This is a genomic window from Shewanella abyssi (genome assembly GCF_023284025.1).
In the GTDB taxonomy this organism is placed as follows: Bacteria; Pseudomonadota; Gammaproteobacteria; order Enterobacterales; family Shewanellaceae; genus Shewanella; species Shewanella abyssi.
On the sequence record NZ_JAKIKR010000005.1, the window covers coordinates 57,672 to 115,342 of the forward strand.

The following is a 57,671-nucleotide window of genomic DNA, read 5'->3' on the forward strand; positions in this document are numbered from 1 at the left end:
TATCTTGCTGGCTTTCTGGTTCCCATCACTAAAGCGACGATATATTTTTCAATACTCTCAGACATAAACACCTCATGCACTAAGCCACGCGCCTGCATAATCAAGGCTTCGGCGTTATCTATCTTGATGGCTGGACTATCATTTCGAACTTCTTGCCCTCGGGTTAAGCGAATGATCGCAAGCTCTGTGGCATCTTCAGGGTAATCGATCACTATTTTAAATAAAAACCGGTCCATTTGAGCTTCAGGTAATGGATAAGTTCCCTCTTGTTCGATCGGGTTCTGAGTCGCCAAAACCAAAAATACAGCTTCCATTGGATGACTAGTATTACCGATGGTGACCTGCCGCTCTTCCATTGCTTCAAGCAGAGCAGACTGCACTTTAGGGGGGGCTCTGTTGATCTCATCCGCCAGTAAAATATGGTTAAAGATGGGACCTGGATTAAAATCAATTTGGCTATTACCGGAGGAAGATAACGCTTCATAGCCAATAACGTCCGAAGGCAGCAGATCGGGGGTGAATTGCACTCGGCCTTGAGATAGGTGGAGCAGATTAGCAAGTGTTTTAACTGAGCGAGTTTTTGCAGTACCAGGCAATCCCTCGAGTAGCACGTGTCCATCAGCCAACAGTGCTAATACCAAGCCTCTTACGACATGCTCTTGACCTAGCACCTGCTGCTGTAAGGCAATTTGTAAATCACTCAGCTGTGAATATATCGCTTGGCTTTCCATACAGTGGCTTTCCTTTTTACCCGTTTCCATTTTTAAAGGGTACTTAGCATTAATGAGTACCCTTTAAAAATAGAAAAAGGGCGCAAGCGCCCTTAATAATACAAACGGCTATTTACTTGCAGGCTGCTGCAATTTCTCCATCACTTGGTCTAAGCTGAAGCTTGCCGCTTTTTGACTTGGTGGATATTCCTTAAATGTCTTAAGGAATTTACCGACATAAGCTTGGGCCGGAACCAACATAAACGCTCTGTCTAACATCCAATCCCAGTAAGTATTCGAGGTGATGTCGGCATTTTCGTATGGATCCATTCTCAAATTATAAATTTTTGGCAGTCTTAGCACGACAAAGGGCTCAGCCCACAGTGCTAACGTACCGCCCATTCTCTGCTCCATAAAGACCAGCTTCCAGTTTTGGAAGCGCAGCGCAGCTAGGTCGCCATCATCAGTAAAGTAGAATATCTCTTCACGGGGCGCTTTTTTATCTTTACCGGTCAAATAGGGTAAAAAGTTATAACCATCGAGGTGATTTTTGAACGTCTTACCGCCTGCTTTATGGCCCTTTAATAGCTTATCTTTCACATTGCTATCACCCGCTGCTGCGGCAAAAGTCGGTAACCAGTCCATATGGTGCATAATGTCATTTGAAACGGAACTAGCTGCTATTTGTCCAGGCCAACGTATCATGGCTGGTACACGGTAAGCGCCTTCCCAGTTGGTGTTCTTTTCTCCTCGAAATGGCGTCGTCCCCGCATCAGGCCAGGTATTCATATGGGGGCCGTTGTCGGTTGAATAAAAGACAATGGTATTGTCTTTTATGCCCAACTTATCAACGGTGTCGAGCAATTGCCCTACATGGTTATCATGCTCAATCATACCATCGGTATAATTACTCAAGCCACTTGAACCTTGTAGTTCAGATTTAACATGGGTACGGAAATGCATACGGGTGCCACTCCACCAAACAAAGAATGGCTTCTTGGCTTTTACCTTTCGTTCCATGAAGTCTATCGCTGCAGCAACCGTCTCATCGTCAACGGTTTCCATACGTTTCTTCGTCAATGGGCCTGTGTCTTCAATCTTACCGTCAGCAGAAGATTTGATGACGCCACGTGGACCAAACTTTTTACGAAACTCAGGATTCTTGGGGTAATCAATATTTTCAGGCTCCTCCTCAGCATTGAGATGATACAAATTACCGAAGAACTCATCAAAGCCATGATTTGTTGGCAAGAATTCGTCTTTATCGCCTAAGTGATTTTTACCGAATTGGCCAGTTGCATAGCCCATAGGTTTGAGGATTTCTGCGATGGTTGCATCAGAGGCCTGTAAACCGACATCGGCTCCAGGCATTCCCACCTTAGATAAACCGGTACGGAATACACTTTGGCCAGTAATAAAGGTAGAACGACCCGCAGTACAAGATTGCTCACCGTAATAATCGGTGAACATCATTCCCTCTTTGGCGATACTATCAATATTGGGGGTTTGGTAGCCCATCAAGCCAAAGGTATAGGCACTGATATTAGATTGACCAATATCATCCCCCCAGATAACGAGAATATTGGGTTTGTCAGCCGCAGCTGCGCCGAAGGAGATTAACCCTGCGGTAACAGATAGCAGAGCTAACTTTTGGGTAAACTTATTGCGAAGTAGCGTCATGAAAGATCTCCGTTCTTTAATACAAACTTGTTTTTATACAAACCTGAATTCACCCTGCGCAAAAAGCGACTTCCAGAATGACTACGACAAATATAGTTGCTAACATTGAAATCACACGTTAACAGGGTGTAACCAACCAAACTTACAACTGTTAACCTCTAACTATAGATTAATTACCTACAAACAAAGCAGTCTTCTGTGATTTTCATGCTATTTATAAAATCGGTCTTTCATTCTTAGCTGTAGAATAAATCAAGAACAAAGTTTTTTGTTAAAGTATTTCCAAGGTTTACTCAACCGATCATGCATACAAAAGCGAGTCAGATTGACTTAGTGGAACCGAGAGAAAGGGAGGGGAAGTAATTAAATTAGCAATATCGGTACAGGGCGTTTATAAATACGGAGCTAAATTTCAGGCACAAAAAAACCGCTTTAGTAAGCGGTTTTTTTGTATTTAAAGAATGGCGGAGAAGGAGGGATTCGAACCCTCGATGGGATTTAAAGCCCATACTCCCTTAGCAGGGGAGCGCCTTCGGCCACTCGGCCACCTCTCCGCAAAACATGGTGCGCGTGAAAGAAATCAACGTTCCTTCCACCTTATTAGTTATCAGATACTTTATCTAACGGCACTAAAAGCGCGAAATCTGTAAGCCTTATATGGTGCGGATGGGAGGAGTCGAACCTCCGACCGCCTGGTTCGTAGCCAGGTACTCTATCCAGCTGAGCTACATCCGCATATATAAAGATAAAACATTTAAAACAACTTAATGGTGCGGATGGGAGGAGTCGAACCTCCGACCGCCTGGTTCGTAGCCAGGTACTCTATCCAGCTGAGCTACATCCGCATATATTAAGGTAAAACATTTAAAATACTTAATGGTGCGGATGGGAGGAGTCGAACCTCCGACCGCCTGGTTCGTAGCCAGGTACTCTATCCAGCTGAGCTACATCCGCATATATTAAGTATTAAGGTAAAGCTTCTAAATGATTCAATGGTGCGGATGGGAGGAGTCGAACCTCCGACCGCCTGGTTCGTAGCCAGGTACTCTATCCAGCTGAGCTACATCCGCTCATCAAAACATTTAAACACAAAAGTAAATTATGGTGCGGATGGGAGGAGTCGAACCTCCGACCGCCTGGTTCGTAGCCAGGTACTCTATCCAGCTGAGCTACATCCGCATCGTCGTTTACTTTAAGAAATGGCGGAGAGGGAGGGATTCGAACCCTCGATGGGATTTAACGCCCATACTCCCTTAGCAGGGGAGCGCCTTCGGCCACTCGGCCACCTCTCCGTTTCTTGGCGCACATATTACTGTTTGCCGAAAATAAGTCAAACCATTTTTAAGAATCTATTTCCGTTTGAACTGTTTTTAAGCATGTTGCCTGTATATACGCCTAAGAACGGCCATAATGAGACTTTTCATATCCGAGAAAATAAAAAAGCCAGTTAAAAAACTAGCTTCTAAAATTCTCAGTAATCATCAGACTACAATCAGAAATTTCCGCCTTCTGGAGCGGTACCTGATTTTTCTGCTTGAATGCGTTGATAAATCTCTTCACGATGGACAGAGACCTCTTTAGGTGCATTTACACCAATTCTTACTTGGTTACCTTTAACGCCTAATACAGTGACCGTAACTTCATCACCAATCATCAGTGTTTCACCAACACGACGAGTCAATATCAGCATTATTTTGCTCCTTTAGTTCCTAAATCTGCTTTATACGGCATTATTCCGCTATATACTTATTATAGAGTTAGCTTAGTACAAATTAACAGTATTCAATTTGAAATACGCTAATTAATTGCACCTTTACTGCCTTCATCTACAGTTTTAACATCAAAACCCTACAAGCCATATTAAAAAATTCTGCACTAAAAAGACTATGATCAAATATAGGGATTGAACAGACATAAAAAAGTTTTTAAAACTATTTCAGCAACCGCCCTACACTCAACTAGCCACACAACTTTTTATTGTCGCAACCAACCATACCAAAGTTAACTGGTATATCTACTAGTTTTCGCGTAAATAGTGATATTCATGCAATTAGTTTGCTAAACATACGCACTATCATTAGTACTTATGCTAGCTTTTACCCCTCAGACAACAAAAAACGCCCATAAAGAGCGTTTTCCAAACTTTCATTAAACAATCGAGCGATTAAGCTAACTTGTCAGCAATCCAAGGGATGACACTATCAAGTGCAGTTTGGAGGTTTTCAGGCTGACTACCGCCCGCTTGCGCCATATCTGGACGCCCACCCCCTTTACCACCGACTTGAACAGCAATAGAAGCTACAAGCTCGCCCGCTTTGACCTTCCCAGTGAGATCTTTAGTCACACCCACGATTAGATTCACCTTAGCGTCGCCTGCGATACCTAATACCACAATACCAGACTTAAGCTTCTGCTTGAGCTCATCTTGCAAGCCACGAAGTGAGCCAGCATCAACACCTTCAAGCTTCTTAACTAAAACGTTAATGCCATTGACGTCAATTGCTTCACCCGCTAGATCGGCACTGGTTGCAGCCGCAAGCTTATCTTTTAACTGTGAAAGCTCTTTCTCAAGAGATTTAGCCTTGTCCAGTTGCGCCTTAAGCTTTACAACAACAGAAGCACTATCGCCCTTCAATAATGACGCTGCTTCTTCAAGTTGAGCTTGTTGCTTAGTAATGTAAGCCAGTGCCGCAGCACCCGTTACCGCTTCGATTCGACGCACACCTGCTGCAATACCACCTTCAGAGGTGATCTTAAACAAACCGATATCGCCCGTACGTCCGACGTGGGTTCCGCCACAGAGTTCAATTGAGAAATCGCCCATCGCCACAACACGAACTTCGTCGTCATACTTCTCGCCAAATAACGCCATCGCGCCTTTCTCTTTGGCTTGCTCTATGTCCATCACTTCAGCGGTTAAGGCGTGGTTACGGCGGATTTGAGTATTGACCAACGCTTCAACCTCTTTAACTTCTGAGGCTTTAACAGCTTCAAAATGAGAGAAGTCAAAACGTAAACGCTCAGGGTCGACTAATGAGCCTTTCTGAGAGACATGCGTGCCTAGCACTTGACGCAGCGCTGCGTGAAGTAAATGGGTAACAGAGTGGTTTAACTCTGTACTTTGGCGACTCTCTTTATCCACATGAGTAGAGACTGGCTGACCTACCGGAATTGAGCCAACCGCTAGTTTTCCGATATGACCAATTGCTTGGCCGTATTTTTGAGTATCGGTAACGTTAAACTCAATACCATCAGCAATCAGTAGACCTTTATCGCCACACTGACCACCAGACTCACCATAAAACGCTGTGCTGTCGAGTACGATTACCGCTTCATCACCTGCCGTAAGCTCGCTGACTGATGCACCCGTTTTGTAGATAGCGGTGACTATGGCTTGATTACTAAGCGCCTCATAACCAACAAAAGCACTCTGGGCATCAATCTTTAGGCCATCATTATAATCTGTTTCAAATTGACCTGCGGCTTGAGCGCGACTTCGCTGCTGTGCCATTGCGCTTTTAAAACCCGCTTCATCGACAGTAATATTCCGCTCACGACAAACATCAGCGGTTAAATCGACAGGGAATCCATAGGTATCATATAATTTGAAGGCTGTTTCACCGTCTAATACATCACCTTTCAGATTCGATAATGCATTATCAAGAATGCCTAGACCGCGCTCGAGTGTACGAGCAAACTGCTCTTCTTCAGCTTTAAGCGACTTTTCAACAATCGCTTGAGTTGCTACTAACCCTTTAGCAGCATCGCCCATGACATCAATCAACGTCGGTAGCAACTTATAGAAGAAGCTGCTAGTCGCGCCTAGTTTATTGCCGTGACGAACAGCACGGCGAATAATACGACGCAATACATAACCGCGGCCTTCATTTGACGGCATCACACCATCAGCAATTAAAAATGCACATGAGCGGATATGATCAGAGATCACCCGCAGTGATTTATTCGCTAAATCAGTAACACCTAGGATTTCAGCCGTCTTTTTAATTAACGCTTGGAAAATATCGATCTCATAGTTTGAATGCACGCCCTGCATAATCGCAGCAATACGTTCAATTCCCATTCCAGTATCGACAGAAGGCTTAGGTAGCGGGTTCATGTCACCATTTGATTGACGGTTGTACTGCATGAACACGATGTTCCAGATCTCAATAAATCTGTCACCGTCCTCTTCTGTTGTACCAGGACGGCCGCCCCAGATATGATCGCCGTGATCATAGAAGATTTCAGAGCAAGGACCACAAGGTCCGGTATCACCCATCTGCCAGAAGTTATCTGAAGCATAAGCTGCACCTTTGTTATCGCCTATGCGAATAATATTTTCAGGTGAGACACCGACTTTATTAGTCCAGATGTCATAAGCTTCATCATCAGTTTCATAAATCGTGACGCATAAACGCTCTTTAGGCAGCTTTAACTCTTTAGTTAAAAAGTTCCAAGCAAAGTTTATCGCGTCTTCTTTGAAGTAATCGCCAAAACTAAAGTTACCGAGCATTTCAAAAAATGTATGGTGGCGCGCTGTATAGCCAACATTATCTAAATCATTATGCTTTCCGCCAGCTCTTACGCATCGTTGCGATGAGGTGGCACGGCTATAATTGCGCTTGTCTTCTCCAAGGAATACGTCTTTAAACTGGTTCATACCCGCATTAGTAAATAATAATGTTGGGTCGTTAACTGGCACTAAAGAACTACTATCAACGACCTGGTGACCATTGGTGCGGAAATATTCCAAAAAAGCACTACGCAGTGCTGCAGTGGTTTGATACATGAAACCGTCCTGAATTAGGTTGTGCAACTAGCCCGAAAAAGAGCCTAATGATAAATTTTTATGAAGAGCATTATAAGCAGTGTCATGACTAACAGCCAGCCCTGTAGGTACAAAACTGCTTAGACGACTAAAAATAAAATGGTTGTACCAATTGCATTAAGTATTTAATCAATTCAGAAACGCTCAAGCTTTTCAATTCAAGGCGCATTGACGACAGAATGATTATTCCCTTGTGAGCCAATGCAAAGCAGAAGTGGAATGCATGAGCGCTTCCCGTAGGGTGGGTTTCAAAGCGCTGCATGCTACGCCAGAAACTCTCGATATACGACTAAATGGATTTAGGAGGTAGAGTAATGCACGGAGCAATTACCGAGAATAACTATTAGCTTCAAGTTCCCTACTTGCCTTCAGCGCTTTGAATTCCCACTGAATGAACAGATTCTTAACGCAATTGGTATTGTAGCGGATCACTTAAAGATATGAGTACTGAAAGAGCGGTAAAGAAAAAGGCTAGCTTAAAAAGTAATTTTTAAGCTAGCCTAGATAATTAATTTAAAACCTTCGCTGATAAACGAGCCTGAAAAACGAGCTTAAAACACTTCGCCTGTTTCTAAATCAACATTATCACCCGCGGTGTCAGCAGTATCAGCAGTATCAGGTGCTACCTTTTCGCCTTTGCCTAATAACATTGAACGTAGTTTGGCTTCAATCTCATCTGAAACTTCTGGATTTTCAATCAAGTACTTACCTGCATTAGCACGACCTTGACCAATCTTGCTGCCTTTATATGCATACCAAGCACCTGATTTTTCGATTAACTTATGAATAACACCTAAGTCAACTAGCTCGCCAGTGCTGTTAATGCCTTTGCCATAAAGGATTTGGAATTCAGCTTGCTTAAACGGTGCAGCGATTTTGTTCTTAACCACTTTAACTCGCGTTTCGTTACCAATAACTTCATCGCGGTCCTTAATGGCACCGATACGACGAATATCTAGACGGACTGATGCGTAAAACTTAAGTGCGTTACCACCCGTTGTGGTTTCAGGGTTACCAAACATCACACCAATTTTCATACGAATTTGGTTAATGAAGATAAGCAAAGTGTTTGATTGCTTAAGGTTACCCGCAAGCTTACGCATTGCTTGGCTCATCATACGCGCCGCTAGGCCCATGTGTGAGTCACCAATTTCGCCTTCAATTTCAGCTTTTGGCGTTAAGGCCGCAACCGAATCGACAACAATCACGTCAACGGCACCAGAGCGAGACAAGGCATCACAGATCTCTAGCGCTTGCTCACCTGTATCGGGTTGTGAACAAAGCAAGTTATCAATATCAACACCTAGGTTTTTTGCATAAATAGGATCCAAGGCATGCTCAGCATCGATAAATGCACAGGTCTTACCCTGCCTTTGCGCTGCTGCAATCACTTCTAAAGTCAGTGTCGTTTTACCTGAAGATTCAGGGCCGTAGATTTCACAAATACGTCCCAGAGGAAGGCCACCGGCGCCTAACGCCACATCCAAAGATAGAGAGCCAGTAGAGATTGTTTCAACGTCCATCGAGCGATTTTCGCCCAATTTCATAATTGAACCTTTACCAAATTGCTTTTCAATTTGACTTAAAACGGCATTTAATGCTTTCTCTTTATTTGGATCAGTCTTCTTCATCTTTATGTCCTTTGAATCACAGTGCTAACACAGTTTCAGCACTGTATTATCATTTAGGTGACGACTCTAATGTCTTCTTTAGGGCCTCAATATGAAACTAGTATACTGTACAATCATACAGTATCAAGCATTGCACGAGATTTTTTTATTAAACCAGTTAAAACAATAGGATAGCTAGCAATACCTCTAAACGTAACTTAATTAGCAGTATTTCCTTGTAATAATCCCCACTAATATGAGTAAAAAATTGCTAAGATTGTCAGCCATAATTGTTTAATGGCCACTATGCGCCGCAGTAAAGTACAGGCAAAGCAAATCGATGACTGCTATTGATCCGCAAAACTTAGAAAAACACACTCCTATGATGCGTCAATATTGGACGCTAAAAGCGCAACATCCAGATATGTTGCTATTTTATCGCATGGGAGACTTCTACGAGCTTTTTTACGAAGATGCCAAACTCGCTTCTGAGTTGCTCGGCATATCATTAACAGCGCGAGGAAAAAGCGGTGGCGACCCGATCCCCATGGCTGGCTTCCCCTACCATGCCGTAGAAGGCTATTTAGCCAAGCTGGTGCAACTTCGGGTGTCTGTCGCGATATGTGAACAAATGGGCGATCCTGCAACTTCAAAAGGGCCGGTCGAGCGCAAAGTTGTTCGTCTCGTCACGCCAGGGACTTTGACAGATGAAGCATTACTGCAGGAGAGGCAAGATAATCTGCTGGCGGCACTGTATCAAGGCAAGACCGGCTATGGTTATGCGACTCTCGATATCGCATCGGGCCGTTTTGTGGTCACAGAACTGGCAAATACCGAGGAACTAGAAGCAGAATTACAGAGAACCAACCCTGCTGAATTACTTTATAGCGAAGACTTTTCACAAATGAGTCTTATTGCAGGCATGAATGGCACTCGCCGTCGACCAGAGTGGGAATTTGATTTTGATACCAGCCACCGTTTACTGCTAAATCAATTTGGCACCAAAGACCTTAAGGGTTTCGGTATTGAAGACGCCAGGCTTTCGCTGCAAGCTGCGGGTTGCCTAATGCAGTATGTCAAAGATACCCAGCGTACGGCACTACCACACATTAATTCTATTGTGCGTTTTAACCAAGCTGACAGCATTATACTTGATGCTGCTACCCGTCGTAATTTAGAGCTGACCATCAACTTACAGGGCGGACAAACTAACACGTTAGCATCAGTATTAGATAATACGGTTACCGCAATGGGTAGCCGCATGCTCCAGCGCTGGTTACATCAACCACTACGTGATCACCAAGTGATTAACGCTAGGCAGACATCTATTGCCGAGTTAATCAGCAGTGAGCATTACCTTACTCTTGCTGAAGACTTAAAAGCGTTAGGTGATGTAGAGCGGATCACAGCTCGTATCGCCCTTCGTAATGCCCGCCCCAGAGATTTTGCCCGCTTGCGTCAAGCATTAGATCTATTACCGCAACTGCAACAAACGCTTAAGTCGACAACGGTTCCTCACCTTCAATATCTATCTCAGGTTATAGGCGAATTCCCAGAAGAGTTGGCATTACTATCAAATGCCATTGTCGATAATCCACCAATGCTTATTCGCGATGGCGGTGTCATACGTGACGGTTATGATGCAGAGCTTGATGAGTGGCGCGTACTCAGCGCGGGGGCTACCGATTATCTGGCCCAGCTAGAAGCACGAGAAAAAGAGCAGACGGGGATATCGACCCTAAAGGTCGGCTACAATCGAGTCCATGGCTACTACATTGAAGTCAGTCGCCGCGAGTCTGATCTGGTGCCACTTAGCTATCAGCGTCGTCAAACCCTAAAAAACACTGAGCGTTATATCATTGCGGAGCTTAAAGAGCATGAAGAAAAAGTGCTTTCAAGCCAAGGTAAAGCACTCGCATTAGAAAAGCAGTTATGGGAACAGTTATTTGACCTACTATTGCCAAAAATACATGAGTTACAAGAGTTCGCCAAAGCGGCGGCAGAATTAGATGTATTGTGTAATTTTGCTGAACGTGCCGAAACGCTTAACTATACCTGCCCACAATTATCAGAATCTACAGGAATACATATAGAAGCGGGTCGTCACCCCGTTGTCGAGCAAGTGAGTCAAAGCCCCTTTATCGCCAATCCAGTCACGCTTGATGACAAGCGCAAAATGCTCATTGTTACCGGTCCAAACATGGGCGGTAAGTCAACCTATATGAGACAGGTAGCACTGATCACTTTAATGGCGCATATTGGTTGTTATGTTCCTGCTGAGCATGCCGTTATTGGTCCGGTTGATAGGATATTTACCCGAATTGGTGCCTCGGATGATCTAGCATCAGGACGTTCGACCTTTATGGTCGAGATGACAGAAACCGCTAATATCCTACATAATGCAACACCGAGCAGTCTGGTATTAATGGATGAGATCGGCCGCGGAACATCTACCTATGATGGCTTATCATTAGCATGGTCGGCGGCAGAATATTTAGCCAACGACCTCAAAGCAATGACCCTATTCGCCACCCATTACTTTGAACTAACGCAGCTTCCTGAGCTGATGGATAACGTCGAAAATGTGCATCTAGATGCTGTTGAACATGGTGATTCAATTGTGTTCATGCATGCAGTGCAAGAGGGGCCAGCGAGTCGAAGTTACGGATTACAGGTTGCAGCGCTTGCTGGCGTGCCAAACAGTGTAATACACGCTGCTAAACAAAAACTTCACCATTTGGAGAGCCGCGACCAAGCACTGGAGCAATCGAACAGTGGTAACTCTGGGGCGCAGCAAGTGATCAGTTTCCCAACGCAAACATCATCACCTGTCATTGAGGCACTTGAAAAACTCGACCCAGATGAACTAACGCCAAGACAAGCGCTCGATTATCTTTATCAACTAAAGAAGATGTCACAGTAATAAGACCTACTGCATATTGCTTTAAGCTACAGACACAAAAAAGGCGCCAATGGCGCCTTTTTTATTTATTTACCTGTTGCTACACTCTAAAAATAGCCTCGACAGATAAACCTTGAGCGCCTAACAAATCTTTTAAACGCTTTAACGCTTCAACTTGGATCTGACGTACACGCTCACGTGTCAAACCTATCTCTTTACCTACATTCTCAAGTGTAGATGGCTCGTAACCTAACAATCCAAATCGGCGCGCTAGCACCTCTCTTTGCTTGGTATTAAGTTCATCTAACCACTTCACTACCGATTTAGACATGTCTTCATCTTGAACTTTGTAATCAGGTCCAACATTGTCATCATCAGCTAACACATCGAGTAATGCCTTATCACTTTCGCCGCCTAGCGGAGTGTCTACTGAAGTGATGCGTTCATTTAACTTGAGCATCCGACTGACGTTGCTGCTTGATAGATCGAGTTTCTCTGCAATTTCTTCTGCGGTGGGCTCATGGTCTAATTTGTGAGCCAACTCTCTTGCTGTACGCAAGTATACGTTAAGCTCTTTTACAACATGGATAGGTAATCGAATCGTACGAGTCTGATTCATAATTGCTCGTTCGATTGTTTGTCTAATCCACCAAGTGGCATAAGTTGAGAATCTGAAACCACGTTCAGGATCGAACTTTTCTACGGCACGAATTAAGCCCAAATTGCCTTCTTCAATAAGATCAAGTAACGCTAAGCCACGGTTGTTATATCGTCGAGCGATTTTTACGACTAATCTGAGGTTACTTTCGATCATGCGGTTACGGGATTTGTCACAGCCTTTAAGTGACTTGCGTGAAAAATACACCTCTTCTTCTGCACTCAGAAGGGGGGAATAGCCTATTTCACCTAGATACAATTGAGTCGCATCGAGGTTTTTTTGTAAGTCATCTTGTACTTGCTGCTCTAATTCTGCTTCTTTAACTTCTTTTTTGCTAAGGTCTAATTTAGATCCTTCTACAGCAACCTTCATAGGTTCTTCTGCTACAACGGCATTACTAATTCTGCCCATAATATATCTCCCAAATTTCATATTTAATTACTGCACTTTACTATCCTCCGATGTGCCAAATTGGCAGCTTAAGCAATTATTGCTTAGGCAAATATTTAACTGGGTTTACTGACTTCCCATGATAACGGATCTCAAAATGTAACATGACCCGATTAGTGCCTGTATTACCCATTTCAGCAACTGTCTGTCCAACATTAACAACTTGCTTCTCTTTTACTAAGATCTTATCAGCATGTGCATATGCACTTAGATAATCGTCACTGTGTTTAATAATAACTAAATTACCATAGCCTCGTAGTGCACTTCCTGCGTAAACCACTCTACCACTAGCAGCAGCCTTAATTGCATCACCACGATTACCCGCGATCTTTATCCCTTTATTTCCCTGCTCTTTGGCTGAGAAAGTTCCAATCACTTTACCTTTCACTGGCCAGAGCCACCGACTTACCTTTTTAGGTAATGTTGACTCTTGCCTGTGGATAACCCGGTTAACATCTTGTTGACCGCTTGTTACAGAATACGCAGGCTTTGCGACATGATCAAGCTGTTTTTTTGACGCTGCTTTACTTGTATTCTTATTGTTTTTTTCATGACTAACACTTTGTTTACTAATGCTTTTAGCGCTATTTATTGGTGCTTTATATGCCGTTTTTGACGGTTTTTTGGCACTATGGGTATTTGTAACAGTTTTTTTAGAGCTAAGACTCAATACCTGTCCAGGGTAGATGGTATAAGGCTTTCGTAGATTATTGACCAGAGCAACATCAGCAAAATCTTTATTTGCCCCCCAGGAGATAGAGTACAAGGTATCACCCTGTTTGACTTTATATCGACTACTGGTAATCGAGCCTCGATCGTGAGTCGGCTTTATGGGGGAGTTCAAGGATTCTACCGGGGCGGGGCGCTCAGATTGGAAGCTGCAGCCAGTTAATGCAAAAGCAAAAAGGATCCAGAAGTGTGCAATAAACTTCATATTACTCGGCTACCCCAAATCGCTAGTCTGCGACCGTTACTTAAAATTTCGGACAAAGACTACTACAAACAGTTAAGCAAGTTCGCCATGAACTAATGGCACAAATCGCACAACCTCTATCACCTCTGACTCATATAGTTCACCTATTCGAGTGACTTTGAGTAATTGCTGAGATGCCTCTCCAACAGGAATAACAAGCACTCCACCGTCCACTAGCTGCTCTATTAAGGCGCTAGGTACACTTGCAGCTGCAGCCGTTACCATAATCGCATCATAGGGCCCTTTGCTCGACCAGCCTTGCCAGCCGTCTCCATATTTAAAAGCAATATTATGCAGGTCAAGTTTTTTTAGACGTTGTCTCGCTTGGATCTGTAGACTCTTAATCCGTTCAACAGTACATAACTGTGGTACTAACTGAGCTAATATCGCCGCTTGATAACCTGAGCCAGTGCCGATCTCTAGCACCTTGTTCGGTTGATTTTGCAATAAAATCTCGGTCATCCTAGCCACTATGTAAGGTTGAGATATGGTCTGCCCTTGACCAATTGGCAACGCCGTATTTTCATAGGCCTTATGCCCCAACGCAGCATCTAGAAACTGCTCCCTAGGGGTATTAGCCACCGCTTTTAAGACTGACTCTTGGCGAATACCAGCTTCATACAGACTTCTTGCAAGATTCAAAGCTGATGTTGAGGCGACCCGGTTCATAAATAGCGGTTCCAATAGTATTAAGTTAACTGTCGTCAACCTTTCCAGTTAATGTTAGAAAGGCATAAATTATGTGTTTACAAGGTTATGGTTTCTAACCAAGTCGTCATTGCAGCTAACTGCTCAAAAGCGGTTAAGTCGACGGTCAAAGGCGTTATTGACACGTAGCCGTTGGCTACTGCATAAAAGTCGGTGCCGTCGCTCGCGTCTTGTTGATCGCCTGGTGGGCCTAACCAAAATATCTCTTTACCCGCAGGATCTTGTGTCTTAATCATCCCTTCCGCTCGATGCCTAGCACCCAATCGGGTGATCTTAATGCCTTTAATATCTGCAATGGGGAGGTCTGGCACATTAATATTTAAAATTTTATCTTGTGCTATAGGCTGTTTCTGTAGGCCTTTAACAATCTTCAACGCAAAATGAGCTGCAGTTTGGTAATGCTTTAACTCTGAGCCTACAAGCGATATGGCTATTGCAGGAAAGCCGAGAAAGCGCCCCTCCATCGCCGCCGCAACGGTGCCTGAATAGAGGGTATCATCCCCCATATTTGCGCCAGCATTGATCCCTGACACGACCATGTCTGGTTCATCGTGGTACAACTCTCTTATCGCTAGGTGTACACAGTCAGTTGGGGTGCCACTGACTGAGATATAACCATTGTCTAACTTATTCAGCCGCAGTGGATTGGTCAAGGTCAGGGAATTGCTTGCCCCAGAGCAGTTACGGTCTGGGCCAACGGTTAAGGTGTCTGCAACCTGCTTTAACGCGTTGGTTAACGCCACGATACCTTCAGCATTTACACCATCATCGTTACTAATTAATATTTTCATTCTTTGACTACACGTTCCTGCTGAGCTGCTAGCATTTGTTTCCTAGCAACATCTTGGACATCCTGATACTCAAACAATTCTCGTAAGACAGAAGTTGCATAAGATCCTGATGGTAAAGCAAATTTAAGCGTAATGGTATCATCTTCAATTTGATACTTTAAATACTGCGGTTCAAGTAGCAGCGCACGACGCTCCTGACTTAGCCCAGCATGTTCTAATCCGTCACGATCAAGGGCTAAATCTTGCAACGCGTTTGATTCCATTTCAGCGGCTTCAGCTTGTGCTAATGGCAAACCACGCCCCCACATTGGAGCCGATAGTTGGATATCTTTTTTAGCTAAACGTGCGGTTAAGGTTTCATCCCATTGCTCGGCAATGAAATAGCTCTTGCTACCCGCCAGCATGACACAATCGCCTACCAGCGTCGTAATGCCGTGTAGAGCTAATCTTGAGGATGTAGCCACATTAAACACGTTCGAGCGAACAGCAGAAAGATACATACTGCGTTTATTGCGATCTTTCACATTACGACCGCCAAACATCTGCCGACCAAATACAAGATTTTTGCCTTCATGGCCAAAACGTTGCTCACCAAAATAATTAGGTACACCTATTTTGGCTATTGCTTCCAAACGAGCGACAACATCTTCAATTTCTGTGACGTTTCTAAGTACTAAGGTGAATCGGTTGCCCGCTAATGCGCCTATTCGCAACTTTTTACCATGACGAGAAGCCGACAAAAGCGTTATTTTGTCGCTATTAAGTTTTTGCCAGTTCGGCGTTTCTTTACCTGGAATACGTACACCAAACCATTGCTCAGTCACGGCATTTTTGTCTTTTTGTCCTGCATATGTCACCTCTTTGGGGTGAACATGAGCAAAACTTGAGAGCATTTTAGCGACTTCGACGGTATTAAGGCCATCTTTGCGAATATGCAGTAGATGATGTTCACCTTCACCTGTTGGGGCAAAGGGCAGTATTTCTTGCACTAAAAAATCGCTATTATGTGTTCTTAGATCTGCCGTAGCGGTTGGCTTACCGTGTAAATAATGAAGTTCGCTCATAATGTGTTGCTTCTCTTTAAATCTTGGCCATAAGTACGACAGCTTCAACTGCAATACCTTCTTTTCTGCCGGTAAAACCGAGTTTCTCGGTGGTAGTCGCTTTGACATTAATATCGTCAATATCGGTTTGTAAATCTGTGGCTAAAACCGCTCTAACACGCTCAATATGTGGCGCCATTTTCGGTGCTTGAGCGATAATAGTGACATCAAGGTTCGACAGTTCAAAACCTTTATCTAACGCCAGCTTATAACAATGTCTCAATAAGACTCGGCTATCAGCGCCTTTAAATTCAGCATCGGTATCCGGAAAATGCTTACCTATATCACCCAGTGCCATGGCACCAAGTATTGCATCTGAAATGGCATGCAATACTACATCACCATCTGAATGTGCAATAAGGCCGCTTTCATAGGGTACAACTACGCCACCTAAGATCAATGGTGGCTCGCCGCCAAATTTGTGCACATCGAAGCCGTGGCCAATTCTAATTTTCATTTCAATTCCTAATTATGATCCCAATAGGCGGGTGGTTACTTGCCCTGGCAGCTTAGATTGTTAAGAAACAACGAAGCCAGTTGCAGATCGTCGGGATGAGTCACCTTTATATTGTCAGCGCGGCCGCTGATAATACCGGGCATAATGCCTGCCCATTCCATCGCTGATGCTTCGTCAGTGATAACAGCACCAGCAGCCAATGCAGCTTCAAGATTATCCTTTAACGCTTTAACAGGAAAATACTGCGGTGTTAATGCATGCCAAAGTTTGTCACGACTAACCGTACTACAGATCTCGTCATTATCCTTACTGCGCTTCATAGTGTCACGCACGGGAGCACCTAATATCGCCCCTTGGGGAAAAACCGTGGTTGCTGCAATGAGTTTATCGATATCAAGATGACTTAAGCACGGCCGCGCCGCATCGTGCACTAACACCCAGCTGTCTTCAGCGGCATATCGTAGAGCCGCTAACACTGAATCGGCTCGCTCATTTCCGCCGATGACGGTTAACAATTTAGGATGTGTAGCCTGAGGCAGTGCTGAAAAATACTTATCTTGTGGATTAAGCGCGATGATAACAGAAGTAATTTTAGGGTGACTCAACAAGCAATCTAACGTGTGTCCGAGAATAGATTGCTCATTAAGCGCTAAATACTGTTTTGGCACCTCTGCGCCCATACGACTACCTATACCCGCAGCTGGCACGATAGCAATGATCTGCTTAGTTGATTGGCTCATTAGAGGATCCCACTTAAAAGTTTGTAACTGGCGTCAATCATGCTGTTTTGAGAGGCGGTTACCACCAACAACTCGATAGAATGTCTCTCCCTCTTTGACCATGCCTAACTCGTTGCGGGCTCGCTCTTCAAGCGCTTCGGTTCCGCTACGCAGATCATTGATCTCTTCTCTTAATACTTGGTTTCTCGCCACCAACTGTGCATTACTCTGTTGCTGCAGTTTAATCTGCTCTTGCAGGTGAATAGAGTCAGCTAGGCTTTTATCTCCTAACCAAAGGCGATATTCCAGCAAGATAAGTAACACTATTAAGGCAAAAAGAAAGCGTTTCATTATAGAAGCTAAGTAGAAAGAGTTTAAGAATAGTAAACAGATAGTACAACAAAAAAGGCCACCTCGTGGTGGCCTTTTTAATATTTATAACAACAAATATTGAAATTGAATAGCGAGTACTACAATTTCAAGCCTTGAACTGTATAACTTCTCAGCATGCTCAATCCAGCATATTGAGATATAAGCAAATTATACTTGGCCTTTAACTTCGCTTAAGCCGTTATAAGGTGCTTTTTCGCCAAGTTGCTCTTCAATACGCAATAATTGGTTGTACTTAGCAACACGATCACTACGGCTTAAAGAACCCGTTTTGATCTGACCTGCAGCGGTACCCACAGCTAAATCAGCAATAGTCGCATCTTCAGTTTCACCTGAGCGGTGAGAGATAACAACAGTGAAGCCTGCATCTTTAGCCATCTTGATAGCTGCTAAAGTTTCAGTCAATGAACCGATTTGGTTGAACTTGATTAGGATTGAGTTAGCAATACCGTTGTCGATACCGCGCTTCAAAATCTTAGTGTTGGTTACAAACAAATCGTCACCAACTAGTTGGATTTTATCGCCCATTAGTTTAGTTTGATGCGCGAAACCGTCCCAATCAGACTCATCGAGACCATCTTCAATCGAAACTATCGGGTATTCTTTGGTTAGGTCCTGTAGGAAGTAGTTGAACTCTTCTGAAGTGAACTTCTTGCCTTCACCTTTAAGATCATAGATGTTGGCTTCTTTGTCATAGAACTCAGACGCTGCACAATCCATCGCTAATGTGATGTCTTTACCTAGCTCGTAACCCGCGTTTGCCACTGCAACTTTAATTGCTGCCAAAGCAGATGCATTTGATGGTAGGTTTGGCGCGAAACCACCTTCATCACCAACTGCTGTAGAGTGACCGTCAGCCTTAAGTACTTTAGCTAAGCTGTGGAATACTTCTGCGCCCATACGTAGACCTTCGCGGAAGTTTGCAGCACCAACAGGTTGAATCATGAACTCTTGGATATCAACAGAGTTATCTGCATGCTCGCCACCATTAATGATGTTCATCATAGGTAACGGCATAGAGTAAACACCTGGAGTACCGTTTAGGTCAGCAATATGTGCGTATAAAGGTACACCTTTAAAGGCTGCAGCCGCTTTAGCAGCCGCAAGAGAAACAGCTAGAATCGCATTAGCGCCAAACTTAGCTTTGTTTTCAGTGCCGTCTAAATCAATCATGATCTGATCAATAGTTGCTTGTGCTGTCGCATCTTGACCGATTAACGCGTCTTTAATAAGACCGTTGATGTTAGCCACTGCAGTTAATACACCTTTACCCATGTAGCGAGACTTGTCGCCATCACGAAGCTCTAGTGCTTCACGGCTACCCGTAGATGCGCCAGATGGTGCTGCAGCCATACCCATGAATCCGCCTTCTAAATGAACTTCAGCTTCAACAGTTGGGTTACCGCGAGAATCCATGATTTCGCGACCGATAATGTTAATAATCTTAGCCATAATGCCCTCGATTTAAGTTTGAAAGATAAATTTAAAGTAAAAAGTAAAACGAATTTGTTAATCTCTAAACTCACATCATCAAAAATGAAAAAACCGCTCCCAAAACATGGAAGCGGTTACTATTTTTGTTTAGCCTAAATCGCGTTTTTGATACGCGGCGGCTGCAGCAATAAACCCGACGAATAATGGCTGACCATCACGTGGGGTTGATGTGAACTCAGGATGGAATTGACCGGCTACAAACCATGGGTGGTTTGGTAGCTCAATCATTTCGACCAGCTGACGGTCTGATGACAGACCACTAAAAATCAAACCTGCTTTTGCTAGACGATCTTTATAATTATTGTTAACTTCAAAACGATGACGATGGCGCTCAACACAGGTATTACCATTATAAGCAGCAGCTGCTTTAGTGCCTTCTTTAAGATGACAAAGCTGTGCACCTAGACGCATTGTGCCACCTAAGTCAGACTGTTCGTGACGCTCTTCAACATCACCGTCTTCGTTAATCCACTCAGTGATTAAACCGACGACAGGATGTGGTGTCTGTTTGTTGAATTCAGTCGAATGCGCATCCTCAAGGCCCGCAACATTTCGAGCAAACTCGATAAGAGCAACTTGCATACCTAGACAGATACCGAAGTAAGGTAGATTATTTTCACGGGCGAACTTAGCCGCCATGATTTTACCTTCTATACCGCGCTCACCAAAGCCGCCAGGAACCAGTATCCCGTCTAAGCCTTGCAGCATTTCTTCGCCTTTAGCTTCAACGTTTTGTGAATCAATATACTTGATGTTCACTGAAACCCGGTTAAATAGACCCGCGTGCTTCAATGCTTCGTTAACTGATTTGTAAGCATCAGGAAGTTCGATATATTTACCGACCATACCGATAGTGATTTCACCGGTAGGGTTTGCTTCTTGATAGATAACATGTTCCCACTCGTGCAAGTCAGCTTCAGGGCAATCGATGCCAAAACGCTTAGTCACAAGTTGATCAAGGTTCTGCGCTTTAAGTAAAGCAGGGATCTTATAGATGCTATCAACATCTTTCAGTGAAATAACCGCGCGCTCTTCTACATTACAAAATAGCGAAATCTTCGCTCTCTCGTTGGCAGGAACGGGACGATCACCACGACATATCAACACATCAGGAGCAATACCGATTGAACGTAGCTCTTTAACTGAATGCTGAGTAGGCTTGGTCTTGACTTCACCTGCTGCGCCAAGGAACGGCACCAGTGTTAGGTGGATAAATAGCGTTCTTTCACGACCTAGCTCTACGCCAAGTTGACGAATTGACTCTAAGAAAGGCAGTGATTCAATATCACCAACCGTGCCGCCAATCTCAACGATAGCAACATCGTGACCTTCGCCACCCGCCAGTACTTTTTCTTTGATGGCGTTAGTAATATGAGGGATAACCTGAATGGTTGCGCCCAAATAGTCACCACGACGCTCTTTACGCAATACTTCTTCGTAAATACGGCCAGTGGTAAAGTTGTTACGACGGTTCATCTTGGTTCGAATGAAACGCTCGTAGTGACCTAAATCTAGATCGGTTTCCGCGCCGTCTTCAGTCACAAACACTTCACCGTGCTGTGTTGGACTCATGGTACCTGGATCGACGTTAATGTATGGATCCAGCTTCATAATGGTTACGTTGAGGCCGCGAGCCTCTAATATTGCAGCTAAAGAAGCTGCTGCAATGCCTTTACCTAGTGATGAAACGACGCCACCAGTAACGAAGATATACCTTGTAGTCATGCTGAACCTGAGAAAAATGAGTTGGAAATATATGCTTGTATGAAAGCACGAGGACGGGGCAATATTATACCAAAGCATCGTCGATTCGACAAACTAGAATTAACCTTAAATTCAGTTTATTTGTTCGATTCACTCACTTTGACCTTGTCCCAGTATCCATCGAGCTCCACTAATGTATGCTCATCAAACGCTCTCCCGTCTTGATTTACATAGCCCTCTACACCACGAAAACGTCGTTCAAACTTTTGATTTGCTTGCCTTAAGGCTTTTTCTGGTTCAACACCTAGATGCCTTGCTAAATTGACAACGGCAAATAATAAATCACCCATTTCGTCAGTGACTTTATTGGGGTCGATTTTTTCTTGCTCGGCTTCAAAAAGTACCTCTTCAATCTCCTCGTGGATTTTTGCAACCACAGGAGGTAACTCTGCCCAATCAAAACCGACGCCGGACACTCTTTTTTGAATTTTTATCGATCGAGAAAGTGCGGGAAGGTTGAGAGGAATATCATCTAGCACAGAATGCTGTTGACGCTCTACGCGCTCAGACGCCTTAATTTTTTCCCAGTTTTGTTTTATCTGCTCGGTGCTACTGTTTTGGAGATCAGCAAAAATATGGGGGTGACGTCGAGTCAGCTTATCGCAAATACGGTTAATAACAGTATCAAAATCAAACCTGCCCTGCTCTTTACCCAGTTGGCAGTAAAACACCACCTGAAACAATAGATCACCTAATTCATCAGGCAGTTCATCGAAGGCGACACGCTCGATGGTATCTGCCACTTCATAGGCTTCTTCCAACGTAAAGGGCACGATAGATTGGAAAGTTTGTGCTTTATCCCAAGCGCAACCCGTTTCTGGGTCTCGCAGCTTTTGCATAATCGTCAGCAAAGGCTGCATGTTTCCCATTGGCTCAGTCATCTGTTTTACCTACTCTTGGTGCGAGCTGCTTTATCTACGAGTTATACTCTGCGGGCTTCGCTGACGCCATCGACCTGTGACAACTTGGCAACGACCCGCGATAAACCATCTAAATTATATAGTTCAAGCTCTAACTCAATGGCTGCCGTTTGTGTTTTCACGTCCGATGTCGAACTCATTGACAGCACATTAGACTTTTCAGCGGCTAATACAGAAGTCAGATCTCTAAGCAGTCCAGAACGATCAATCGCTATCACTCGCAAACGAATTTTGTAACCACCTGAGTAATTCTCTCCCCAGACAACCTCTACCGAACGCTCAGGGTGAGCACGGATCAGCTCCTTGACTTGATCACAATCGGCGCGATGCACCGATATACCGCGGCCTTTAGTAATGAAACCGAAAATCTCATCACCGGGAACGGGTTGACAACATCTAGCGATGTGGCTCATAAGATTGCCTACGCCGTCAACCTCTACCTGTCCAGAGCCTTTTCTGGCGGGTTTGCTATGGCTCTTTTTAAGCAGATCTTCGAGCACCTCTTCATCAGACAGCTCGTTGGTACGCAGCTTACTCTGTACATGGTTGACCACCTGATTCAGGCGAACATCGCCACCGCCGATCCCCGCTAGGAGATCATCCATGCTGACCATGTTAAAGCGTTCAACCGCTGATTGAGCGTCTTTGACCTTTAAATTAGTGCGTGCAAGCTCATTTTCAAGCATCTCTCGGCCGGCAACAATATTTTTATCTCTGTCTTGCTGCTTAAACCAATGTTGGATCTTAGAGCGTGCTCGCGATGTTTTTATGTAGCCTAAGCTAGGATTAAGCCAATCTCTTTTCGGATTGGGGTTTTTAGAGGTGATAATTTCAATCCGCTGCCCAGTGTCAACTTGATAAGTAAACTGCACGATGCGGCCATCGACCTTAGCGCCAATACACTTATGGCCGACATGCGAATGAATATAGTAGGCAAAATCCAGCACCGTTGAACCCAGCGGCAGATCAACCACCTCACCACTTGGGGTAAAGACATAGACGCGGTCTTCAAATACTTGACTACGCACCTCTTCAACTAGGTTACCGCTTTCAGCAACATCTTCTTGCCACTGCAGAATCTTACGTAACCAATTAATCTTCTCTTCATAGCCGCTCTGTTTACCACTGCCACTGGCACTACCCTCTTTGTATTTCCAGTGGGCGGCAACACCGAGCTCAGCATCTTCATGCATCTGTTCGGTACGAATTTGGATCTCGACGGTTTTAGCCTCTGGCCCCACGACAATGGTGTGGATAGACTGATAACCATTTGGCTTGGGATTTGCGACGTAATCGTCAAATTCGCTAGGGATATGATGCCAAAGGGAATGCACTACACCCAATGCCCCGTAGCAATCTTGTAGTCTGTCGGTGACAATTCTAACCGCTCGAACATCAAACAGCTCATCAAACTTAAGCTGTTTGCCATTCATCTTCTTCCAGATACTGTAAATGTGTTTTGGACGGCCATAGACCTTGGCTCGGATCTCGTCCTTATCTAATCGCGCTTGCAGTTGGCTAACGAAGTCATCGATAAAGGTTTCTCTATCAATACGCTTACCATCAAGTTGCTTGGCGATATCTTTGTAGGTTTGCGGATGTAGGTAGCGAAAAGAGATATCTTCTAGCTCCCATTTTAACTGCCCAATACCAAGACGGTTGGCGAGCGGTGCATACACGTCGGCAATTTCTCTGGCAATGAGCACCTTAACTTCTTCATCGGCATTTTTAATTTCACGCAGTAAACAGATACGCTCAGCGAGTTTAATGACCACTGCCCGCACATCTTCCACCATCGCCAGCAACATCTTACGAATGTTGTCTATTTGCGGCTCAGCATTGCGGGTTTGGTTATCGATTTTCAACGCGCCAATGGCATTCATGGTTTCAACGCTAGACACTAGGATTTCAAGTTTTGGGCCAAAGCGCTGGTGAATATCTTCTTGAGTGATTAAGTCCGCATCAAAAACAACAAACAATATTGCCGCTTGCAGGGTTTCGATATCCATATTCAAGGGGGCAAGAATTTCAATCATCTCCCGTGCACGTTGCAGCACAGGAAGGTTGACCTCTTTATTCTGGCCAACTAATAACTCAACCTGAGTGATTAACTCCAAAAGAGTTTTGGCTTCGTTGGAATCACTAATATAACGTTTCACCCACTCTTCTAGTTGAAAGTGAGGGTCGTTAAAATGTGCTTCACGAACTGATACCATCGTCTATTATTCCTTTACATCCCGAGGTGGACTAAACCAAACACATCAATCCAAACCTATTAAAATTCAGACCCTCTATCTTCAGCATTCAGCGAATATTGTCAATGAACAAAAGCTGACAATCGTAACTAAAATTGTCTGTTAATCCCGTTCAAATAGTGCCATTGATTCTAAATGGTGGGTTTGTGGAAACATATCCACCATTGCTATCTTTTTAAGGCTATAACCTTGCTTCAATATCACTTCACTATCGCGGGCTAAACTTGCAGGGTTACAAGATACGTAAACTAACGCTTTAGGTTTAAGCTTCTTGAGCGATAACATGCTTTCATAAGCACCAGCTCTAGCAGGATCAATGAGCATTTTATCAACTTTGCCGAGCCATGGCTCTTGTGACAAATCAGCACTTAAATCAGCATGGAAAAAAGAGACTTTATCTAAACCGCTATGCTCTGCGTTCAGCGTTGCCTGAGTGACCATTGCCGGCACTCCTTCAACACCTATAACTTCAGCGCCTTTTTCAGCTAATGGCAAACTAAAATTGCCGATACCACAAAACAGATCAAGCACTCGCTCATTGGCTTGAGGGTTAAGCCAGTCTACCGCTTGCTTAACCATCGCTTGGTTAACCGCAGCATTAACCTGGATAAAGTTACCCGCTGAAAACTTAAGCTCAGCATTGCTGCCACTAAACCCATAAAACGGCTGCTCACCCTTACCGCTAAGATACTCAGTCTCGGCATCATCGTCTTGCAACACTAGGTTAAGGGCGTTGCTCTCACCGAAAGAGGCCAAACGCTGACGATCTTTATCCGATAAAGCTTTGGTGATCCGTAGAACGACAAAAATACCATTATCAGCTTGGGTCAACTCTACATGGCCTAACGCTTTTTTACCGCTGAGCTGATTGAGTAAATAAGCAAGGTTGGGGATTAATGCCGACAGCGGTTTGGCAAGAACAATACATGATTGGATCTCTACAACGTCACTGCTGCTACTTGCTCTAAACCCTAAACTAATATGCTTGGTATTTTTATCAAACCAAGTCGCTAAGCGGGCTCGCCTACGATAATGCCACGGCGAGTCGCTCAATGTATCACAGACTTCACCAGCCTCAGTTTGAGCAAATTTAGCCACCAATTCCTGCAATGCGTTAGCTTTATGTGTTCGTTGAGCAGCGATATCTAGATGCTGCAGATCACAACCACCACACTTATCATAATGCGGGCACGCGGGCTCGACACGCTGGTTTGATGGATTTTCAACGCTTAACAGCTTTGCTCTAGAAAATTTCTTCTTCTGCTCGGTTAACTGTACTTGCACGGTTTCGCCTGGCAGTGCGCCGTTGATAAACACTATCTTACCTTGATGATGAGCAATACCTGCACCGAGATGATCCAGCTTTGTCACTGTCAAAGATAACTTCGATGATAATTGTTTAGACCTATTTGGTTTTGCTTTAAAAAATTGTGCCATTTTACTCTCTAAATAGATAAAAAAACTGGCCAACACAGGCTGTTACTGGCAGTCTATCGAATACTCTCACTATATTTATCGGTAACGCAGTCGTCTCATGAATGAAGCCAACAATATGACCAAGTACAGCCTACGTTCATGGGTTCTGGTATTGGCGTTAGCTCCGACTATTTTAGTGGGTATTTTATTGGGCAGCTATTTTACCATAAATAGATTCTATGAACTTGAAGAAACACTCATAGAGCAAGCGAGTAATATCATCGAGCCTTTAGCGATTGCCGCTGAGGTAGGTTTAGACAGTAAAGATTTTGAAACAACCAAGCGCTTAATCACCGCCGCCCAGCTCAACAAAGCCTCTTTAGTGCAATTTATTGCTATTTTTGATATCGACAACCGCGTTATTGTTACCTCGCATCATTATAAAAATCATGAAGTCATGCGTTACGACAAACCTCTCAGCTCCATGCTAAGAACTGAACTGGAGCAAGTAGGTGACAGCATGATTTTGCGCAGCCCTATTTTTAAAAGCAACGCAATCAACCCGGTCGATAGCTTCGATGAAAATAGCAACCGAATCTCAATAGAGACAGTTAAGCTCGGCTATATATCAATATTGATCAATAAAGAAAATGCGCTGCTTGAGCAACATAGAGCCGCTGTAGCCGCGTTTATCATTGTTCTGATTGGGGTGCAACTGAACCTATTTTTTACATTCAGGCTGGTTAAAAACGTCACCCAACCTATTACCGAAATGGTACGTGTGGTCGCAAAAATTCGTGAAGGTAAACTAGACACCCGTTTAACGGGCAACCTCATTGGTGAGCTAGACCTGCTCAAACGCGGCATCAATGCTATGGCGGGCTCCTTGTCTGAATACCATGATGAGATGCAACAAAATATTGATCAAGCCACATCAGATTTAAGAGAAACACTAGAACAGATTGAGATCCAAAACGTTGAGCTAGACATAGCCAAAAAACGTGCGCTTGAGGCGAGTCGAATTAAATCTGAATTCTTAGCCAACATGTCCCATGAACTGCGTACCCCGCTCAATGGCGTGATTGGTTTTGCAAAGCAGTTATTAAAAACACCATTACACTCCAGTCAGCAAGACTATATTCGCACCATTGAGGGCAGTGCTACCAACCTGCTCAGTATCATTAATGATATTTTAGATTTCTCTAAGCTGGAAGCGGGTAAAATGGTGTTAGAGAATATGCCGTTTTCTTTACGTGAAGTCATCGAAGAAACCGTGACGATGTTGTCTAGCAGTGCACAAGAAAAAGAGATTGAGTTGGTGGTCGACGTTGACCCGCGTATTCCTGAGGATGTGACTGGCGATGCGATGCGTTTTAGCCAAATCCTGACCAATTTAGTCGGCAATGCGATTAAATTTACCGACAGTGGCAGTGTGCTGCTTAAGATGCAACTGGAAGAGATCGCCAACGGAAAAGTGCATGTCCGCAGTGAAATTATTGATACTGGCATCGGTATTGATGCCGAAAAACTGCTCTCTTTATTCCAAGCTTTCGGCCAAGCTGATTCATCCATTTCACGACGCTTTGGGGGGACTGGGCTTGGGCTGGTAATTACCAAGCGTTTGGTGAACCGCATGGGTGGCCAAATAGGGTGTAACTCTGAGCCACAGCAAGGCTCTACCTTCTGGTTTTCGCTACCGCTTAATCTAAGCCAATATCCCATCAGCGATACTTTACCCATAGGCACGCTTAAAAATAAAAGCATTTTACTCTTTGAACCAAACCCGTTATCACATCATGCCGTTGAACGTATGCTGCTGCGCTGGGGACTTAAAGTCACCAATGTTGCCAGCAGCAAACAACTCGAATTTATTGTAACTCAGTCAAATCACTTGTTTGATTATGGGCTCTTTAGTTGTAAAGGAATCGCTGCCGGGGGTAACGGTATTGACGTGCTTAAAGTCGCCAAGCCTAAGATCAACTACTTGATGTTGATAAGCAATAGCGTCGAAAGTGAAGAGCTCTTTTCACAAATGAGCCCCTATATCGACAAACAACTCACCATGCCGATTGGTGAGAGAAAACTCTCGAGTAGCTTAATAGATCCACAATCATCACTTGAAGCAAGAGCCTTACCAATGCTTTCAATGCGAGCAACTCCGGCGGTGAGAGAAAACTTAACCGTACTGGCGGTTGACGATAACCCAGCCAATTTAAAGCTTATCGACACATTACTAAAAGAGCTAGTGACCCAAGTGCTCATCGTCGATAATGGTGATGCTGCCGTCACCATTGCAAAACAACGCAGTTTTGATCTTATTTTTATGGATATTCAGATGCCTGGCACGGATGGTATTAGTGCGACTAGACAGATAAGACAAAACTCAGCCAATCGCAATACGCCCATTATCGCTGTCACCGCCCACGCTATCGCTGAAGAGCGAGAACGCATATCATCGAGTGGTATGGATGGCTACTTGCCCAAACCTATTGATGAAGCCGCGCTCAAGGATGTGATCCACAAATGGAAAAACAAGCCTAAGTTCACCCATTTTGATCAGCGCATCTTAAATTGGGAACTGTGCTTGACCCAGGCCAATAACAAGCCAGACTTAGCAATTGATATGCTAAAGATGTTATTAAAATCACTGCCTGAAACCTTGGAGCATATCAACAGCGCACTCACTAACTTTGATCAGCAAAGCATGCTTACCTGTATTCATAAACTACACGGTGCAAGTTGTTATTGCGGCGTCCCGACCACCCAACAACTTTGCCAAGAGATAGAGTCAGGGTTAAAGCGTGGTGTTGCCGTAGAAGATATAGAACCTGAAATCCTTGAGTTACTTGATGAGCTAACTAAGGTAGAATCAGCCGCTAATCAAGTGATCACCCAGCTATCAGTGGAAATAAAAGATGACAAATAAACCGGGCTTTTTTCAACGCTTAAAGGGGCTATCGCTAGCGCAAAAGAAACTTTTTGCTATCGCACTATGTCAGCGGATGCTGCCCAATTATCAGCTTTTTTCTGAAGTGTGTGAATTTGGCAACCCCAAGGTGCTCGATACACTGCTCAACCTGCTTTGGCAGTCTATGTATGACAATAAGCTCAAGCTCAATTTAGAGTTGCAAATGGAACGTATTGAAGTTAATACGCCAGAACCTGCTGATTTTGACGTCTACGGTGTTTACCCAGCAATGGACGCAGCGGTAGCCTTAACGTCTTTGCTAAGCGCATTAGAAAGCAAGGTTGAAGAAGACATCACTAACATCAGCAAACTCTCTTCTGCCACGGTAGCCAACTATATTGAAGCAACCTGTGAGCAAGAGTTTGATAATGAAACCGAATTAGATGATTACATCTTTAACCATGACGTTATGATTGAGGAGAAAGAGGTACAAGAATTACTTCTGCAAGCCATCGAAGAACATCCGCACCTTAAGGCAGATTTTGTCAAAGAGTTCCGCCGAGAAGTGGTTGCCGTCGGCATATCAAATATAGGTATCGGTCCGTTAGAGTAAAATGACAAAAGAGTCGCTCTGTTAACCGCTAAAGCGGCTCTAGCTTTTCATCACTATTATTCCCACCCTTTAACTGTCCATCGAGAACAACTGTTCCGCTTTCGACTGCATAAACTCAATAAACAGCTTTACCTTCAAAGGTTGGTGGCTGCGTTGATGGTACAAGATTGAAATCCGCCTTTTCTCGCCAATCCATTCAGGTAACAGCGTCGTCAACTGGCCATTCTTAAGTTGGTTTTTCACAAAAAGCGTTGGACCGTATAACACCCCTCCATTATCAACTGCTGCTTTCACAGCACCATTGAGCTCACTTAATGTCAGTTTGGCCGGCCCATCATAATAAAAACTCTCTCCTGATGGGTGCTTTAGTGTCCAGTTAAACAAAGGCCAGACTTTAATCAACGCGTGTTGTTCCAAATCGCTTGGGTGACACAAGCGAGGTGCTTTAGCCATATAGCTTGCAGAAGCAAACAAACCATAATTGAGTACGCCAAGAGAACTCGAAATCCAAGACGAATCAGGTTGAGTTCCACCGACAATGGCAACATCAACACCTTCATCAATAAGATCAATCACGTTATTATTTTGTACAATATGCAGCTGAATATCTGGGAACTTTTCACAAAACTCGTTAATGGCATGGATGAAAATCATCGAAATAATGGATACAGGAGCAGCTATTCTTAAGGTGCCTTCCGGCTTATCCACCGCTGCACCTCTGATACTGTCAAACTGAGAGACTATAGCCTGATACTGCTGAAACAGCGCTATCCCCTCTTCCGTTAAGCGAAGCTTACGGGTACTGCGCATTAATAACTGCTTATCTAGCTGTGTTTCCAGTTTAGTCAGTTTGCGGCTTACCGTTGCAATTGGCATCTCCAGCTCTTTAGCTGCTTGGGAAAAGCTACCCGCATTCACTAAATGAACAAATTGGTAGATCAGCTGTAGTTCCAAGCCAAAATTGCTATTCATCGATATAAATCCTGCCATAAAAATGGGATCGGCTACGACCTAAGGTCAATAGTATAGCAAAGCGCAACTATGGTAATGTTCTAGCTCAACATTATACGTCTTTTACCCGTCCTTAGAGAATGATATGCCTGCAGTCATAACGCCACTCCTTGCTGTATTCGGCATCATGTTGATAGGCGCTTTAGTTCAAAAGTCAAAGCTATTACCCGTTGAAACCGATCAAGTCCTAAACCAATTTGTTTACTATATTGCGTTTCCGGCCATTATGTTGATCACCTTAGCCCAAACCCCACTCAACGACATCTTGCACTGGGGGTATATTGCAGGCTTTAGTGGTGCCATGCTAATAAGCTATGTGATGACATTAATCATCTCACTTTGGGCAAATCCAGCACAAAATGCGCTAGCGTCTATGCGAGCGCTGAATGCCACTTTTGGCAATACTGCTTTCATCGGTATTCCCCTAATGGCGATGCTGTTTCCAGCGAATCAATCGGCATTGGCAGCGGCGGCTATCGCCAGTTTATTATCAGTGTTAATTTTTGCCATTGCGCTGGTGTCATTAGAGATGATAGGCAGAAGGCAACAAAGTTCTGCATTTAAAATTATTAGCCTCGCCCTACTACAAAATCCAATTGTGATTGGCAGTATGGTGGGGATTAGCCTGTCAGCGCTAACCATTACCTTACCAGACAGTATTGCACTCATCATCCGTCAACTTGGTATGACTTCAAGCCCTTGTGCTCTGTTTGCCATCGGTATGGTGCTGGCAAAGTCGGCTCAATACCAAACTTCAAGCCACATGATTAGCCTGAAGCAGTTGGCTGAGATCAGTGCCGTCAATACGGTTAAGTTGTTGCTTCAGCCACTAATAACCTACTTGCTCATGCTTAGCTTAAACGTCGATCCACAATGGATTGCCATGGGCGTAATACTCGCTGCACTTCCTACTGCCGCCAGCGTCTACCTACTGGCGCAGCGTTATCAAACTCAAGTGATCACCAGTGCTCAAGGAATACTACTTGGCACCCTGCTCAGCTTTATCAGCTTACCGTTTTTAGAAGCCTACCTCCTAGGCTAATCGATAGGGATTGATTTCAACTCTACAAACACAAACGTAAGACACTGATAAACTTATATAAAAAATAATTATTCACTATAAATACAAATTTTTCGTTGTATGTATCGTTTAATTTTCAAACTAAACATTTACTGTATATAAAAACAGTATATACTGTGTGTCAATACAGTACTTCAGATAGGACGTTACTATGCTTTGCCAACTCAGCATTAATAATTTTGCTATTGTACGTTTTTTAGAACTCGACTTTAAATCCGGCATGACCAGTATTACTGGTGAAACAGGCGCTGGTAAATCCATTGCTATTGATGCATTAGGGTTATGCCTAGGCAATCGCGCTGACGCTAATACCATTCGACCCGGTGCAACTAAAACTGAAGTGAGTGCAAGGTTTTCCCTATCTGATATTCCACTGGCAAAACGCTGGTTAGAAGACAATGATCTTGAACTCGATAATGAGTGTATTTTAAGGCGTACGATTAATAATGATGGTCGTTCACGCGCATACATCAATGGTAACCCCGTTCCGCTGGCCCAAGTAAAATGCCTAGGACAACTGCTCATTGGGATCCATGGCCAACATGCCCACCATGCAATGTTAAAAAGTGAACATCAACTTACTCTGCTTGATAGTTACGCCAACCATAAGATGTTACTCGATACGGTAGCCACTCGTTATCATCGATGTAAAATCGTGGAGAAACAGTTGCATGAACTAGAGCAGGCACAACATGAAAGGCTTGCACGTAAGCAACTGCTGAGCTATCAGGTTGAGGAGCTTGATGAGTTTTCCATTGCTAAAGGTGAGTTTGAAACCATTGAGGCTGAACATAAAAAACTTGCCAACAGCACTGCATTAATCGAGTTATGTCGCAGTCAGTTAACTATTTTACAAGATAACGATCAAGCTAGTGTTGAGTCATTGCTCAATACTTCAATCAGTCAGGGGCAAGATTTAGAAAGTTATGATCCAGAGCTTGGCAGTGTTGTCGCCATGCTCAATGATGCTCTCATTCAAGTACAAGAAAGTAGTAGTGAGCTTGAGCGATATTTAGAGGGCTTAGAGCTAGACCCTGAATACTTTGAACAACTAGAGCTACGGATCTCTACAGCACTGCAACTGGCGCGCAAGCATCATGTCAATGCTAACGAGCTGTATGATCACCATCAAAGCCTGTTGAATGAACTCAACGAGCTTGACTCTGATGAGGACAAACTTGATGAGATCCGCAATCAACTGCAAAAGAGTCAGCAAGCCTATTTGAACCATGCAAGAAAGTTAAGCCAAAGCCGTAGCCGATATGCAAAAGAGCTAGATAAAAAAGTCACTCAATCGATTCATGAACTGAGCATGCCGAAGGGGAAATTCAGTATCGCAGTCAACTTTAATCCAGCTATTATGAATGCTCATGGTTGTGATGCCATTGAGTTTCTGGTGACCACCAATCCTGGTCAACCCTTGCAACCTATTGCTAAAGTCGCCTCTGGCGGTGAGCTAAGTCGGATAGGCCTCGGCATACAGGTTATTACCGCCAAGAAAGTAGCCACACCCACACTTATCTTTGATGAAGTCGATGTGGGGATCTCAGGTCCAACCGCAGCAGTGGTAGGCCGAATGTTACGCAGCTTAGGGGAGTCAACCCAGGTAATTTGTGTGACGCATCTACCGCAAGTTGCCGGTAACGGCCATCAGCATATGTTTGTTAATAAGAGCAGTAAAGCGGGTAAAACTGAAACATCAATGGTAGCCTTAGATAAAGACCAGCGGGTTGAAGAGTTAGCTCGTTTACTGGGAGGCGACACGATTACCTGTAATACGATTGCCAATGCCAAAGAGTTGCTACTGAGTTAACAAGCGCTCCAGCTTCTGTCAAATAGTCATTAAAAAAGGAGCTAACGATAGCTCCTTTTCACTTTCTACAATCTGTATCTTACTAAACTGAAAATGTTAAAGCAGATAGTAGGCTGCGGCGTGTAAGCAAATCAATGAAAATATACCTGCAAGTACATCATCAATCATAATGCCAAAACCGCCATGCACTTTCGCATCGAGCCAACGGATTGGCCAAGGTTTCAAAATATCAAAAAAGCGAAACAACACAAAACCGGCGAGCAACCATTGCCAACCCGCAGGTGCAGCAATCATAGTGATAAGTAAACCAGCAATTTCATCCCAGACAATTGCACCGTGATCATGCACGCCCATATCTTTCGCTGCTTTATCACAGATATAAAAACCAACTAAGACGCTCAAAAGCGTCAAACCGATATACCAAGGTAAGCTCAGTGGCGCCATTAATAGGTAAAGCGGTATCGCCGCAAGAGTACCAAACGTGCCCGGAGCCTTGGCCGCTAAACCAGAACCAAACCCTAATGCCAAAAAGTGGATAGGGTTTTTGAGAGACAGCTTGGTCAGTGCTTTATCTTTTGAAAGTAAATTAATCACTAAAGTGCTCGAATCCAAGGTTAATCGGTTCAAATGGCTGTTTATCTAACAACAGCTTCAACTTACCACCCATGCAAATTTGGCCAATTTGAGTAAACTTAACCCCGGTTTCAGCCAGTGCGATCTCTAGTGCGCCTTTTTGCGCTTCAGAGACGGTAAAGAGTAGTTCATAATCCTCACCACCGGTTAGCGCATAGCTTAGCGCAGTCTCAGCTGAGACACTGGCTTTTAACTGATGGGATAAAGGTAACTTATCGACATTAAGCGTAGCGCCAATATTTGAGGCTTTCAATACATGTTGAATATCAGAGACTAACCCATCTGAAATATCAATAGCACTCGATGCTAGCGTACGCAGTGCCTGACCCGCTAATACTCTTGGAGTCGGTCTGTAATGACGATTAATAAGATAGCTTCTATCGTTCTCATTGCAGTTCGCTTTCCCACGCAGTAGATCTAGCCCTAAAGCTGAATCTCCTAATGTGCCGGTAACGTAGATCCAATCACCATTTCTTGCGCCGCTGCGGGTCAAACCAGAATGCTTGGGTACTTGGCCATTAATAGTGATGGTGATAGAACGTGGACCGCGAGTGGTATCACCACCAACGAGTGCGACGCCATAATATTCGGCAATTTCAAATAGTCCGGCACTGAAATCCGCCAGCCAATTTTCATCAACTTCAGGCAAGGTTAACGCCAATGTCATCCAAGCGGGCTCAGCCCCCATAGAGGCAAGATCAGATAAGTTAACGGCAAGGGATTTGTACCCTAGATCGTTTGCTGGAATATTAGGAAAAAAGTGCACATTTTCCACTAGGGTGTCACAAGATATAACGACGGACTTATTTTCGGCAGGTTCAACAATGGCACAATCATCACCAATGCCAAGCGCCACATCTTTTCGAGACTGGGCACGCCCAGTAAAAAAGCTTTCGATTAATTGAAATTCTTTCACAATACCAATCACAAATTAACAGTGGTTTGAAGAAAAAAGAGCGCCTAATAGCAAGAGAGTCTTGCCAATTATTTAAGTTACGTTCGGTATATGCAGCGATTAAATGCCAAGCAACAACCATACAAGTACGGTGCTCTTTTAGTCATACAAAAACGGCATCCGAAGATGCCGTTTTTACTATTTAGTTCTTGCTACTAGCTTATCCAGAATACCGTTAACGAACTTATGTCCATCTTCGGCACCGAATGTTTTGGCTAGCTCGATAGCTTCGTTAATCGCTACCTTGTAGGGTACATCCTTACGGAAAGTCAACTCATAAGTCGCTAAGCGAACAATCGCTTTTTCGACCGGATCAACTTCATCCAAAGGACGAGTCAAAAATGGAGTGATTAGCTCGTCCAATTGACTCTTCTTTGTTGCTACGCCAGCTAATAGCTCACGAAAGTAAGCTATATCGACACCATCAACATTTTGTTCAGTTAGAAACTCATGCTCTATATCAGCAATATTGTTGCCACTTAGCTGCCAAGAATATATGGCCTGAACCGCTAAACGACGTGCCTTTCGGCGCTCTGAAGGCTTCATTAAATTGTCCTAAATTACAGGTGTTCTTCAAGTGCTTGCAACACGTTAACCATCTCTAGCAGACCCAAAGCAGCTTCGCCACCTTTGTTACCTGCTTTTGTACCTGAACGCTCAATTGCTTGTTCAATAGTATCTGTGGTTAAAACGCCGAATGAAACAGGAGTATCAAATTCAAGTGCAACTTGAGCTAGACCTTTATTACATTCGCCTGCAACAAAATCAAAATGAGGTGTACCACCGCGGATAACCGCACCAAGTGAAATTATTCCGTCAAATTTTCCGCTTGCCGCAACGCGACGTGCAGCAAGTGGCAATTCAACCGCGCCAGGCACTTTAACTACAGTGATGTTTTCATCTGCAACTTGGCCAAAACGCTTAAGAGTGTCTACCGCACCATTAAGCAAACTATCTACAACAAAGCTGTTGAAACGTGAAACTACAATCGCAATCTTTGCGTTTTTCGATTCGATATTACCTTCAACTACGTTCATTTATCTTACCTAAATTAGCTTAATTACCCAGCATGGGGGCGGAAGAGGCGGTATGATACCACAGCCGTTAACGCTGATCCCTATGCAATTTATAAGAAAAGTACTAAATTACCTCTTGGATGGTTTTCACCTCCAAAATTGTATTTTATTCTGCTATATAATCAGTGACTTCTAAACCAAAACCTGACAGTGAATGATAACGCTTCGGTGAGCTCAATAAGCGCATTGATGTCACGCCTACATTTGCTAGGATTTGCGAGCCCACGCCAACTTGACGCGAAGTTCCTTGCCACTGAGGAGCAATCGGTGCACTACCGTTATCTTCAGCTTCAAATGCTTTCACTTTTGCGAGAATGTCGCTGCTATGTTCTTGATGCCCGAGCAGTACCAGTACGCCGCCGTCTTCGCTAATGCGTTGCATTGCTTTTTCTAATGGCCAACTGCGCTGTTGATCGCGCTCTGAATGTAACAGGTCATTAAAGGTATTCTGCAGGTGGACACGTACAAGCATGTTCTCAGTAATAGCGCCTTTGACTAATACATAGTGTAATTGGTTGTCGATAGTGTCGCGGAAAGTCAGCATATCGAACTCACCAAAACGGGTTGGCAATTTACATTGCGCTTCTCGAACTACACTGGTTTCTTTAGTGTTGCGGTATTCAATTAGGTCGGCAATGGTGCCCATCTTTAACCCGTGCTTTTCAGCGAAGATTTCAAGATCTGGACGACGGGCCATGGTGCCATCATCATTTAATATTTCAACGATGACTGATGAGGCTTCAAAACCTGCAAGTCTTGCTAAGTCGCAACCTGCTTCAGTATGACCGGCACGGATGAGTACCCCGCCCTCTTTTGCCATCAATGGAAATATATGGCCAGGCTGAACAATATCACTAGGCTTAGCATCTTTGCCCACAGCCGCTTTAACCGTAACGGCGCGATCTTGCGCTGAAATACCAGTCGTCACGCCTTCGGCTGCTTCAATAGACATGGTAAAGTTGGTCGAGAACTGTGCATTGTTGTTAGTGACCATCAACGGCAGGTTTAACTGTTGGCAGCGCTCTTTAGTCAAGGTTTGGCAAATAAGGCCGCGACCGAAAGTCGCCATAAAATTTACCGCCTCTGGCGTTACCATGTCAGCAGCCATAATAAGGTCGCCTTCATTTTCTCTATCTTCGTCATCCATCAAGATAACCATCTTGCCTAGACGAATATCTTCGATGATCTCTTCTATATTATGTAGCGCCATGTTTAGACCTTTATTTTGTATTGCTGCATTAGCTGAGGTCGCTAACTTTTATGCCTATGCTGGCAAAGCAGTCTATAAATTTATATGATTATTTTTTTGAGCCTCTAAAGATAAATTCTATCTTTAAAATCGCCTTAAGCCAGTTTTTAACGTAAAAACCCTGAGCGAGCTAACAATTCCATGGTAACTTCAGACTTGGGTTGTTGTTCTGCCTGCTCTGATGAATAGCTCATCAACCTTTCTAAATGACGGGCAATAAGGTCAACTTCAATATTAACGTTATCGCCAGCCTTTAAGTTTATTAAGGTTGTTTCACCCGCAGTATGGGGAACGATAGTTAATCTAAATCGATGCCCTTGCACCTCATTAACCGTTAAGCTCACACCATCAATGGTAATTGAGCCTTTGTGTGCGATATATCGCCCCAGTTCTACCGGAGGTGATAACCAAAACTCTATCGCCTGGCCACGGACTTGTCTATCATCAACGCGGGCGATGCCATCAACATGGCCACTGACCATATGGCCACCTAATCTTGTTGTTGGCGTGACTGCTTTTTCTAAATTAACTGCGGTGCCGACGGCATAGTTTGCAAAGCCTGTAAGGCTAACCGTCTCAGCTGAGATATCGGCAACATAGCCATCTGCATGTCGCTCAACTACGGTGAGACATACACCATTGGTTGCAATGCTGTCTCCAAGTTTTACGTCCGACAGATCAAGCTTAGCGCTGGCTACAGTTAATCGAATATCATCACCACGACGTTCAACTTTTCGTAAATGACCTACAGATTCAATAATTCCGGTAAACATAAAGTTAATTACTCATTCTTAACGTCAAGCGAGTATCTTTACCCACTTTGCGTTCATCTATTACATTAATACTAGGGATCTGTGACATGGTCTCAAATTGGGGTAAGGCAAGTAAGTCTCGCCCTTGAGCGCCCAGTATCTTCATTGCTTGATATAAAATAATTTCATCAGCTAAGTGATCGCTAACAAACGCACCAGCAAGTGTGCCACCAGCCTCAACTAATACTGAGTTACAGGTTTTGCCAAGTAAAGTAAGCACAGCCATAAGGTCGACTCGATTTTCTTTGGCGGGCAATATCTGGTGGCTAACATGAGCCGGCCATGCCGACTTAATATTCTCAGGGTAGTCACAAGTACTAATGAGTAAAATAGGGCTGTCGATGGAAAACATCTTAAGCTCAGCACCGAGCCGTGCTTGGCTGTCTAATACTACACGCATCGGTTGATGCAGTTCTGCAGGGGCGATCTCATTTGATAAAGAACCTAACTCGCTATGGCGTACATTTAAACTGGGGTCATCAGCCAAAACGGTTTCAACACCGGTGATCAATGCGCAATGTCTTGCACGCACCCGCTGTACATCTCTACGGGCTTCTGGGCCAGTAATCCACTTCGACTCGCCATTCGATAATGCCGTTTTACCATCAAGGCTAGCAGCCAGCTTTACCGTTACCCAGGGTAACCCCTGCTGCATTCTCTTCAAAAAGCCTAGGTTAACCTGCTTAGCAGCGTCGGTTAATAAACCAACATCAACTTGAATACCTGCATCGCGAAGCATGGCAATACCACGACCAGAGACTTGTGGGTTAGGATCGGTCACGGCAATAACAACGCGGCTAACGTTGCTTTCGATTAATGCTTTGGCACAAGGCGGGGTTCGGCCATAATGGCTGCAGGGTTCTAATGTGACGTACGCGGTCGCACCAACGGCATCTTCACCCGCCATATTAAGCGCGTAGACTTCAGCGTGAGGGCCACCGGCACGAATATGGTAACCTTCGCCAACAATCACACCGTCTTTAACTAATACGCTGCCAACACAAGGATTGGGTCTGGTGGTATAGAGCCCTTTTTGCGCTAACTCAATAGCAAGACTCATCATTTGATTGTCTTCAGTTGACCACATAGTAAAATGAGTTCCGATTAATCAATAAGGTAATTAAGGAGGTATAACTATTTCTGTAAGTCTGCGATAGCTTCACCAAACTCTGATACGTCTTCAAATGCGCGGTAAACCGAAGCAAAGCGGATGTAGGCTACTTTGTCTAAGTTAACCAATTGGTCCATCATCAAGTTACCAATCAGCTCGGATTTAACTTCACGCTCTCCCGTTGCACGCAACATCGACTTAATCTTAGTCAATGATTGCTCGATTTGGTCCATAGACACCGGTCTTTTCTCGACCGCTCTAAGCATACCGCCGCGCAGTTTCTCTTCATCAAAAGGTTGGCGACTACCATCTTGTTTTACCACTCGAGGCATCACAAGTTCAGCACCTTCAAATGTAGTGTAACGCTCATGGCATTGCACACACTCTCGACGACGACGTACTTGATGGCCATCGGCGACAAGTCGCGAATCAATCACTTTAGTGTCTGTTGCGCTGCAAAATGGACAATGCATCGGGCCTCCGGTCTGGTTTTAGAAGTCGTTAGGTTAACGGTTTAAGAAAAACCATTATAAATTACCAACAAAAATGGCCGCATAAATGCGGCCATTAAAGTTTACCTGATTTAACGCTTAAGGTTAACCGTAAACAGGGAACTTAGCGCACAATTCAAGAACCTGCGACTTTACCCGCTCGCTAACAGCAAGATCTGAAATGTCATCAAGCACATCACACATCCAGTTAGTCAGCTGCACAGACTCGTCCTCACCAAAACCACGACGGGTTACAGCTGGAGAACCAATACGTAGACCCGATGTCACAAAGGGTGAACGTGGGTCATTAGGGACTGAGTTTTTGTTGACGGTAATGTTGGCATTACCGAGCGCTGCGTCAGCTTCTTTACCGGTGATATCTTTGCTGATCAAATCAAGCAAGAATAGGTGGTTGTCAGTACCGCCAGAAACAACATCATAACCACGTTCAATAAACGTGCGTGCCATTGCTTTTGCGTTAACAACAACTTGCTCTTGGTATGTCGTAAATTCAGGTTCTAGAGCTTCCTTAAATGCAACCGCTTTAGCAGCGATAACATGCATCAAAGGACCACCTTGACCACCTGGGAATACTGCAGAGTTAAGCTTTTTGTAAATCGCTTCATCATCAATGGCAGAAAGGATCAAACCACCACGAGGGCCCGCTAGGGTCTTATGCGTCGTTGTGGTAACAACATGCGCATGTGGCAGCGGGTTGGGATAGATACCAGCAGCAACAAGACCAGCAACGTGTGCCATATCAACGAATAGGTAAGCACCGATTTTATCGGCGATTTCGCGGAACTTGCCCCAATCAACGATACCTGAGTATGCGCTGAAACCAGCAATGATCATCTTAGGTTGATGTTCAACGGCCAGGCGTTCAACTTCAGCGTAATCAATCTTGCCTGTTGACTCGTCAATACCGTACTGAACAGCATTATAAAGCTTACCAGAGAAGCTAACATGTGAGCCGTGAGTCAAATGACCACCGTGAGCAAGGCTCATACCTAGTACAGTGTCGCCACCTTGAAGAAGCGCCATAAATACGGCAGCGTTAGCTTGTGAACCAGAGTGTGGTTGAACGTTAGCGTAGGTTGCGCCGAACAACTCTTTGGCACGAGAGATAGCAAGCTCTTCAACGATATCAACATGCTCACAACCACCGTAATAACGCTTACCAGGGTAACCTTCTGCATACTTGTTAGTAAGCTGAGAACCTTGAGCTTCAAAAACGCGAGGGCTAGTGTAGTTTTCTGAAGCAATGAGTTCGATGTGCTCTTCTTGACGACGAGTTTCATCTTCAATCGCTGCAAACAATTGTGGATCGTAATCCGCGATATTCATGTCTTTTTTCAGCATTATTCACTCCAGCTGTAAATTCTTATAGTAGGGTTGCGCGGTATGATACAGCGCAATTGATCACAATCCCAGCATTAGAAACATGAAATTACTTGCAATTTCCCATGAGCGACATTGGATAAAGAGCAAATTTACGCGGGAAACCTGCTCAGGGATTGTATTACATAGAAAAAACGCCTTTAATCTATCGATTCATTACCTTGTAGTGAATATACAGAAAACTCTGTTCTATAAATGAGCCTGCTCATCTGTCTTTATTCGCCGATAGTGGAATGCAGAATTTCGATGCTCAATTAACCCTCTAGCGCGATTTAACACCTTCCACCTAGTATCGATAGGCTAAGCGCACACTAGTACGGCTTTCACTATCATCATTGCGGTAAAAAATATTGCGATTATCAATACCCGCTAAAGTACCACTGCGATCAAGTCGCTCATGGTGCATGCTCAGACCGAACGTTTTGCTGATGGGCACTTCAAGATAAACTTCGTAACGATCACGGCTATCTTTAAAGTCTAAATCGCTCTTATTAGGATTCCAGTCACTACTGCGATTAAACTCTTTATCATCAATAGAATCCCATCGCTGGGAGGTGACTTTTAAGCCTAACAGTAGGTCTCTGTAACTCGCTTCAACTTTCACTTTTGCGGTGTGACCCAAGGCATAAGCATAACCGCCCTCCCAAAGCACAGATTTAGTTCCCCAAAACTGTCCACCTGAAGCACGGTAATCTTTACTGGCAAAGGGTTTCACCATACTAAAATCAGCAAAAATATCACCGCGGACGCTGACATTTACATCCGCATTTTGCCATTCACCGCCAACAGATAAGCCAATAACATTAATGGCAGCGTAGAAATCCTCTTCATCTTCCTGACCTAAACTACTGTATTCAATTCCCATAGACGGACCGACAAACCAGCTATGCCCCCAGGAATCACGTGAGCCCGTCATTGGCTTTACCTCATCAGTGTAACCTCCTAAAAAGAGTGACGATGACAGCTGCCAATCTTCTACCCCCTCTTCGGAGACACCCAGTTCCATATCAAGCTCAACCAAACTCGGTGTTGCCGATAACGCATCGTATTGGCCTTGCACGCTGTCGATGCTGGCTTCAACGCCAAACAGCATGGTCGTGGTGGAAATATCGGCCACAGCTTTAGTTGAATATAAAACACCAGTATAAATATCGAATTGATCTTGAGCTTTTCGTCGCTCAAAGCGGTTGGGCGAATCGTAACCAAACCAGCCACGTATGCTTCTTGATGGATTAAATACTGCCGCAAAGGTTGCCGGTACCCAACCGTCTTTAGTGTCTAACATCTCTGATAATTGGAACAAGCTTTCACCTAACACTGAACCACCAAAGGTGGTCACTATCTGATCGTTAATACTGACGACCTCTTTATACTCGGCAAACACTTCCCATATACCTGATGCCAAAAAGTTACCCAGCATTGACTCATAATAATTAAAATTATAATTACGGAACGCTTGATGGTAGAGCGCGCCAGCATATGCGTGCCCCCAATTCATGCCGACTTCATTATCATCAAGCTTCCACGATTCAGTCGTGACAATACGATCAACAAAATACTGGCCGGTATTGCCTTCAATCTCGTAATCAAAATCCTCTTTCATGCTCTCTTCGCCGGATTTATACAGCAGCTCACCCATAACCAAAACGACGCTAATTTCAGCTAACGCTCCCCACCAATCTTTCTCTATCAGTTGTGGTAATGTAATGGCGGGATCGCTTTGTGACTCACGAATAATAGCTGCTGAGGGATCTGCCTCATCGGCCCACACTGGCGCCTTGAGCGCAAAAATAACAGTCGCGAATACTGCATACTTTTTAATTTTCAATTTATTCCCTTAAATTAACCCATCAGATTGCTATCACAATCGTTACTGCAGCTCTATTTGGACTCGGCCACATCTTTACGTTAACAACTGTTACCGCGATGTTACATAAATCCAGTTGAAATATCAGCTAATCCACCCATTTGAGACAATACTTTTATTGAACTGCAGACCCCTAAGACAAAGTTCAGATTTAAGTTAAGCCGCGATTCGAGTAGAATTGCGGCCATTCCCAGTCAAAGAGAAATAAAATGGCTCAGTTTGTATATAGCATGCTTAGAGTGGGCAAGATTGTTCCGCCTAAAAAGCAAATTCTAAAAGATATCTCCTTAAGCTTTTTCCCGGGTGCCAAAATTGGTGTTTTAGGGCTCAACGGCTCAGGTAAATCAACCCTGCTGCGTATTATGGCCGGCCTCGATACTGAAATTGAGGGCGAAGCACGACCAATGCAAGATCTTAAAATTGGTTACTTGCCCCAGGAACCCAAACTCGATCCAAATCAAACGGTACGTGAAGCACTCGAAGAAGCCGTGTCTGAAGCAAAAAATGCACTGACTCGCTTAGATGAGGTTTATGCGCTTTATGCTGAACCTGATGCCGATTTTGATGCCCTCGCGAAAGAGCAGGGTCTACTTGAAGCCATTATTCAATCACAAGATGCTCATAACCTTGATGTGGTGCTAGAGCGCGCGGCTAACGCATTGCGTTTACCCGATTGGGATGAAAAGATTGCAGTACTCTCTGGTGGTGAAAGGCGCCGTATCGCTATTTGCCGACTGTTACTTGAAAAGCCTGACATGTTACTGCTCGATGAACCAACCAACCACTTGGATGCAGAATCCGTCGCTTGGTTAGAGCGTTTTCTACAAGATTACGCAGGTACTGTAGTGGCGATTACCCACGATAGATATTTCCTCGACAATGCCGCCGGTTGGATTTTAGAACTCGACCGTGGTGAAGGGATCCCATGGGAGGGTAACTACTCTTCGTGGCTAGAACAAAAAAATGCGCGTCTGCAGCAAGAATCAGCCACTCAAAGTGCCCGTCAAAAGACGATTGCTAAAGAACTTGAATGGGTGCGTCAAGGTGCTAAAGGGCGTCAGTCAAAAGGCAAAGCGCGTATGGCTCGATTTGAAGAGCTTAATACCAACGACTATCAAAAGCGTAACGAGACCAACGAGCTGTACATTCCGCCAGGGCCTCGCTTAGGTGATAAGGTTATTGAGATTAATAACCTGACTAAATCTTACGGTGACCGAGTACTGATCGACGATTTAAGTTTTTCAGTGCCTAAAGGGGCGATAGTCGGCATCATCGGTGCCAACGGTGCGGGTAAGTCAACACTGTTCAAAATGATCTCCGGTGCAGAGCAACCTGACAGCGGCACTGTTGAAATAGGTGAATCAGTACAGCTCGCGTCTGTTGAACAGTTCCGTGATTCAATGAATGATAAGAATACGGTTTGGCAGGAGATCTCCGGTGGCCAAGACATTATGCGCATCAACAACACTGAAATAGCGAGTAGAGCCTACGTTGGTCGCTTCAACTTCCGTGGTGGAGATCAGCAAAAAATCATCGGTACTTTATCCGGTGGTGAACGCAACCGCGTACATTTAGCCAAGCTAATACAAGCTGGCGGTAACGTGTTACTGCTCGATGAACCCACCAACGACTTAGACGTTGAAACGCTGCGAGCACTAGAAGAAGCCCTGCTCGAGTTTCCTGGTTGCGCCTTGGTCATTTCCCATGACCGTTGGTTCCTCGACCGCATCGCAACACACATTCTCGATTATCGTGATGAAGGTAAAGTTAACTTCTACGAAGGTAACTACACCGAGTACTCTACTTGGTTAAAAGACACCTTGGGTACCGACGTCGTCGAGCCCCATCGATTAAAGTACAAGCGAATGACTAAATAGCCATTCATTTATACATTTGAAACAGAGGCTTAGGCCTCTGTTTTTGTATGAAAACTAAAACTCTCTCTTCTCCCATTTCCACTGCCCTGCTGTTGATGACCTTTTCTAAGATATAAAAAGTACCTATAGCCCCAGTCATATAAACTGCCACAGCTTATTTCCAATTAAGCCACAAAAAAGATCAAAGTATGAGATGCTAGGTTAAAAATCAATGGAATAATAAGCACTAACACCATGGATGATAAAAACCTTCTTCCACAGAAAATCACGCTCAGTCTTCATTGGCAGCTGCAGAAAAGAAGCACTAAATAATGAACAATATTTTTCGCCTTTCATTACTGGGGCTAACCTTGCTTAGCCCGTTTGTCATTGCAGAGCCTGTTACCGAGTTTGACGGTCCCTACGTGATAACACCTAAACATGAGCAAACCATCGCTTACTGGGTTTGTGACAATAAGCTCAAGACCACCGCGGTTGTCAGCCAACAAGTGAGTCGTCCAGCTCACTGTGGTGATTTGCCAGAAGTGATGCTTTCAAATGACCTTAAACAAGTCATGCCTGACACCTATTCAGCTATTAAAAAAGTGGTCGCCTTAAGTGATGTTCATGGCCAATATGACGTTCTTATTACCCTGCTCAAAAATCAGAACATTATCGATAGCGACGGCAACTGGGCCTTCGGCGAAGGTCATATGGTGATGACGGGGGATATTTTCGACCGCGGCCATCAGGTGAATGAGGTGCTGTGGTTCATGTATCAACTCGACCAACAAGCCAGAGAGGCTGGCGGCATGGTACACCTATTAATGGGTAACCATGAGCAGATGGTACTTAATGGTGACTTGCGTTATGTACACCAGCGCTATGATATAGCGGCAACACTCATTGACCGCCCCTACGACAAGCTCTACGGCGCAGATACTGAAATAGGTCAATGGCTAAGAAGTAAAAACACCATCATTAAGATCAACGATGTGCTGTACATGCATGGTGGGATCAGCAGCGAGTGGATAACTCGAGAGCTTACACTAGCAAAAGCCAATTCGCTTTATCGACAGCATATTGGTACAGCAAAAAAAACGCTTAAGGCAGATGACCTGCTAAATTTTCTGTTCTTTGGTAATGGGCCAACCTGGTATAGGGGTTACTTTTCCGAAGCGTTTACCGAAACAGAACTCGATACCATCCTTAACTATTTTGCTGTAAAACGAATTGTGGTTGGCCATACTTCGCAAGAGAGAGTATTGGGACTGTTTCACAACAAGGTTATCGCCGTCGATAGCAGCATTAAAAATGGCCAATCAGGTGAACTACTCCTCATTAAGGATAATGACCTAACCCGTGGCTTATATAACGGCAGTCGCCAAACGCTTTGATCTATCACTAACGCTAAGAAACCTAGCAATACCAAGCACCAGTTAGTCACAATAGAGTAACTGACTGGTGCTAATTGCAACTGAGAGTATATGGTTTTATTGCTGCGCCCCCCGTTAACTCCCTTGAACTTATGCTTAAGCGCGACAAATGAAACCAGAAATAAAACAGATCGGCAACTATGTTAAAAACTCGCCACCACAGTGAACGCCCTGTAAATAACTAAATGCTAATTTTCGCTACTTTACATTGATTTACCCTACTGATGCTTTTTTTTTCTTAAAATACAGCCAACTTCGGCAGCGTTAAGTAATCATTCATGAAAACATCAACTTTTGTTATTCCTATCTTGCTCATAGTGGCGGCAACACTGACGTATAGCCGTTTATCTGAAGCTAAAAAAACGGATTCAAAAGAGCGAACGATTCGTACCGTCCCGGTGATCACTGGCACTGTTGAGCAACATGAACTTGCCCAATCGCTATCGCTCGTCGGTAAACTTGATGCTGAACAATCGGTCTTAATTGCCCCGCAAATCGCCGGAAAAATAGCTGCAATTAATATCAGTTCAAATCAAGAGATAAACGAAGGCCAGCTGCTCATTCAACTTGATGATGCAAAAGCGCAAGCAGCCCTTGCAGAAGCCGCCGCTTACCTTACTGATGAAAAGCGTAAGCTGACTGAGTTTTCAAAACTGATTAGTCGCAATGCAATTACCCAGACAGAGATTGATGCGCAAAAAGCCAATGTCGATATGGCGGCTGCAAGACTAGCAGCAGCCCAGGCAGACTTGGATTATCACTATTTAAGCGCGCCATTTTCTGGCACTGCTGGATTGGTCGACTTTAGCCAAGGGAAAATGGTGACCGCGGGTACTGAACTCATCAGCCTCGATGACCTGTCCAGTATGCGTTTAGATCTGCAAGTCCCGGAACATTATCTAGCGATGCTAAGCCCGGGAATGACCGTGGTCGCCACAAGCCGTGCTTGGCCAGATACTCACTTTTCCGGTGAGGTGACAGCTATCGATTCCCGGGTAAGCCAAGACACGCTCAATCTGCGTGTTCGGGTTCAATTCAACAACAACCATCATCAGCTAAAACCGGGCATGATGATGTCTGCCACTCTCGTTTTCCCAAGCGTATCTGAGCCTGTTATTCCCGTGCAAGCATTGGAGTACTCAGGTACCAATCGTTTCGTTTATGTCGTCAGCGAAGAGGGGATCGCGACGCGCACCAAAGTAACCTTAGGTGCCCGTATCGACAATCAAGTGCTTATCACCGCTGGCCTAGCCATTGGCGATAGAGTCGTCGTGCAAGGGTTGGTTAATATGCGTGATGGTTTACGTGTTGATGACTTACAGGTGAATAGTTTACAGCTTGATAGTTTGACTGATCCTGCAATTGCCCAAGATGCTGAGCAACAAACAGAGCCAGCGCGAGGTAGCATTTAAATGTGGTTGTCCGATGTCTCCGTAAAACGTCCTGTGGTTGCCATTGTCTTAAGCTTACTGCTTTGTGTCTTTGGAGCCGTGTCGTTTAGTAAGCTCGCGGTGCGTGAAATGCCAGATGTGGAAAGTCCAGTCGTCACCGTGATGACCACCTATGACGGCGCTTCGGCGACCATCATGGAAAGCCAGATAACCACAGTGTTAGAGAATGAACTGACCGGGATCAGCGGAGTTGACCAGATCCAATCGGTCACCCGCAACGGTATGAGCCGTATTACCGTGACGTTTTTTTTAGGCTGGAACCTAACCGCAGGCGTCAGTGACGTGCGTGATGCAGTCGCCCGTGCCCAGCGCCGACTGCCCGATGAAGCCAACGATCCTATCGTCTCCAAAGATAACGGTACTGGTGAGCCTTCGGTATATATCAATTTAAGTTCGTCGATTATGGACAGAACTCAACTTACCGACTACGCCCAGCGTGTATTAGAGGACCGTTTCAGCCTCATTAGTGGCGTCAGCAGTGTCGACATTTCTGGTGGCTTATATAAAGTCATGTACGTTCAGCTTAATCCAGAGCTTATGGCAGGCAGACAAGTGACCGCTAGCGACATTATTAGCGTGCTGAACCAGGAAAACGTCGAAACCCCAGGCGGTGAAGTCAGAAACGACACCACTGTGATGGCAGTAAGAACCGCAAGACTGTACCAAAAACCAGAAGATTTTGATTACTTAGTCATTCGCACGACCAACGATGGCAGTCCGATCTATCTGAAAGATGTGGCCAATGTATTTATTGGCGCTGAGAATGAAAACTCCACCTTTAGAAGTGATGGCGTGGTGAATATCAGTTTGGGCATAGTGCCGCAATCAGACGCCAACCCACTCGAAGTGGCTCAAGATGTTCATAAAGAGGTTGACCGCATTCAGCAGTTTCTGCCTACAGGAACAAACTTAATTGTCGACTATGATTCCACCGTGTTTATCGACCGCTCAATCGATGAAGTGTTTAATACCCTAGCGGTCACCGCTTTATTGGTGATATTAGTTCTGTACATTTTCATCGGCCAAGCACGCGCCACGCTGATCCCGGCAGTAACGGTGCCAGTGTCGCTGATCTCAGCATTTATCGCCGCTAACAGCTTTGGCTTTTCAATAAACTTATTAACCTTAATGGCGTTGATCCTATCCATTGGTCTTGTGGTCGATGACGCGATTGTGGTGGTTGAGAATATTTTCCACCACATCGAAAAAGGTGAGCCACCGATCCTTGCCGCCTATAATGGGACACGCGAGGTGGGTTTTGCGGTTGTCGCTACCACCGCCGTACTGGTGATGGTGTTTCTGCCGATCTCATTTATGGAAGGCATGGTTGGCCTGCTATTTACCGAATTTTCGGTGATGTTGGCGGTATCAGTTATTTTCTCCTCGATTGTCGCATTAACTTTAACCCCAGTGTTAGCCAGTAAACTGTTGAAAGCCAATGTTAAGCCTAGTCGTTTTAACCTCTGGGTTGAGTCATTATTCACTCGATTAGAGCTGTTTTACCGCAGCATGGTTAGCAAAGCGGTATCACTCAGATTAGCGGCACCGTTGGTGATTATTGCCTGTATTCTCGGCAGCGGCTTTTTGATGAATAAAGTGCCCGCACAACTCGCCCCACAAGAAGATAGAGGGGTGATATTCGCCTTTATCAAGGGCGCAGAAGGCACGAGTTACAACCGCATGGCTGCCAATATGGAGCTAGCAGAAAAGAAGCTCATGCCACTTTTAGGTCAAGGGGTAGTGAAATCCTTTAGCATACAAGCCCCCGCTTTTGGCGGCCGCGCTGGCGATCAAACGGGCTTTGTCATTATTCAGCTTGAAGACTGGAACGAACGAACCGTTAATGCCCAGCAAGCGTTAGGTGTCATTGCAACAGCGTTAAAAGGGATCCCCGATGTCAGGGTGCGGCCAATGCTGCCTGGCTTTAGAGGTGGCTCAAGCGAGCCTGTGCAATTTGTTTTAGGTGGCTCAGATTACCAAGCGTTATTTAAATGGGCGACAGCACTAGAAGAGGAAGCCCTTTATAGTCCAATCCTTGAAAGTCCTGAAATAGACTACAAAGAAACCACCCCTGAACTCGTGGTCACCGTTGACCGAGAACGCGCCGCAGAGCTTGGGATCAGCGTGGCAGAAGTCTCTGAAACTCTCGAAGTAATGTTAGGTGGCCGCAGCGAAACCACCTTTGTGGAGCGTGGCGAAGAGTACGACGTTTATCTGCGAGGCGATGAGAACAGCTTTAATAGCGTCGCCGATCTCAGCCAAATTTATATGCGCTCGGCTAAAGGGGATTTTATCACCCTAGACACCATCACGCATATTGAAGAGGTTGCCTCAGCGCAAAAGCTAAGCCATAACAACAAGCAAAAATCGATAACCCTAAAAGCCAACTTAGGCGAAGGCTATACCTTGGGTGAAGCGCTAGACTTTTTAGATCAAAAAGCCATTGAGATGCTACCAAGCGATATTTCGGTGGCTTATACCGGTGAGTCAAAAGACTTCAAAGAGAACCAAAGCAGCATATTTATGGTGTTTGGTTTAGCGTTACTGGTGGCCTATTTAGTCCTAGCGGCGCAGTTTGAAAGCTTTATTAATCCGTTAGTGGTGATGTTCACCGTGCCAATGGGCGTATTTGGTGGCTTCTTAGGCTTGTATTTGACGGGCCAAGGGCTGAACATTTATAGCCAGATTGGCATGATCATGCTTATCGGCATGGTCACCAAGAACGGTATTTTGATTGTCGAATTTGCCAACCAGCTAAGGGACAAAGGCTTAGAGATTGAGCAAGCGATTATTGACGCCTCAGCCAGACGCTTAAGACCTATCCTAATGACGGCCTTTACCACGCTAATTGGTGCAATTCCGTTAATCATGTCGACTGGCGCAGGCTCTGAGAGTCGAATTGCTGTGGGTACAGTGGTGTTCTTCGGTATGGCGTTTGCCACCTTTGTCACCTTGCTTATCATACCAGCCATGTATCGATTGATCTCAGGGGCAACTAAGTCACCAGGGTATGTTGAAGCGCAGCTTGATAAAGCAATTGCAGAACAGGCGTTAAAACCATTGTAATTAGCGTTGTAGTTTTAGTGATGTATTTAGTAATAGTGATAATCTGAATTGAGGGCTTACTGACGTAAGCCCTTTTTTGTATCTGCACATTCACTGACCGCCAGTCATTGGAACCACTTTAGTCTGACGCTCTCTCAGTCTCTAAACGAGTCAGATCAGCGCTACCTCTTAATTTGACTCAATATTGCTGATGCTATTAATTTACATATAAGACTGGGTGCCGAGCAACTAGCTTGTTAAATAACGTTTAGATCACAAATGCAACAACACCCTCTAGCAATACTACCTACAAAGGGGTACCATTAGAAAAAACTGATGGATATTGGATACCTAATGAAAAACTATAAAACTGCTCTACTATTGATATCCGCTTCACTTTTGACCAGTGCATGCGGCAGTGACAGTAATGATGTCGCTCCAGAAGCCTTAACGGGTCAGTTCTCCTTAGCGGTTTCAGACTCGCCAATGGCTGGAGTTTCTCATGTCGGCATGGTAATGAGTGAATTGGTCTTAACAGATTCCAAGGGAATGGTTCAGCGACATAATTTACAAGATATGGCGTTTAATCTGCTCGATTATCAAGGTATGGACAGCCACATGGTGATTTCAGGTATCGAATTACCTGCGGGACATTATCATGATGTTCATATTAATATCGTTCAGGGAGATGGTAACCAAGGTTGTTATGTGGAAGACGGTCAAGGACGCCATGGTTTACAAATTGCCGATGGTCACTTACCCGTTGAAGATTTTGAAATCATTCACGACCAGCATCACTCTATGACATTAGAGATTGACCTATATCGTGGCCTTTCTCATGAGCAAGATGAATATCAACTGCACCATGAAGGAATGTGGTCAATAGATAATAGTCACATGGGGCATTTGCTCGGTGAGGTTGATCCTCAATGGGTAGCAGATTGTGAAACGGCCAATACGGATAAAACACCTATTGACGCTCAATTTCACCATTTAGCCTATCTGTATGCAAATGATGTAACAGATATTAGCCAGATGGCAGATATGGGAACAACACCTCCTGCTGGCATGAATAGCCCAGTTGCTGTATCCCGCATGATGCAGGACAGTGAAGGAAATTGGAGTTTTACAATGGGGTACTTACCTGAAGGTGATTATCGTGTTGGCTATAGCTGCTTAGGTCATTTGGACGACCCCGCAATTGATGACATCAGTGGCGGAGAGTTTCAAATGTTTAAAGACTCAGGTTCTATCACTATCGAAGCGGGTAATTCAGGTGGCCAACAGACTACCCATGAGTGTGGTAACGGCAATGGTGGCCATCATGGCGGCCATCGCTAGATTATTAAGTCTCTATATTTAAAAAATGGCGCCTAATCAGGCGCTATTTTTTCGATTCAAAACGGCAGAGGAGCACTTATTCTTCTCCCATATAACTAACAAACCGATAGGCAATATACGCGCCCTATATGCGGCATTATTATGTACGCCAAAAGCGTCATTTTTCCGTCTTAAGCCTAACGCTATGCCAAACCCCTTAAAATCAACACAGATACAAGCTGATACCTAAGTTAATAAAGCCGGCCAAATTGATTTAAAATCATAAACCACCAAAATCCAACCCAACAAACAAGCCACAGCAAAACCATAAAAATAAACCATATAAAAACAACAAGGTAACATTAATCGGTTATTTTAAAGTTAATTGGTATATCGCCTAATATTGGCCAACTATTTGCTACTAACAGTGCAATATAAAACATAAGTAACTTTATTAAGGTGTAACCGGTGAAAAAACAACTCTCTTTGGCAATAGCAATGGCATTAGGTTTATCAGCATGTGGCAGCAGCGACAGCGCTTCTACTCCGCCACCAGCGCCTAAATATGACTGGCAGATAATCAATCTTAACGTTGCCAACCAAGCTGATGTTGCCAAGGGTTGTATCATTTACGATGACGCCCTTGCCGAACCTGAAAAAGTAATTACTGCGTCGGTTGCTATTTATGGCTATAACATCTTATTCCATAATCGTGATGGTAGCGTCATCGCCAAGCACACCATTAAAGCGACTGAAGTCCCAAGCTCAGGCATCGTCACCATCGATAGTGCCAATGTGCCTGATGGCGGATTTGTTTCACTAGAAGAGGTTGACGGCGGTATTGGTGGTAATGCTGATGTCTATATGTTCTCTGTTCAAAAAGAGCTGCTATCAGATCTCGTGCTAAACGTGCGTCAACCACAAAATGGTGCTAGTTGCTATAAAGGCGAGCAAAACGTGTCTGTAGAAGTCGTTAAAAGCGCTGCGGTATCGGTGCTGCAAGAGAAAAACATCGGCTATTACCAATCAAGCTACGGACTGGACGTCGATGGTCACAGTATCTCATCACATATTCCGGTTAAGTCTGAACTTCCCGCTAAAAAGCAGGTACTCGTGACAGCTTATGAGAACGATACCGAAGGCAACGCCACCATCATGAGCTACTACGGTTTAATCCAATCGGGTTATATCTACGATAGTAATAGTGACGGCTCCATTGTGGCTAGACCGTTAACTAACGAGAACTTGATTAACCAAGCTTGGACTACTGCCAACAACTTGAGCATAGACAGAAATAGTGCTGTCTACATGGTCAATAGCGAAAACACCTATTTATGGCAGTCAATCTTTAACAGTAACCAAGAGTTTGCTTTGGTCGATGGCAGCAGCAATATGCAGCAGTGGTCAGCGTACTTTACCGGTACAGACAATGATTATGACTGGCGATATCACACATTCATTGCACTGGATGGCAGTAACAGCGTGGTCGAAAACGCACTACCTGCAATGTATGACTTTGACGATATCAGTATTGATACCAATTGTGGCTCTGAGACTTCTGCAGACTTTTGTATCGACACCTCAAGCTTTAGCAGCAATGATTTTGACTTACAACGCACCCAAGTACGCTCAACAACCACTGTAGGCGGTCGTAACTTCTATCAATCTATCTACGCAGTGCCAAACGCACAGCAGGTATTGATGAACAGCAGCGCTGTGACAATGGCACCAGAGTCAGCCAATCGAATTGAAATTGGCCTGACAGCATCTGACAATCTACCCCAAGCCCTTAGGTACATGATGGCCGAATCCGTTAATATTCAAACTGCCGCTAAAGATTCACCACTAGTGCCAAATTATAGCGACACTAACGGTTCTATTTTAACCATTGCTGAAAAGAGCGCGGCTCATCAAGCTATCTTGTCGACTAACAGCACTATGGTTTCAAACAGTAAAAATTAATCAGGGTCTGTTATTGATCCCAAAGAGAGCTCACCACTAACTGGAAAAGGACGCAATAATAGCGTCCTTTTCTATTCAATAAATAACATAATTTAGCCGATGAAACTAAACTCAACATTTTCCAAACCAAATCCCCTAGCGTGCAGCCATGTAAAACCCGACTATCATTAGTAGTACCTTCAACTGGTTAAAAGTACGTCATCTTTTGCCGCGAATAAGTCGGTTGAGTTTATGATTAAACCTCACATACGTCCTCAAATCATTGAAACAATCAGGGTTAATGGCCTGTATTTAGCTGATAGACGGGTCAAAAGCAGAGAGCCTACAACTGGCAAACCTCAGGTAAAACCCAGTGTACGTAAACGCAAAATATACCGTCATAGAGATACCATTATCGACATTTGGGTCTAATCGCTGCAGTCCTGCTGCACTTGCTCGGCTCTTATTCTGCTCTTTCTCTGCTCCTATCCTGCTCCTATCCTGCTCCTATCCTGCTCCTATCCGGCTCCTATCCGGCTCCTATTCGGCTCCTATTCGGCTCCTATTCGGCTCCTATTCGGCTCCTAATCGGCTCCTAATCTGCTCCTACCCTGCTCTTACTCGGCTGTTATCCTGCTCTTATCCTGCTCCTAATCTGCTCCTAATCTGCTCCTATCCGGCTTTTAATCTGCTCCTATCCTGCTGTTAATTTATTTCAACACTTCACTCCTTTAGCCGCCTAAGGTATTGTCTTGAACGCTACTTTCTAAAAATGGTCATTTCGTGAAAAAAATCGCTCTGTTTGTTGATGTACAAAATATCTACTACACTTGCCGGCAAGCCTACGGTCGTCAATTTAACTACCGTAAACTTTGGCAACACCTTGGCTATGAAGGCGAGATAACCCATGCCACAGCCTATGCTATTCACCGTGGTGATGACGGTCAGCTAAAATTCCAAGATGCACTGAAGCACATAGGTTTCGAGGTCAAACTCAAGCCTTTTATACAACGCAGTGACGGTTCAGCTAAAGGTGACTGGGATGTGGGGATCGCTATCGACATCATGGAAGTGGCCAGTGAAGTGGACAGCGTGATTTTACTCTCTGGCGATGGTGATTTTGACTTGTTAATGCTCAAGATTTATCAAAAGTATGGCGTTGAAACGCAAGTTTATGGCGTGCCTGGATTAACCGCTAAATCGCTCATAGACTCTGCCAGCCAGTATCACCAGATTGATGACAGCTTGTTACTCTAGTTTAAGTCGCAGTTTGACAACCATTGAGCGTGCTAACGTACTGAACTAAGATCGTCAGCATAAAAATCAGCAGCGCTAAGTGTAAGTTCAAAAAGTGTTAAAAGCCTTCAACGGAACCATTGAAGGCTGTTAGCATTTTACTTAGCTTATACCCATCTTCAGGTAGGATGGGGCTATACTCGATAAAATTTCTCAACATATATAGCCGCTTGGCTATGCCAGTCAAAACGTTGCTGCTTAGCTAATCGCTCCATTTCCTGCCACTTATCACTGTTATGTAACTCAATAGCATGTTCAAAGGTTGAGATAAGCCCAGCGCCTTGGGCAAAAACATCACTTCCTTTAAATACAAAGCCGGTTTCCAAATGATGCACTGTGTCTTTAAGTCCACCCACATGATTAACTAAACACAGTTGCCCTTCGCGCATGGCGAGCATCTGACTGATACCGCAAGGCTCAAAAGAGCTCGGCATTAGAAACAGCGAACCACCTTGATACAGCACTTTAGACAAGTCCTCATCATAACCATCCAGAAAGAGAAAATTGTCATAACGAGCAGCTATATCGGCAAACTCACGGGCAATGCTCTTATCACCACAGCCCAACAGCACACACTTTCCGTTTGGCTTAAGCACGGCTAAGCGCTCTAGCAACACTTGCAATACCGTTTTGCCACGCCAGTGTACTTTATCCGCCTCATCAGAAAAACGATAACGTAAAATCATCACTTTTTGATCTGTGAGTCGCCCCACCGAGGTCATTATAAAATCGGGGACACTGTGTGCAGCTTGCGCTAGTTGCTGTGCTAAGTGTGTTGCTGTGAGTAACGGTTCGACATTATTTTGCCATTGATGTAGGCGAGACTGTGCGACAAAGTCTTGACTGCTGACATGTTCCTTACCCACTTGCCAACCCAGCAGTGCGGCTTCCGCTGTGGCTAAAATAGTTTGCCAACTCTGGAGCGTTAATGCTCGCGTCGCTGTTTGCCTATCATCAATATCAGCGCCATTTAACGGCACTTCTGGGTACATGCAGCCATTCAAAATACCGATAAGATTTTGTTGCTCAAGCTTGGCTTGCAAGTCAGCCTCTAGCCCCTCACCGCCAAAAAATCCTTTAGCATGCACTGAGGGTTTGAGCACCTCTTGTGCATAACTTGGCGACACCAAATGTACCCGGTCGCTCAAGGTGATCGCCGCTCGAAGTGGGTTGATACAATTGGCGTATCTTGGGTCTGTTATTGCAGCAAACTGTTGCTCACTTAAGGTATCAGTTAATGCGGGAAACCAAGCTGCAAGAGAGGAGGTTTCATCTCGCATTGGCCTAATGCCTTGCATAGCCAAATTATGAATACTAAACACACAAGGCAATGTCTTAAGCTGCTGAAAATGATTATCGAATACCCGTAACATCGAGAAAATACCGCAATGCCAATCATGCAGATGGATAACATCGGGCGCTGGCGATATGACCGGACTCGACTTATCCGCTGCAATCGCTACCAAATCATCACTTAACGCCTTGGCGACAGACAAGCTAAACAGGGCAAACTTAGTGGCATCATCTGCAAACGGGCGAGCGGCATCGCCTTGGGAGTAGATCTGACCATCAACATTAAACAGTGGATGTGAGAACAGATAAAAATAGCGATTATCGAGGCTTGGGTGCGGCGCTTTATAGACTGCAACACACTCGTGTTTGCCTGCGAAATTAACATTAATGTCGACAAGCCACTGCGCATTGGCGGCGCGGTCTAAAAATCCATAGCTAGGCATGGCCACATCAACAACCACGTTTAGCTTGGCTAACGCTAATGGCAGATCCCTAATAACATCTGCCATACCACCGACTTTACCGCCAGCGATCGCGCCATTTTCCGCCGCTAACATCAATATTCTTGGCATTGCTTGTTGTTTATTTGCCATGACTTACTCGTACCCCACTGGCAGACCTAACATGTCCCGCGTAACCAGTACCACGCCTTTTTCGGAGACTCTGAAGCCTTTAGCGCGGTCATGGTCGTGGTTATAACCAATGACGCTCCCTTCTGGAATGATACAGCCGCGGTCGATAATGGCATTCTTAATCTTGCAGTTTCGTCCCACCACCACATCAGGCAGGATCACTGAGTCTTCAACCAAAGCGAATGAGCACACCCTAACTTCATTAAACAGCACGCTGCGGCGCACCGTTGCGCCAGAGATAATGCAGCCACCAGAGACAATTGAGTCTAGCGCCATGCCACGTCTATCGTCATCATCAAAGACAAACTTTGCCGGCGGTAGCTGCTCTTGATAGGTCCAAATAGGCCATTTAGCATCATATAAGTTTAACGCTGGCGTGGGCGACAACAGTTCCATATTTGCTAGCCAAAATGAATCGAGCGTGCCGACATCTCGCCAATAAGCCTCTTCATTTGAAAGTGCACTTCTAAATCGATGGGCAAACACCTGGTGATCTTTAATAATCGACGGAATGATATCTTTACCAAAGTCGCGCTCAGAGCCTTCATTTTG

Annotated in this window: 43 protein-coding genes and 7 tRNA genes (2 of these 50 cut by a window edge); 12 read left to right on the forward strand and 38 right to left on the reverse strand. The window is 44.5% G+C overall.

The window, feature by feature from the left end; all coding sequences use genetic code 11:
* The 12 genes from L2755_RS03830 to recA all read right to left on the reverse strand — a co-directional run.
* Window positions 1-731, reverse strand: partial view of an AAA family ATPase gene (locus L2755_RS03830; protein WP_248979429.1) — the 5' portion only. Its footprint begins 247 nt before the window's first position; the window shows 731 of its 978 coding nt (coding positions 1-731); it begins with the start codon at window positions 729-731; the stop codon falls past the left edge of the window.
* 108 nt (window positions 732-839) lie between these two features.
* Entirely contained in the window at window positions 840-2,390 is a 1,551-nt protein-coding gene (locus L2755_RS03835; protein WP_248979430.1) for an arylsulfatase, read from the reverse strand.
* A 462-nt stretch (window positions 2,391-2,852) separates the two neighbouring features.
* Window positions 2,853-2,944: transfer RNA gene (locus L2755_RS03840), tRNA-Ser, on the reverse strand.
* 104 nt (window positions 2,945-3,048) lie between these two features.
* Window positions 3,049-3,125, reverse strand: a tRNA-Arg gene (locus tag L2755_RS03845).
* Window positions 3,126-3,158: 33 nt separating this feature from the next.
* A tRNA-Arg gene (locus L2755_RS03850) sits at window positions 3,159-3,235 on the reverse strand.
* A 32-nt stretch (window positions 3,236-3,267) separates the two neighbouring features.
* A tRNA-Arg gene (locus tag L2755_RS03855) sits at window positions 3,268-3,344 on the reverse strand.
* Window positions 3,345-3,383: 39 nt separating this feature from the next.
* Window positions 3,384-3,460, reverse strand: a tRNA-Arg gene (locus tag L2755_RS03860).
* A 32-nt stretch (window positions 3,461-3,492) separates the two neighbouring features.
* Window positions 3,493-3,569 (reverse strand) — tRNA-Arg (locus tag L2755_RS03865).
* 21 nt (window positions 3,570-3,590) lie between these two features.
* Window positions 3,591-3,682, reverse strand: a tRNA-Ser gene (locus tag L2755_RS03870).
* 200 nt (window positions 3,683-3,882) lie between these two features.
* Entirely contained in the window at window positions 3,883-4,080 is a 198-nt protein-coding gene (csrA, locus tag L2755_RS03875; protein WP_248979431.1) for a carbon storage regulator CsrA, read from the reverse strand.
* A 474-nt stretch (window positions 4,081-4,554) separates the two neighbouring features.
* Window positions 4,555-7,179: an alanine--tRNA ligase gene (alaS, locus tag L2755_RS03880; protein WP_248979432.1), complete on the reverse strand. Its 2,625-nt coding sequence runs from the start codon at window positions 7,177-7,179 to the stop codon at window positions 4,555-4,557.
* A gap of 590 nt (window positions 7,180-7,769) precedes the next feature.
* Window positions 7,770-8,849, reverse strand: coding sequence for a recombinase RecA (gene recA / locus L2755_RS03885; protein ID WP_248979433.1), 1,080 nt, complete (start codon window positions 8,847-8,849; stop codon window positions 7,770-7,772).
* Window positions 8,850-9,168: 319 nt separating this feature from the next.
* On the opposite strand from recA, the gene mutS reads away from it, so the two are divergent.
* Window positions 9,169-11,751: a DNA mismatch repair protein MutS gene (mutS, locus tag L2755_RS03890; protein ID WP_248979434.1), complete on the forward strand. Its 2,583-nt coding sequence runs from the start codon at window positions 9,169-9,171 to the stop codon at window positions 11,749-11,751.
* A 79-nt stretch (window positions 11,752-11,830) separates the two neighbouring features.
* Here the strand turns inward: mutS and rpoS are convergent, their stop codons facing one another.
* From rpoS to rlmD, 13 genes are all read right to left on the reverse strand, one after another.
* Window positions 11,831-12,799 carry an RNA polymerase sigma factor RpoS gene (gene rpoS, locus L2755_RS03895; RefSeq protein WP_248979435.1) on the reverse strand — a complete coding sequence of 323 codons (969 nt, stop codon included), beginning with the start codon at window positions 12,797-12,799 and terminating at the stop codon, window positions 11,831-11,833.
* Window positions 12,800-12,875: 76 nt separating this feature from the next.
* A complete protein-coding gene (locus L2755_RS03900; protein ID WP_248979436.1) occupies window positions 12,876-13,772 on the reverse strand; it encodes a peptidoglycan DD-metalloendopeptidase family protein in 897 nt (298 codons plus the stop codon).
* Between the two features lie 72 nt (window positions 13,773-13,844).
* The gene (locus L2755_RS03905; protein WP_248979437.1) at window positions 13,845-14,480 is read right to left on the reverse strand and encodes a protein-L-isoaspartate(D-aspartate) O-methyltransferase; all 636 of its coding nucleotides are present in this window, start codon (window positions 14,478-14,480) and stop codon (window positions 13,845-13,847) included.
* A gap of 77 nt (window positions 14,481-14,557) precedes the next feature.
* Window positions 14,558-15,310 (reverse strand): 5'/3'-nucleotidase SurE, encoded by a 753-nt coding sequence (surE, locus tag L2755_RS03910; RefSeq protein ID WP_248979438.1) that lies wholly within the window; start codon window positions 15,308-15,310, stop codon window positions 14,558-14,560.
* Window positions 15,307-16,374 (reverse strand): tRNA pseudouridine(13) synthase TruD, encoded by a 1,068-nt coding sequence (gene truD / locus L2755_RS03915; RefSeq protein ID WP_248979439.1) that lies wholly within the window; start codon window positions 16,372-16,374, stop codon window positions 15,307-15,309. The genes surE and truD overlap by 4 nt, the downstream gene beginning before the upstream one ends.
* A 16-nt stretch (window positions 16,375-16,390) precedes the next feature.
* Window positions 16,391-16,870: a 2-C-methyl-D-erythritol 2,4-cyclodiphosphate synthase gene (gene ispF, locus L2755_RS03920; RefSeq protein WP_248979440.1), complete on the reverse strand. Its 480-nt coding sequence runs from the start codon at window positions 16,868-16,870 to the stop codon at window positions 16,391-16,393.
* Between the two features lie 35 nt (window positions 16,871-16,905).
* Entirely contained in the window at window positions 16,906-17,610 is a 705-nt protein-coding gene (gene ispD / locus L2755_RS03925; RefSeq protein ID WP_248979441.1) for a 2-C-methyl-D-erythritol 4-phosphate cytidylyltransferase, read from the reverse strand.
* Window positions 17,611-17,643: 33 nt separating this feature from the next.
* Window positions 17,644-17,940: a cell division protein FtsB gene (ftsB, locus tag L2755_RS03930; protein ID WP_248979442.1), complete on the reverse strand. Its 297-nt coding sequence runs from the start codon at window positions 17,938-17,940 to the stop codon at window positions 17,644-17,646.
* Between the two features lie 189 nt (window positions 17,941-18,129).
* Window positions 18,130-19,431, reverse strand: a complete 1,302-nt coding sequence (gene eno / locus L2755_RS03935; protein WP_248979443.1) for a phosphopyruvate hydratase — start codon at window positions 19,429-19,431, stop codon at window positions 18,130-18,132.
* Window positions 19,432-19,560: 129 nt separating this feature from the next.
* Window positions 19,561-21,198, reverse strand: coding sequence for a CTP synthase (gene pyrG, locus L2755_RS03940; RefSeq protein WP_248979444.1), 1,638 nt, complete (start codon window positions 21,196-21,198; stop codon window positions 19,561-19,563).
* A 116-nt stretch (window positions 21,199-21,314) separates the two neighbouring features.
* Window positions 21,315-22,118, reverse strand: coding sequence for a nucleoside triphosphate pyrophosphohydrolase (gene mazG / locus L2755_RS03945; RefSeq protein WP_248979445.1), 804 nt, complete (start codon window positions 22,116-22,118; stop codon window positions 21,315-21,317).
* 41 nt (window positions 22,119-22,159) lie between these two features.
* A complete protein-coding gene (gene relA / locus L2755_RS03950) occupies window positions 22,160-24,373 on the reverse strand; it encodes a GTP diphosphokinase (protein ID WP_248979446.1) in 2,214 nt (737 codons plus the stop codon).
* Window positions 24,374-24,514: 141 nt separating this feature from the next.
* The gene (rlmD, locus tag L2755_RS03955) at window positions 24,515-25,849 is read right to left on the reverse strand and encodes a 23S rRNA (uracil(1939)-C(5))-methyltransferase RlmD (RefSeq protein ID WP_248979447.1); all 1,335 of its coding nucleotides are present in this window, start codon (window positions 25,847-25,849) and stop codon (window positions 24,515-24,517) included.
* Window positions 25,850-25,946: 97 nt separating this feature from the next.
* Here rlmD and barA point away from each other — a divergent pair, with 97 nt between their 5' ends.
* The gene (gene barA / locus L2755_RS03960) at window positions 25,947-28,754 is read left to right on the forward strand and encodes a two-component sensor histidine kinase BarA (RefSeq protein ID WP_248979448.1); all 2,808 of its coding nucleotides are present in this window, start codon (window positions 25,947-25,949) and stop codon (window positions 28,752-28,754) included.
* On the forward strand, window positions 28,744-29,349 hold the full coding sequence (locus L2755_RS03965; protein ID WP_248979449.1) for a YjaG family protein: 606 nt from the start codon (window positions 28,744-28,746) through the stop codon (window positions 29,347-29,349). The genes barA and L2755_RS03965 overlap by 11 nt, the downstream gene beginning before the upstream one ends.
* A gap of 69 nt (window positions 29,350-29,418) precedes the next feature.
* On the opposite strand, the gene L2755_RS03970 is transcribed toward L2755_RS03965, so the two are convergent.
* Entirely contained in the window at window positions 29,419-30,321 is a 903-nt protein-coding gene (locus tag L2755_RS03970) for a LysR family transcriptional regulator (protein ID WP_248979450.1), read from the reverse strand.
* 124 nt (window positions 30,322-30,445) lie between these two features.
* Here L2755_RS03970 and L2755_RS03975 point away from each other — a divergent pair, with 124 nt between their 5' ends.
* Both L2755_RS03975 and recN read left to right on the forward strand, forming a co-directional pair.
* Window positions 30,446-31,402, forward strand: a complete 957-nt coding sequence (locus tag L2755_RS03975; RefSeq protein ID WP_248979451.1) for an AEC family transporter — start codon at window positions 30,446-30,448, stop codon at window positions 31,400-31,402.
* 190 nt (window positions 31,403-31,592) lie between these two features.
* The gene (recN, locus tag L2755_RS03980; protein ID WP_248979452.1) at window positions 31,593-33,254 is read left to right on the forward strand and encodes a DNA repair protein RecN; all 1,662 of its coding nucleotides are present in this window, start codon (window positions 31,593-31,595) and stop codon (window positions 33,252-33,254) included.
* 96 nt (window positions 33,255-33,350) lie between these two features.
* Here recN and L2755_RS03985 read toward each other — a convergent pair whose 3' ends face one another.
* From L2755_RS03985 to L2755_RS04030, 10 genes are all read right to left on the reverse strand, one after another.
* Complete coding sequence (locus L2755_RS03985) at window positions 33,351-33,845, reverse strand: phosphatidylglycerophosphatase A family protein (protein ID WP_248979487.1); 495 nt, start codon at window positions 33,843-33,845, stop codon at window positions 33,351-33,353.
* The gene (thiL, locus tag L2755_RS03990) at window positions 33,841-34,803 is read right to left on the reverse strand and encodes a thiamine-phosphate kinase (protein WP_248979453.1); all 963 of its coding nucleotides are present in this window, start codon (window positions 34,801-34,803) and stop codon (window positions 33,841-33,843) included. Before thiL ends, L2755_RS03985 begins: the two co-directional genes overlap by 5 nt.
* A gap of 177 nt (window positions 34,804-34,980) precedes the next feature.
* Window positions 34,981-35,388 (reverse strand): transcription antitermination factor NusB, encoded by a 408-nt coding sequence (gene nusB, locus L2755_RS03995; protein WP_248979454.1) that lies wholly within the window; start codon window positions 35,386-35,388, stop codon window positions 34,981-34,983.
* Between the two features lie 14 nt (window positions 35,389-35,402).
* Complete coding sequence (gene ribH, locus L2755_RS04000) at window positions 35,403-35,879, reverse strand: 6,7-dimethyl-8-ribityllumazine synthase (RefSeq protein ID WP_248979455.1); 477 nt, start codon at window positions 35,877-35,879, stop codon at window positions 35,403-35,405.
* 145 nt (window positions 35,880-36,024) lie between these two features.
* Window positions 36,025-37,128, reverse strand: coding sequence for a bifunctional 3,4-dihydroxy-2-butanone-4-phosphate synthase/GTP cyclohydrolase II (gene ribBA, locus L2755_RS04005; RefSeq protein ID WP_248979456.1), 1,104 nt, complete (start codon window positions 37,126-37,128; stop codon window positions 36,025-36,027).
* 146 nt (window positions 37,129-37,274) lie between these two features.
* On the reverse strand, window positions 37,275-37,940 hold the full coding sequence (locus L2755_RS04010) for a riboflavin synthase (RefSeq protein ID WP_248979457.1): 666 nt from the start codon (window positions 37,938-37,940) through the stop codon (window positions 37,275-37,277).
* Window positions 37,941-37,944: 4 nt separating this feature from the next.
* Window positions 37,945-39,066 (reverse strand): bifunctional diaminohydroxyphosphoribosylaminopyrimidine deaminase/5-amino-6-(5-phosphoribosylamino)uracil reductase RibD, encoded by a 1,122-nt coding sequence (gene ribD, locus L2755_RS04015; protein ID WP_248979458.1) that lies wholly within the window; start codon window positions 39,064-39,066, stop codon window positions 37,945-37,947.
* A gap of 47 nt (window positions 39,067-39,113) precedes the next feature.
* A complete protein-coding gene (gene nrdR, locus L2755_RS04020; RefSeq protein ID WP_248979459.1) occupies window positions 39,114-39,563 on the reverse strand; it encodes a transcriptional regulator NrdR in 450 nt (149 codons plus the stop codon).
* A 123-nt stretch (window positions 39,564-39,686) separates the two neighbouring features.
* Window positions 39,687-40,943, reverse strand: a complete 1,257-nt coding sequence (gene glyA, locus L2755_RS04025) for a serine hydroxymethyltransferase (protein WP_248979460.1) — start codon at window positions 40,941-40,943, stop codon at window positions 39,687-39,689.
* Between the two features lie 325 nt (window positions 40,944-41,268).
* On the reverse strand, window positions 41,269-42,810 hold the full coding sequence (locus L2755_RS04030) for a DUF3943 domain-containing protein (protein ID WP_248979461.1): 1,542 nt from the start codon (window positions 42,808-42,810) through the stop codon (window positions 41,269-41,271).
* 248 nt (window positions 42,811-43,058) lie between these two features.
* On the opposite strand from L2755_RS04030, the gene ettA reads away from it, so the two are divergent.
* The 7 genes from ettA (at window position 43,059) to L2755_RS04065 (ending at window position 55,155) form a co-directional block, all read left to right on the forward strand.
* Window positions 43,059-44,726 (forward strand): energy-dependent translational throttle protein EttA, encoded by a 1,668-nt coding sequence (gene ettA / locus L2755_RS04035; RefSeq protein ID WP_248979462.1) that lies wholly within the window; start codon window positions 43,059-43,061, stop codon window positions 44,724-44,726.
* Window positions 44,727-45,037: 311 nt separating this feature from the next.
* Window positions 45,038-46,102, forward strand: a complete 1,065-nt coding sequence (locus L2755_RS04040; RefSeq protein WP_248979463.1) for a shewanella-like protein phosphatase — start codon at window positions 45,038-45,040, stop codon at window positions 46,100-46,102.
* Window positions 46,103-46,419: 317 nt separating this feature from the next.
* Window positions 46,420-47,553: an efflux RND transporter periplasmic adaptor subunit gene (locus tag L2755_RS04045; RefSeq protein ID WP_248979464.1), complete on the forward strand. Its 1,134-nt coding sequence runs from the start codon at window positions 46,420-46,422 to the stop codon at window positions 47,551-47,553.
* Window positions 47,554-50,658 (forward strand): multidrug efflux RND transporter permease subunit, encoded by a 3,105-nt coding sequence (locus tag L2755_RS04050; protein WP_248979465.1) that lies wholly within the window; start codon window positions 47,554-47,556, stop codon window positions 50,656-50,658.
* A 333-nt stretch (window positions 50,659-50,991) separates the two neighbouring features.
* Entirely contained in the window at window positions 50,992-51,978 is a 987-nt protein-coding gene (locus L2755_RS04055; RefSeq protein WP_248979466.1) for a DUF4382 domain-containing protein, read from the forward strand.
* 447 nt (window positions 51,979-52,425) lie between these two features.
* Entirely contained in the window at window positions 52,426-53,919 is a 1,494-nt protein-coding gene (locus L2755_RS04060; protein WP_248979467.1) for a hypothetical protein, read from the forward strand.
* A gap of 762 nt (window positions 53,920-54,681) precedes the next feature.
* Window positions 54,682-55,155, forward strand: a complete 474-nt coding sequence (locus L2755_RS04065; protein WP_248979468.1) for a LabA-like NYN domain-containing protein — start codon at window positions 54,682-54,684, stop codon at window positions 55,153-55,155.
* Between the two features lie 173 nt (window positions 55,156-55,328).
* Here L2755_RS04065 and L2755_RS04070 read toward each other — a convergent pair whose 3' ends face one another.
* The gene (locus L2755_RS04070) at window positions 55,329-57,080 is read right to left on the reverse strand and encodes a glycogen synthase (protein ID WP_248979469.1); all 1,752 of its coding nucleotides are present in this window, start codon (window positions 57,078-57,080) and stop codon (window positions 55,329-55,331) included.
* Window positions 57,081-57,083: 3 nt separating this feature from the next.
* On the reverse strand, window positions 57,084-57,671 hold the 3' end of the coding sequence (gene glgC / locus L2755_RS04075; protein WP_248979470.1) for a glucose-1-phosphate adenylyltransferase. The gene runs 678 nt beyond the window's last position; only the last 588 of its 1,266 coding nucleotides appear in the window; the start codon falls outside the window, past its right edge; its stop codon occupies window positions 57,084-57,086.

Excerpts from the sequence above, each read along its gene's own strand:
- L2755_RS03835 (WP_248979430.1), bottom strand. The coding sequence starts at position 2,390 with ATGACGCTACTTCGCAATAAGTTTACCCAAAAGTTAGCTCTGCTATCT.
- csrA (WP_248979431.1), bottom strand. The coding sequence starts at position 4,080 with ATGCTGATATTGACTCGTCGTGTTGGTGAAACACTGATGATTGGTGAT.
- alaS (WP_248979432.1), bottom strand. The coding sequence starts at position 7,179 with ATGTATCAAACCACTGCAGCACTGCGTAGTGCTTTTTTGGAATATTTC.
- recA (WP_248979433.1), bottom strand. The coding sequence starts at position 8,849 with ATGAAGAAGACTGATCCAAATAAAGAGAAAGCATTAAATGCCGTTTTA.
- mutS (WP_248979434.1), top strand. The coding sequence starts at position 9,169 with ATGACTGCTATTGATCCGCAAAACTTAGAAAAACACACTCCTATGATG.
- rpoS (WP_248979435.1), bottom strand. The coding sequence starts at position 12,799 with ATGGGCAGAATTAGTAATGCCGTTGTAGCAGAAGAACCTATGAAGGTT.
- L2755_RS03900 (WP_248979436.1), bottom strand. The coding sequence starts at position 13,772 with ATGAAGTTTATTGCACACTTCTGGATCCTTTTTGCTTTTGCATTAACT.
- L2755_RS03905 (WP_248979437.1), bottom strand. The coding sequence starts at position 14,480 with ATGAACCGGGTCGCCTCAACATCAGCTTTGAATCTTGCAAGAAGTCTG.
- surE (WP_248979438.1), bottom strand. The coding sequence starts at position 15,310 with ATGAAAATATTAATTAGTAACGATGATGGTGTAAATGCTGAAGGTATC.
- truD (WP_248979439.1), bottom strand. The coding sequence starts at position 16,374 with ATGAGCGAACTTCATTATTTACACGGTAAGCCAACCGCTACGGCAGAT.
- ispF (WP_248979440.1), bottom strand. The coding sequence starts at position 16,870 with ATGAAAATTAGAATTGGCCACGGCTTCGATGTGCACAAATTTGGCGGC.
- ispD (WP_248979441.1), bottom strand. The coding sequence starts at position 17,610 with ATGAGCCAATCAACTAAGCAGATCATTGCTATCGTGCCAGCTGCGGGT.
- ftsB (WP_248979442.1), bottom strand. The coding sequence starts at position 17,940 with ATGAAACGCTTTCTTTTTGCCTTAATAGTGTTACTTATCTTGCTGGAA.
- eno (WP_248979443.1), bottom strand. The coding sequence starts at position 19,431 with ATGGCTAAGATTATTAACATTATCGGTCGCGAAATCATGGATTCTCGC.
- pyrG (WP_248979444.1), bottom strand. The coding sequence starts at position 21,198 with ATGACTACAAGGTATATCTTCGTTACTGGTGGCGTCGTTTCATCACTA.
- mazG (WP_248979445.1), bottom strand. The coding sequence starts at position 22,118 with ATGACTGAGCCAATGGGAAACATGCAGCCTTTGCTGACGATTATGCAA.
- relA (WP_248979446.1), bottom strand. The coding sequence starts at position 24,373 with ATGGTATCAGTTCGTGAAGCACATTTTAACGACCCTCACTTTCAACTA.
- rlmD (WP_248979447.1), bottom strand. The coding sequence starts at position 25,849 with ATGGCACAATTTTTTAAAGCAAAACCAAATAGGTCTAAACAATTATCA.
- barA (WP_248979448.1), top strand. The coding sequence starts at position 25,947 with ATGAATGAAGCCAACAATATGACCAAGTACAGCCTACGTTCATGGGTT.
- L2755_RS03965 (WP_248979449.1), top strand. The coding sequence starts at position 28,744 with ATGACAAATAAACCGGGCTTTTTTCAACGCTTAAAGGGGCTATCGCTA.
- L2755_RS03970 (WP_248979450.1), bottom strand. The coding sequence starts at position 30,321 with ATGAATAGCAATTTTGGCTTGGAACTACAGCTGATCTACCAATTTGTT.
- L2755_RS03975 (WP_248979451.1), top strand. The coding sequence starts at position 30,446 with ATGCCTGCAGTCATAACGCCACTCCTTGCTGTATTCGGCATCATGTTG.
- recN (WP_248979452.1), top strand. The coding sequence starts at position 31,593 with ATGCTTTGCCAACTCAGCATTAATAATTTTGCTATTGTACGTTTTTTA.
- nusB (WP_248979454.1), bottom strand. The coding sequence starts at position 35,388 with ATGAAGCCTTCAGAGCGCCGAAAGGCACGTCGTTTAGCGGTTCAGGCC.
- ribH (WP_248979455.1), bottom strand. The coding sequence starts at position 35,879 with ATGAACGTAGTTGAAGGTAATATCGAATCGAAAAACGCAAAGATTGCG.
- ribBA (WP_248979456.1), bottom strand. The coding sequence starts at position 37,128 with ATGGCGCTACATAATATAGAAGAGATCATCGAAGATATTCGTCTAGGC.
- L2755_RS04010 (WP_248979457.1), bottom strand. The coding sequence starts at position 37,940 with ATGTTTACCGGAATTATTGAATCTGTAGGTCATTTACGAAAAGTTGAA.
- ribD (WP_248979458.1), bottom strand. The coding sequence starts at position 39,066 with ATGTGGTCAACTGAAGACAATCAAATGATGAGTCTTGCTATTGAGTTA.
- nrdR (WP_248979459.1), bottom strand. The coding sequence starts at position 39,563 with ATGCATTGTCCATTTTGCAGCGCAACAGACACTAAAGTGATTGATTCG.
- glyA (WP_248979460.1), bottom strand. The coding sequence starts at position 40,943 with ATGCTGAAAAAAGACATGAATATCGCGGATTACGATCCACAATTGTTT.
- ettA (WP_248979462.1), top strand. The coding sequence starts at position 43,059 with ATGGCTCAGTTTGTATATAGCATGCTTAGAGTGGGCAAGATTGTTCCG.
- L2755_RS04040 (WP_248979463.1), top strand. The coding sequence starts at position 45,038 with ATGAACAATATTTTTCGCCTTTCATTACTGGGGCTAACCTTGCTTAGC.
- L2755_RS04045 (WP_248979464.1), top strand. The coding sequence starts at position 46,420 with ATGAAAACATCAACTTTTGTTATTCCTATCTTGCTCATAGTGGCGGCA.
- L2755_RS04050 (WP_248979465.1), top strand. The coding sequence starts at position 47,554 with ATGTGGTTGTCCGATGTCTCCGTAAAACGTCCTGTGGTTGCCATTGTC.
- L2755_RS04055 (WP_248979466.1), top strand. The coding sequence starts at position 50,992 with ATGAAAAACTATAAAACTGCTCTACTATTGATATCCGCTTCACTTTTG.
- L2755_RS04070 (WP_248979469.1), bottom strand. The coding sequence starts at position 57,080 with ATGGCAAATAAACAACAAGCAATGCCAAGAATATTGATGTTAGCGGCG.